Origin of the sequence: Rhizobium mongolense subsp. loessense (genome assembly GCF_900099775.1) — a bacterium.
Lineage (GTDB): Bacteria > Pseudomonadota > Alphaproteobacteria > Rhizobiales > Rhizobiaceae > Rhizobium > Rhizobium loessense.
In genome coordinates this window covers 1-57411 of the sequence record NZ_FMTM01000006.1, presented here as the reverse complement: position 1 = coordinate 57411, position 57411 = coordinate 1, and the positions used below count along the sequence as shown (strand labels likewise).

The window sequence follows — 57411 nt, the reverse complement described above, 5'->3', positions numbered from 1 at the left end:
GCCGCGCGATGCCGCCGGTCCTGAGCATTCCGATGCCGGCAAGGTCGTGACGCTTCCGCGCCGCGATACACCTGCAGAAGAAGAAGGCCGCTTTGCAGTGGTCGACGCTTTTGCGCCCCCCGGTACGCCGCTCAATGAGCCTCTTCGTGCGCTCAGTAAAGCCGATCCATCCTTTGCACCTAAGGAATTCTTGAACGGCGCGAAGATGGCTTACGAAATGATCGTCATGGCATATGCAGACGGCGACAGAAAGACGTTGAAGAATCTTTTGTCCCGCGAGGTCTATGAAGGTTTTGACGCGGCCATCGCAGATCGCGAGGCCAAGGGCGAGAAGGTAAAATCCACCTTTGTCGGCATCGATAAGGCGGACATCACACAGGTGGAAGTCAAGGGCAGCGAGGCACAGATTACGATCCGTATCGCCAGCCAGCTGATCTCCGCGACCTACGACAAAGCTGACAAGCTGATCGAAGGCGATGTCGAGAACGTTGCCGAAGTCAACGACATCTGGACATTTGCCCGCGATACGCGATCGCGCGATCCCAATTGGAAACTCGTGGCAACCGAATCGGAAACATGAGTGACGATAAAGCGGGCTTCGTTCTGCAAGCTGTCGGTTTCGATGAACTCAAGGGCTGGAAGGATGATGATCCCTCCAGCCTTTTTGAGGTCATGGAAGCGTGCCTCCAGCAAATTACCGGCACGAAACCCTACCGCACCGGATCGCTCGGCCTCAGCACCGACGATCTTTTGCCTCTGCTCGACGCAGCCCGAAATGCGAAACCCGCATCTGCTTCTGAAGCCCGATCCTTTTTCGAGCGGAACTGTCGGCCGTTTTTTATAAGAAAACTGGACGGCAGCCGGGGTTTCGTTACCGCTTTTTACGAACCGGAAATCGCCGTTTCCGACAAGCTCGATGCTACGTATCGCTTTCCCTTCTACCGGCGACCCGATGATCTGATCGAACTCGACAACAGCAACCGCCCCGTAGGCCTCGATTCATCCTATGCCTTTGGTCGCCTCCGGGATGGAGAGATAAGCGCCTATCCCGACCGGCAGGCGATCGACCAAGGTTTCCTCGACGGTCGGGGCCTTGAAATAGCCTGGGCGAAATCCAAGGTCGATGTCTTCTTCGTGCATGTGCAGGGCGCGGCGCGACTGCGCTACCCGGATGGACGGACGGCGCGCATCACATATACGGCAAAGGCCGGACATCCTTTCTCCGCTATCGGCAAGCTGTTGGTCGACCGCGGCGAAATCGACCGTGCGAACATTTCCATGCAGTCGATTCGCGCCTGGCTCGCAGCGCATCCAAAGCAGGTCGATGATGTTCTCTGGCACAATCGATCCTATATTTTCTTCCGCGAGGCGCCGGTTTCCGCCTCTAAAGCTGGACCAGTTGCTGCAGCGAAAGTGCCGTTGGTCGCCGGACGGTCGCTTGCCGTCGACCGCCTGATACATACCTTCGGGTTTCCCTTCTTCATCCGTTCCGAAAACCTGACCCATCTTGATAAGGGCAGGCCGTTCCAGCGCTTGATGCTTGCCTTGGACACTGGCTCCGCGATCGTCGGGCCCGCGCGTGGCGATATTTTTACGGGTTCCGGCGATGAGGCGGGCGAACTGGCGGGTACGGTGCGCAACGACGCGGACTTTGCCATCCTCATTCCGAACGCTGCGGCTGGAAGGTTCGGCTGATGACGAGAGACCGCAAGCTCAGCACGGACGAGAGAATTCTATGGGGCAAGGTTGCGCGAAGTACGCGGCCGCTCGCCGGCAAGAAGGGCGAGTTTACTGAACTCGATGCCTTCCTTGCGGAAACCGAAGCCGAGACCGGGAATGCCTTACAGAAATCGTCTGCTGAAACGGAAATACAAGCTGCAGCGCTGCCGGGGGCAGCGAAGCAGCCTTCCGGCACCCACCATCCACTGGAGCGGCCCGTCAAACGCAAGATCGCCAAAGGCAGGCTGGCACTAGAGGCGCGTATCGATCTCCACGGTCTCGTGCAAAGCCAAGCCCATGTCATGCTTCTCGACTTCCTCATCCGCGCGCATGAGCGCGGCATGCGGCATGTGCTGGTGATCACCGGCAAGGGCAGTTCGATGGGGAGCGAAGGTGCGTTGAAACGGGCTGTACCGCTGTGGTTTTCGAAGCCGGAGTTCCGCTATCTGATCTCGTCTTACGAAGCGGCTGCGCACCACCACGGCGGCGAGGGCGCGCTTTATATCCGGCTCTCCCGGCGGCAGGGGGACAGGTCATGACGCCGTTCGGCGAAGCTGTTCGAAAGCTTCGGGCGCGCAAAGGCGTGTCGCAGAAGCAGATGGCAGCGGCGCTCAACGTCTCGCCTGCCTATCTCTCCGCACTCGAACATGGGAGACGCGGCTTGCCGACCTTCGACCTGCTTCAGCGGATCGCCGGCTATTTCAACATCATCTGGGATGAAGCTGAGGAACTCTTCCTGCTCGCCCGCGCATCGGACCCGCGCGTAGTGATTGATACCGCGGGTCTACCCCCCGAATATACGGCTTTTGCCAATCGTTTGGCGGGCCGAATTCGCAACCTTGACAGTGCAGCTTTGGCCGAGCTCGCGGCTACGCTTGAAAATCTCGGCAAAGCTGACGGAAAAGCGTCATAATCCCCTGCTTTATGCCGGATTCCCAGGCTCTGCCATTGGGAATGGCGTCTAAAAACCCTATATTCCGAAATGAAAAAGGCCGGTGATTCGCAAGGCTCTCCGGGCTCCTAAAACAGGGAAATTCAAAGACAGCATGACCGATATAACAGCGACGGAAAACGGCGTTAACACCGAATATGGCGCGGATTCCATCAAGGTCCTCAAGGGCCTTGATGCCGTGCGTAAGCGCCCCGGCATGTATATCGGTGACACCGACGACGGTTCCGGCCTGCATCACATGGTCTATGAAGTCGTCGACAATGCAATTGACGAGGCGCTGGCCGGCCATGCCGACATCGTTACCGTCACGCTCAACCCCGACGGCTCGGTGACGGTGACCGACAACGGCCGCGGTATTCCGACGGATATACACACCGGCGAAGGGGTGTCTGCAGCCGAAGTCATCATGACACAGCTTCATGCCGGCGGTAAGTTTGACCAGAATTCCTACAAAGTTTCCGGCGGCCTGCATGGCGTCGGCGTTTCGGTCGTCAACGCGCTTTCGGTCTGGCTCAAACTGAAGATCCGCCGGCAGGGTAAGATTCATGAAATGAGCTTCACCCATGGCGTTGCCGATGCGCCACTCAAGGTGACGGGTGACGCGGGCAGCGACACAGGCACGGAAGTCAGCTTCATGCCGAGCACCGGAACCTTCACGATGACGGACTTCGATTACGGCACCCTGGAGCACCGCCTTCGCGAGCTTGCCTTCTTGAATTCCGGTGTCCGCATTCTGCTGACAGACAAGCGCCATTCGGACATCAAGCAGGAGGAAATGCGTTATGACGGCGGCCTTGAGGCCTTCGTTTCCTATCTCGATCGCGCCAAGAAACCCCTGGTCGACAAGCCTGTCTCTATCCGCGGCGAAAAGGATGGAATTACCGTCGAAGTCGCAATGTGGTGGAACGACAGCTACCACGAAAATGTGCTCTGCTTTACCAACAATATTCCACAACGCGACGGCGGCACGCATATGGCCGGCTTCCGCGCCGCGCTGACGCGCCAAGTTGTGTCCTATGCCGATAGCTCCGGTATTACCAAGAAGGAGAAAGTCACACTCCAGGGCGAAGACTGCCGCGAGGGCTTGACGGCTGTCCTTTCGGTGAAGGTGCCGGATCCGAAGTTCTCGTCGCAGACGAAGGACAAGCTGGTTTCCTCGGAAGTTCGTCCCGTCGTGGAAAGCCTCGTCAATGAAGCGCTCAGCACATGGTTTGAAGAGCACCCGAGTGAGGCCAAGGTGCTCGTCGGCAAGGTCGTAGAGGCCGCCGCGGCCCGCGAAGCAGCTCGTAAGGCCCGCGAACTGACGCGCCGCAAAGGTGCGCTCGATATCGCCTCGCTGCCCGGCAAGCTCGCCGATTGCTCCGAGCGCGACCCTGCGAAGTCCGAAGTCTTCCTCGTCGAGGGTGACTCGGCGGGCGGCTCTGCAAAACAGGGACGTTCCCGTGAAAATCAGGCGATCCTGCCTCTGCGAGGCAAGATTCTCAATGTCGAGCGTGCACGCTTCGACAAGATGCTCTCCAGCCAGGAAATCGGCACGTTGATTACCGCGCTCGGCACGGGCATCGGCAAGGACGAGTTCAGCGCCGACAAGCTTCGCTACCACAAGATCATCATCATGACGGATGCCGATGTCGACGGTGCCCATATCCGCACGCTTCTGCTGACATTCTTCTTCCGTCAGATGCCGGAGCTGATCGAGCGCGGCCATCTCTATATCGCCCAGCCGCCGCTCTACAAGGTTTCGCGCGGCAAGTCCGTTCAGTACGTGAAAGACGAAAAGGCGCTTGAAGATTATCTGATCGGCCAGGGCCTTGAGGATGCGGCGCTGAGGCTGGCAAGCGGGGAAGTCCGCACCGGTCAGGACCTGCGCGAAGTTATCCTCGATGCATTGCGCCTGCGTGCGTTGCTCGAAAACCTGCATTCCCGTTACAATCGCGCTGTCGTCGAGCAGGCGGCAATCGCCGGGGCACTGAACGCCGAAGCGGTCAGCGATCGTGCCAGGGCCGAACAGCTCGCGGCTGATGTCGCCAAGCGCCTCGACATCATCGCCGAGGAAACCGAGCGCGGCTGGGAAGGCGGCCTGACCAGCGAAGGTGGGTTGCGACTGGAGCGAATGGTCCGCGGCGTCAAGGAAGTCGTCGTGCTCGACATGGCGCTGATCGGCTCACAGGACGCGCGTCAGATTGATCAGCTCTCGTCGCGCCTCAAAGAAATCTACCAGAGCCCACCGGCGCTTTCGCGCCGCGACGGAGATACCGAGATTGCCGGTCCGCGCGCTCTGCTCGATGCAATTTTTGCCAGCGGTCGCAAGGGACTGACGATGCAGCGTTACAAGGGCCTTGGCGAAATGAATGCCGAACAGCTCTGGGAGACGACGCTCGACCCGAACGCCCGTTCGCTGCTTCAGGTCAAGGTAAACGACGCGACGGATGCCGATGGCCTTTTCGCCCGGCTGATGGGCGACGAAGTCGAGCCGCGCCGTGAATTCATTCAGGATAACGCGCTCAGCGTTGCAAATCTCGATATCTAATTGATTTCTTGTGCAAAAAGGCGCGTTCATGGCGCCTTTTTGTTAGGACAGAATCAATTGGCAATGAATCTTCCGTTGAAAGCCACCTCCGCAAGCGGCATGCGCTGGCTTGGCACTTCGCGTGCCTGGTTGCGCTCTGACAGAACGCTCTTGTCGCCAAGGCGGCCGACGGCTATGCCGGCCTCGACGCGATAGCCTTCCGGAATGGCGAAGGCTAGCCTGATTTCATCATGTTTGATGCCGCCCATGCCATGGGCGTAGAAGCCTGAAAAGCGTGCCTGAAGGGCGAGATGCCCCCACGCGGCACCAGCGTCGAATGAATGCGTATAGCGCGGCTTGTTCTCCGAGAAAGCGCCGCTGAAACTGCGAGAGACAACAAAGATCAATGCGCAAGCATTCTTTGCCCATTCCTGGTTCGATTCGACGAGCAGGCTAAGATGCTTCTCGAAATGTTCCGTGCCCTTAAGGGCGTAGATGAAGCGCCAGGGCTGCTGGTTGCCGGAAGACGGCGCCCAATGAGCTGCATCAAGGATCGTTAGCAATTGCTCTTCGGCTATGGTTTCGCCGGTAAAAGCACGTGGGGACCAGCGATCGAGAAACATCGCATCAATCGGATATTCGGATCTACGGCTATTGGCTTCGGTCATCTTGTTTCCGGACAGTGGTTGAGGGGTTGGAGCGAATGTATTGCCTGCCAACAGAACTTTGCAAGCAAACCCATTGCCGCAGATGTTTCTCACTTCATTCAATCCGGCGCGCCAAATCAGTTCCGGCGAAATTTTTAGCAATGCGTACCGCTTCAGCAAAAAGCCGTAATGACACGCTTAGTCGACTGGTCCATACGTGATGTTAGTCCGTTTTCGATGAGGAGGAGATTTTATGAAGCTGATGCGCGTTGGCGAGCCGGGTCGTGAAAAACCGGCGCTACTCGATGCCGATGGCAAGATTCGCGACCTTTCGGCGCATGTTTCCGACGTCGGTGGTGAGGCGATTTCGCCGGCCGGCCTTGCAAGAATCGCAGCGCTCGACGCGAAAAGCCTCCCGGAATTGGCTCCGGGCCGCATTGGTGCCTGTGTTGCAGGCACCGGCAAATTCATCTGTATTGGCCTGAATTTCTCTGATCACGCTGCCGAAACTGGCGCAACCGTTCCGCCGGAACCGATCATTTTCATGAAAGCCACCTCCGCGATCGTCGGTCCTAACGACAACGTCGTCATCCCGCGTGGTTCCGAAAAGACTGATTGGGAGGTCGAACTCGGCGTTGTGATCGGAAAGACCGCAAAATATGTCACCGAGGCCGAAGCGCTGGACTACGTTGCCGGCTATTGCGTCTCCAACGATGTCTCGGAGCGCGCATTCCAGACGGAACGCTCCGGCCAGTGGACGAAGGGCAAATCCTGCGACACCTTTGGCCCAATTGGGCCCTGGCTCGTTACAAAGGACGAGATCGCCGATCCGCAGAACCTCGGCATGTGGCTGAAGGTCAACGGCCAGACGATGCAGAACGGCTCGTCGAGGACGATGGTCTATGGGGTCGCTTATCTGGTCTCTTATCTCAGCCAGTTCATGTCGCTGCAGCCTGGCGATGTCATTTCCACCGGTACGCCACCGGGGGTGGGTATGGGTTTGAAGCCGCCGCGTTACCTCAAGGCTGGCGATGTCGTCGAACTTGGAATCGAAGGCCTCGGCACGCAGAAGCAGACCTTCGTCGCGGATCGCTGAAGCTGTCCGATCTTTAATAATTGTGAGCGTATCATTTGCCGGGAATCACTTTTCCCGGCATTTCTTTTTGCGACGCGGATGCCTATGTTGCTATGCAACAAATAAGCCTGTTACTCTCAATTGAAGTGCCCGCAAACGATGGAAAGAAGTAGATGGCCTGCCTGACGGCGCTGTCCTTTCCGGCAAAAGAAAGGTGGCGCAACTCATGTTTTATCAGCTCTATGAATTGAACCATGCAGCGATGGCGCCGTTCCGCGCTGCCGCTGATGCTATGCGGCTTGTTTATGCCAATCCGCTTAATCCTTTTTCGCAGACGCCGTTCGGCCGCACGATCGCAGCAAGTCTCGAGATGTTCGAGCGGACGACGCGCCGCTACGGCAAGCCGGAGTTCGGACTGAAGGAAACGGTGGTCGGCGACAGCAAGGTCGCAGTGCGTGAAGAGATCGTCTGGTCGCGTGCTTTCTGCAATCTTCTGCATTTTGCGCGCAACACGCCTTCCGGTCACCGCGATCCCCGAATCTTAATCGTTGCACCGATGTCCGGTCATTATGCAACGCTGCTTCGCGGTACGGTCGAAGCGCTGCTTCCGAGCGCCGATATCTACATCACCGACTGGGTTGATGCCCGCATGGTGCCGATGACGGACGGCACTTTCGATTTCGATGACTATGTCGATTATGTCATCGAGATGCTGCATTTTCTCGGCCCCGATACGCACGTCATTGCCGTATGTCAGCCCTCCGTGCCTGTGCTGGCCGCCGCCGCCGTCATGGAAGAGGCAAACGACCCGTTGTCACCATCGTCAATGACACTGATGGGCGGACCGATCGATACTCGCATCAATCCGACAGCGGTCAATAAACTCGCAGAAGAGAGACCGCTGACGTGGTTTGCCGAAAACGTCATCATGAATGTGCCATGGCCGCAACCAGGCTTCATGCGCCCCGTCTATCCGGGTTTCCTGCAGCTTTCGGGTTTCATGTCTATGAACCTCGACCGGCACGTGGTCGCTCACAAGGAGTTCTTCATGCATCTCGTGAAGAACGACGGTGAGCCTGAAAAGCACCGCGATTTCTACGACGAGTATCTTGCCGTGATGGACCTGACTGCGGAGTTCTACCTGCAAACGGTCGATCAGGTGTTCATGAAGCACTCCCTGCCGAAGGGCGAGTTGATTCATCGTGGCAAGCGCGTCGATCCGGCGGCAATCCGCAATGTCGCGCTGCTGACAGTGGAGGGTGAGAACGATGACATCTCCGGTGTGGGCCAGACGAAGGCGGCGCAGACGATCTGTGTCAACATCCCCGACGACATGCGCATGCACTACCTTCAGCCCGACGTCGGCCACTACGGCGTCTTTAACGGATCACGCTTCCGCCGCGAGATCGCGCCGCGTATCGTCAATTTCGTCCGCGAGCACTCTCGTTCTGGAAAACTCAGCGTAAAGCGTGTCATCAGGGGCGGCAAATCCGCCTGAGTTAGAGGATGCTGATTTAATCCTGCCTGTTCAAGGCCTTGTCCGATTTCGCGGGCAATCGTCTTGAAGGGTTGGCTAGCGGTAACCACATCGATTTTCAGCGTTCGGTATTCTGCCGGGCGCAGAAAGCGAGGATACCGCACGATGAACCAGTCAGCATTGCTTCGCCCGGATTGGACTCCGGCTACCGTTGCGTTGATGGTGCTCGGCTTCGTGGTCTTCTGGCCTCTGGGCCTGGCCATGCTTGCCTATATCATCTTCGGCGAGCGCCTTCGCGGTTTCAAACGCGAAGCGAATAACGCGACTGACGGCTTTTTTGCCGGCTGCCGCCGTTCGCATGGCCGCTACCGCCCGCATTTTTCGACCGGCAACGTCGCCTTTGACGATTGGCGGAAGGCCGAGCTTGACCGCCTCGAGGAAGAGCGCCGTAAGCTCGACGAAATGCGCGAAGAATTCGATACCTATATGCGCGAGCTCCGTCGCGCCAAGGATCAGGAAGAATTCGACCGTTTCATGCGCGACCGAAAGAATACAAAGCGCGATGATAATGGCCCGGTTGCCGAATTTCAGACGCCTTAACGTGTCAGTAGATGATCAGCAAACCGGCATCAGCGATGCCGGTTTTTCTTTGCCCGGATTTGTTGCGAATCGTATAGAAAAGGCGCTTATGTTTCCGCTCCTTTCCAAGCCGCGACGTACTGCTGTGCGAAAACCTGCTCCGCCCGAAACGCGGACGCTGGACGTCGCAGGCAGGCTGATGCCGCTCACGATCAAGCAGCATGATCGCGCAACCCGTATTACGCTACGCATCGAGCCCGGCGGCAGGGCGCTGAAAATGACGGTTCCGAAGGGCCTTGCACAGCGCGAGGTCAACGCCTTCCTCGACCGTCATCAGGGATGGCTGTTGACGAAACTGGCAAAGTTCTCCGTCGACAACACCCTTCACGATGGCGGCGAGATCCTGTTGCGCGGCATCAAGCATCGGATCGAACATACCGGCAGTCTGCGCGGCCTGACCGAGGCAGTCATAGTCGGCGACCGGCATGTGCTGAAGGTCAGTGGCCTACCGGAACATCTTGGCCGCCGGATCGCAACCTTTCTGAAGAAGGAGGCGCGCTCTGACCTTGAGCGGCTCGCGCACTTCCACGCGCGTTCGATCAAGGCACCGATCAAGTCGATCTCCATGAAAGACACGCGCAGCCGATGGGGCTCATGCTCGTCGGAAGGAAATTTGAGCTTTTCCTGGCGCGTCGTCATGGCGCCGGCCCCGGTGATCGATTATCTGGCGGCCCACGAAGTGGCGCATCTTAGAGAAATGAATCATGGCCCCCATTTCTGGGCGCTTTGCGAAAAGCTCTGCCCGCATATGGAAGATGCGAAATCCTGGCTGAAACGCTACGGAAGCCAACTTCACGCAATCGACTTTGATTGAGCGTTTAGCCGCGGTAAATTAAGCCTTGGTCGCAAATTGGCTCGACTCTTTTGCCTTTTCGTGTCACTTCGCTGCCATGAAACCCGATATCAAAATCTGCGGCCTGAAGAGCGCTGAAGCGATCGAGCGCGCGGTGAATCGCGGCGCAAACTATATCGGTTTTATCTTCTTCGAGAAAAGTCCTCGTTATATCGAGCCGGACGTTGCCGGAAAGCTTGCCGATCCTGTCCGCGGCAAAGCCAAGATCGTCGCCGTCACGGTCGATCCGACTAACGACGAACTTGATGAAATCGTTGCGCTTTTGAAGCCGGACATGATCCAGCTTCACGGCAACGAGAGCCCGGAACGCGTCTTGACGATAAAGGCTGTCTACGGTCTGGCGATCATGAAGGTCTTCTCCGTTCGCAGCGCCGATGATCTGAAGCGGGTTGAGGCTTATATTGGGATAGCCGACAGGTTTCTCTTCGACGCCAAGCCACCGAAGGGGTCGGAACTGCCCGGCGGCAACGGGGTTTCCTTCGATTGGAGCCTGCTCGGCCGGCTTGACGATGGCGTGGATTACATGCTTTCCGGTGGGCTGAACAAGGACAACATCGCCGAAGCGCTGACGATCACCAAGGCGCCCGGCATCGATGTATCCTCCGGCGTCGAAAGTGCACCCGGCGTGAAGAGCGTTGCCATGATCGATAATTTTTTCGACGCGGTCGAGAAGGCTTGTGAGCCTGAAACGGTCTCAGGGAGTTGAGAGTGAACCAGACGCTAAAACCGAATTCCTTCCGTTCCGGTCCCGATGAGGATGGCCGTTTCGGCATCTATGGCGGCCGTTTCGTCGCCGAAACGCTGATGCCGTTGATCCTCGATCTGCAGGAGGAATGGAACAAGGCGAAGGACGATCCCGAATTCCAGGCGGAATTGAAACATCTTGGCAGCCACTACATCGGCCGCCCGAGTCCGCTTTATTTCGCTGAACGCCTGACGGCCGAGCTTGGCGGCGCGAAGATCTATTTCAAGCGCGAAGAGCTTAACCACACGGGTTCGCACAAGATCAACAACTGCATCGGCCAGATCCTGCTTGCCAAGCGCATGGGCAAAACGCGCATTATCGCTGAAACCGGCGCGGGCCAGCATGGGGTTGCCTCTGCAACGGTCGCCGCCCGCTTTGGCCTTCCCTGCGTCGTCTATATGGGCGCGACGGATGTCGAGCGCCAGGCGCCGAACGTTTTCCGCATGAAGCTGCTTGGCGCCGAGGTGAAGCCGGTGACGGCAGGTCACGGCACGCTGAAGGATGCGATGAACGAAGCCCTGCGTGACTGGGTCACCAACGTCGATGACACCTACTATCTGATCGGCACCGCAGCCGGTCCGCATCCCTATCCGGAAATGGTTCGCGATTTCCAGGCGGTCATCGGCACGGAAGCCAAGGAGCAGATGCTGGAAGCCGAAGGACGACTGCCGGATCTTGTCATCGCTGCGGTTGGCGGCGGTTCGAATGCAATCGGCATCTTCCATCCGTTCCTGGATGACGAAGGCGTAAAGATCGTCGGCGTCGAAGCCGGCGGCAAGGGCCTGCAAGGCGATGAGCATTGCGCTTCGATCACGGCCGGCTCGCCGGGCGTCCTTCACGGCAATCGCACGTATCTGCTCCAGGACGGCGATGGTCAGATCAAGGAGGGCCACTCGATTTCGGCCGGCCTCGATTATCCCGGCATCGGCCCCGAGCATTCCTATCTGAACGATATTGGCCGCGTCGAATACGTGCCGATCATGGACCACGAGGCGCTCGATGCCTTCCAGACGCTGACCCGCCTCGAGGGCATTATTCCGGCGCTTGAGCCGTCGCATGCGCTGGCCGAAGTCATCAAGCGCGCGCCGAAAATGGGCAAGGACGAGATCATCCTGATGAACCTCTCCGGCCGCGGCGACAAGGACATCTTCACTGTCGGCAAGATTCTGGGAATGGGTGTGTAAGTCATGACCGCACGTATGGATAAACGCTTTGCCGATCTGAAGGCTGAAGGCCGCCCGGCGCTCGTGACCTACTTCATGGGCGGCGACCCGGATTACGAGACCTCGCTCGGCATCATGAAGGCGTTGCCGGAAGCCGGTTCCGATGTCATCGAACTCGGCATGCCGTTCTCCGATCCGATGGCCGATGGCCCGGCAATCCAGATGGCTGGCCAGCGCGCGCTAAAGGGCGGACAGACGCTCAAGAAGACGCTGCGGCTGGCAGCCGATTTCCGTAAGGGTGACAATACGACGCCGATCGTGATGATGGGCTATTACAATCCCATCTATATCTACGGCGTCGAGAAGTTTCTGGACGATGCGCTCGCATCAGGCATCGATGGCTTGATCGTCGTCGACCTTCCGCCGGAAATGGATGACGAACTTTGCATTCCAGCGATCAGGAAGGGCATCAATTTCATCCGTCTGGCAACGCCGACGACCGATGACAAGCGCCTTCCGACGGTTCTGAAGAATACGTCTGGTTTTGTCTACTACGTTTCGATGAACGGCATCACCGGTTCGGCTCTGCCTGATCCTTCGCTGGTCTCGGGGGCCGTGAGGCGCATCAAGCAGCATACCAATCTGCCCGTTTGTGTCGGTTTCGGCGTCAAGACTGCCGATCACGCCAAGGTTATCGGCAGCTCCGCCGATGGCGTCGTGGTTGGTACGGCCATCGTCAATCAGGTGGCGACAAGCCTGAGCAGCGAAGGAAAGGCCACAGCAGATACCGTCCAGGCCGTGGCCACCCTCGTTCGCGGTCTTTCATCCGGAACGCGTTCGGCGCGCCTTGTTGCTGCCGAATAGTGTCCCCACATTGGCTGTAGTCAATCAGGAGTTTTCGACTTGAACTGGATCACCAACTACGTTCGCCCGCGCATCAACTCCATGCTGGGCCGTCGCGAAGTGCCGGAGAACCTCTGGATCAAGTGCCCGGAAACGGGCGAGATGGTCTTCCACAAGGATTTGGAAGACAACAAGTGGGTTATTCCGGCTTCGGGCTATCACATGAAAATGCCGGCAAAGGCACGCCTTTCCGACCTTTTCGACAACGGTGAGTACGAGTCGCTGCCGCAGCCGAAGGTCGCGCAGGATCCGCTGAAATTCCGTGATTCCAAGAAATACACGGATCGCCTGAAGGACAGCCGCCTTAAGACAGAACAGGAAGATACGATCCTCGCTGGCGTTGGCAAGGTTCGCGGCCTGAAGCTCGTCGCCGTCGTGCACGAGTTCAACTTCATGGGAGGCTCGCTCGGCATTGCCGCTGGTGAGGCGATCGTCAGGGCCTTCGAGCGTGCGATTTCCGAAAAGTGCCCGCTTGTCATGTTCCCGGCTTCCGGCGGCGCGCGCATGCAGGAAGGCATCCTTTCGCTGATGCAATTGCCGCGCACCACCGTTGCCGTTGATATGCTGAAGGAAGCTGGCCAACCCTATATCGTTGTTCTCACTAATCCGACCACGGGCGGCGTTACGGCCTCCTATGCTATGTTGGGCGATCTTCATCTGGCAGAGCCGGGCGCTGAAATCTGCTTCGCCGGCAAGCGCGTCATCGAGCAGACGATCCGCGAGAAGCTGCCGGAAGGCTTCCAGACTTCAGAATACCTGCTTGAGCACGGCATGGTCGACATAGTCGTCAAACGGCACGATATTCCGGAAACGCTTGCGCGTGTGCTGAGTATCCTGACCCGGAAGCCCGCCAACTCGGCCAAGGTGAATGGCGGCGCGATCGCAATCGGAGCGAGCGCCTGATTGACATAAACCTGCTTGGGCGGCGTGCGGAATGATACCCAGAGGCCAGACTGCAGTGAGTGAAGCAGCGCAGGAGATCAACAAGCTCATGGGATTGCATCCCAAGGGCTTCGATCTTTCGCTCGATCGCATCACCCGTCTTCTCGAAGTTCTCGGCAATCCGCAGAACCGGCTGCCGCGGGTCATTCATGTTGCCGGAACAAATGGCAAAGGTTCGGTTACAGCCTTTTGCCGAGCATTGCTGGAAGCCGGTGGCTACGGCGTCCATGTCCATACCTCGCCGCACCTGGTCAACTGGCATGAGCGCTATCGGATCGGTCTTAAGGGCGGCCGGGGTCAGTTTGTCGACGATGCTGTTTTTGCAGAAGCGCTTCGGCGCGTTGCTGAAGCGAATGCCGGCCAGAAAATCACGGTCTTCGAAATCCTGACGGCGGTGACTTTCCTTCTCTTTTCCGAGCACCCGGCCGATGCGGCAATCATCGAGGTCGGTCTCGGCGGACGGTTTGATGCGACAAACGTCATCTCCGATCCGGCTGTTTCGGTCATCATGCCGATCTCGCTCGATCATCAGCCCTATCTCGGCGACCGCGTCGAACTGATCGCGGCTGAAAAAGCCGGCATCATGAAGCCCGGCCATGCCGTGGTGATCGGCCATCAGGAATATGACGCTGTCCTGGATGTCCTGATGTCGACTGCCGAGCGCTTGCGTTGCCCGACCGCTGTTTTCGGCCAGGATTACATGGCGCATGAGGAATATGGCCGCCTCGTCTATCAGGACGAATTCGGTCTCGCCGATCTGCCGTTGCCGCGCCTTCCCGGCCGCCATCAATATGCCAACGCCGCAGCAGCAATCCGCGCCGTCAAGGCAGCAGGTTTCGTTGTCACCGAAGCGATGATGGAACAGGCTATGAATTGCGTTGAATGGCCCGGTCGCCTGCAGCGGCTGACCGAGGGCCGCCTTATCGCGCACGCCCCGGCCGGTGCCGAAATCTGGGTCGATGGGGGTCATAATCCCGGTGCTGGCGAAGTTATCGCCGAGGCCATGGCAAATTTCGAGGAAAAGCAGCCGCGGCCGCTCTACCTCATAACCGGCATGATCAATACCAAGGACCCGGTCGGCTATTTCAGGGCCTTCGTCGGGCTTGCAGAAAAGGTCTTCTGCGTGCCGATCCGTGGCAGCGATGCGATGATCGATCCGGTGATCCTGTCAAATTCTGCCTATGATGCGGGCCTTGTCGCAGAGCCGAAGTCCACAGTCGGTGAAGCGTTGGACGCGATCAGGGAAATCCTTGATCCGCAGGCACCGGCGCCCAGAATCCTGATCGGCGGCTCGCTCTATCTCGTCGGCGATGTTCTTGCTGACAACGAAACACCCCCGAAATGAAAGAAGCCCGGTCGAAGCCCAGCCTCCAACCGAAAGGTGGAAGCATTCTGCAGATGCAATTGTCGCAGAATACGTGTTCTTGTGACGTCTTAAGCTAAGACGCAAACTGTCGCTTTAATCGGTGATTTTAGCGATATCGCCTTCGGATCGCCATTCCGGCAGCTTTCTTGGCAGCCAAAGCCACGCAATGATTCCGGCGACAAGCATTAGCAACCCTCCAACTCCAACTGCGACATGCAACCCGGTAAGGAAGGCTTCCTTGGCCTGTGCGATGGTCTCAAGGGGAAGGCCCGGCCGATCCAGGGTCTCGTCGAGCGTGCCCGCCACGCCCGGACCAAGCAGACGGAAGCTCAGGGCGGCCAGCGATCCGAGCAAAGTGATGCCGAGCGCGTTTCCCAGCTCGTTGCTGGTTTCCGCGATTGACCCGGCCGCGCCGGCGCGTTCAGGCGAAACCGCCGAGACAGCGACCTCGGCCACGAGGCTGAACGACAGTCCGTAGCCGATGCCGGCGATGAGCGTTGATGCGATGAAGGCCCCGCCACCGACCTCGGTGCTCGTAAGCAGCAGTAAAAGGACGCCAGCGCCTATCAAAAGGTGCGTTGCCACAAGTGCAGTCTTGCGGCCGATCCACTCTACGATGCGAGGGGTGCCCACGCACGTCGCGGTCAGCACGATGGCCCCCGGTAGTGTCAGCAGCGCCGTGGTAAAAACATCGAAGCCCAGCACAGATTGCAGATAGATGCCGGACAGGTAGCCGGCGACAGACCAGACGACGAGGGACAAAAGCCCGGTCAGGATCGCGATGGAGAAAATGGGATCTCGAAATAGGCTAAGATCGAGCAACGGATAGTCGATGCGGTTCTGTCGGCGCAGGAACAGGGCAAGGGCAAGAATGCCGATGATCCCGCCGGCGGATTGCGCCGCCGCAAAGCCTTGTGCTGCGGCGGTCTTGAGCGACCAGGTCAACAGCAGAATGCCGACGAACGACAGAAGCAGACTCGGCAGGTCGATCCGACCATAGGTCGTCGAGCGGACTTCGCGAAGCAGGATCGGCGCGACGATCAGAAAGGCGAGCACGACGGGGACATTGATGAGGAACACGACGCCCCACTCGAACTGCCTGAGCAACATGCCGCCGATAAGGGGACCAATGGCGAAGCCGGCTGCGAATGTCGCGGCGAAGATGCCGATTGCCCGCGCGCGCAGCCGCGGATCGGGAAACAGGGCGCTGACGATTGCCAGCCCGGACGGCAGCAATGTAGCACCGCCCAGCCCCATGAGCGCACGGGCGGCTATCAGCATCAATGGAGATTGCGAATAGGCCGCGCCGAGCGATCCCGCACCGAATACCACCGCGCCTACCATAATGAGGTTGAGCCGCCCATAGCGGTCACCGATATTGCCGAAGGCGATTAGCAGGGAGCCGACCACGAAGCCGTAGATGTCGAGAATCCAGAGCGCCTGGTCGGCTGTCGGCGTCAGGTCGGACGTGATGTGCGGTATGGTGAGGTAGAGAATCGAGCCGTCCATTGCGACGAGCAGGACCAGCGGCAGCACGGCCATGAGGCCGAGCCATGCCTTTCGGTTCACGGAGCTTGGAAGTGCCATATCGGTCATCGGGCAAAATTCCTCTGAAACGGCGCGCGCAGAGGCGTGCCGCTTTGGCCGCTGACGGGAGACCAGCGGATGGTTGCGTTTTAAGGGTTCTATCTATATACTTTAAGTAAGTTACGTTTGGTATATAGAGATGTCAAGCCCACCCGACGACACGCAGATTGCAGCGAAGCGCGTCCGTTTGAGCCGTGAACAGCGGCTACGCCAGCTTCTCGACGTGGCGTGGCGGCTCGCGCGCGAGGAAGGTACCGATGCGCTGACGCTGCCGCGCATGGCAGACGAGGCCGGCGTTACAAAGCCGGTAATCTACAACCATTTCGGTACCCGCAACGGCCTGTTGACGGCTCTCTATCAGGACTTCGACGCGCGCCAGACGGCGGTGATCGACGCCGCGCTTGAGGCCTGCGCCCCGATGTTGGAAAGAACCGCAAGGGTCATCGCTTCGTCCTATGTCGAATGCGTGCTGGCCCAGGGCCGCGAGATTCCCGGCGTGTTGGCCGGGCTTGCCGGCTCCCCCGAACTCGAGGCCGTCAAACGCGACTATCAACTGGCGTTCATCGAGAAATGCCGTAAGGCGTTGGCGCCGTTCACGGGCTCAAAGGGCATCATGCAGTCCAGCTTTTGGGCCGTGATTGGGGCGGCCGATTCGTTATCTCATGCCGCTGCGACGGGAGAGATCACGATCGAACAGGCTCAAGGCGAACTCTATGAGATCATCGTTGCAATGGTGAGCAGGAGCTTTCACCCCTAGCTAGCGGGCGGCAGGCAATCGCAGGACTCCGGCAGTTTTGCAACGAAGCTGTTTCGGCTCATGCATTGCCCGCTCGCTGTCCTCGGCCGGGACGCTCTATCTCGTCGGCGATACCCCGAAATGAAAAAAGCCCGGTCGAGCCGGGCTTTCCTTCAATGTGCAATCGATTTAAGCGGCGTTTGAAATCCAGCTCGATAGAGCGGTCTTCGGAGCAGCGCCAACCTTGATATCGGCAACTTCACCAGCCTTGAAAATGGCAAGCGTCGGAATCGAGCGGACGCCGAACTGGGCTGCCAGTTCCGGGTTCTCATCAATGTTAAGCTTGGCGACCTTAACCTTGCCTGCGAGTTCGGTTGCAATTTCCTCAAGGCTCGGGGCGATCATTTTGCACGGACCGCACCACTCAGCCCAAAAATCAACGACGACGGGTTCTGCAGATTCCAGAACTTCCGACTGGAAGTTGTTGATATCGACTTTCACGGTAGCCATAGGCTGCTCCTTTAGCGGAATTTACTGTTGATCCACATGTGATGGTGCGGTGCCGAACTTTCAATGTCCGGTATTTCACTTTGTTTTGAGTCCTGCAAGCGCCATTTCGAGCTCACACTCGGTCAAAGTATAGACAGTGGCGTTCTCGGTATAGACGAGCAGGCAATCGATGCGCTTGCCGGGGTAGAGCGGCGCGAGGATTTCGCGGTAGATCGCAAGCTGCGCCTGATGCGCATAGGGAATATCCTTTTGGGTCGCGGGCGGCACGCGATTGGTTTTATAATCGAGAACGACGACGCGATCGTCGAATACGGCCAAGCGATCGACGCGGCCGGAAACGGCATAATTCGCCCCCTTCAAGGTGAGCGTCCCCATGATCGAGACTTCCGGCTGCGTGTGCACTGCGAAAATCGCCTGAAGGCTGTCCTCCGCTAATAGTTTCAGCACCGAATCGATCAGTCGATGACGTTCGGTTTCCGGCCAGGAACGTGCAGCACGGCTTGCGTAACGCGCCGCCGCCTCCGCTCTCTCGGCTGGAGCGATGTCCGGCAGGGTCTGCAGCATGCGATGGATCAGACGCCCCTTTTCCAACGACCGGTCGGAGCGGTTTTTTTCCGCAAAGAGCGGCGAATTGATCAAGAGATCATCCGCCTCCTCATCGATGATGGTTCCGGCGCCGGATGGGCTGAGAGGTCTCGGCAACTGCCTTTGCGGCGGGAGCGGCCTGAGAATGTTGGAGGGCAGGGCCTCCCGTTCGTTCCGGTCTTCCGGCTTCTCGGAGCGCTCGAACGTGCGGCCTACTTGCGGCACGCGCCATTTCACGCCCTGCCATTCACCGTCCGGTCCTTTGAAGGTTGCCGGTGTAACATGCGGGTGGCTGTCTTCCATCGCTGATGAAATCATCATGTGCCAAGTATCGCTGTTTGTCCTGGCACCGCGATAGCCGCAGACGATCAACCGGTCGGCGGCGCGTGTCATCGCCACATAGAGCAGCCGCCGGTATTCCTCTTCGGCCAATTTCTGAAGTCGTGCCGCATCGGCTTGCGTCATCGAATTGGCAAGGTCGCTGACTGGAACCCAGACAGGTATTGGAGGGGTCTCTGCATCTGTTTCGAGCAGGCGCAGCTTCGGCATGTGGGTATGCGTGAAAGCTTTCGAGCCACCGTCGACAAGAAAAACGATCGGTGCTTCCAGGCCTTTAGAAGCATGCACGGTCATGATCCGAACCTCGTTGCGGCCCTTGTCCTGCTCACGCTTCACCTCGGGCGCTTCGAGTTCCAGCGTTGAGATGAAGGATTGCAGGCCGGGCAGCCCCGAGCTTTCGTGATCGAACGTGAATGTGAGGAACTCGTCCAGAATATCGCTGACCTCGGTGCCGAGACGCGCGAGAAACTGGCGCCGGCCGCCGTGAACGCCAAGCAGACGCGAGTAGAAGTCGTGGACGGACAGGATTTGCGATTGATGAAGAAGTAGCGTGAGCTTTTCTGTCACGGTCGCGTATCGCTCGTGACCTTCGACTGAAAATTGCTGCAGGTGAGCCCACACGCTTACATTGTCGCTACGCAGCGCAGCGAGTGCGAAGATATCGTCTTCTGATAGGTCGAACAGCGGGCTCTTGAGCACTGCCGCCAGTGAAAGATCATCCTGCGGCAACAGGAGGAAGCGGCCAAGCGCCAGCAAGTCCTGAACGGCGATATGGCTGGTTAGCCTGAGGCGGTCTGCGCCCGCGACCGGAATATTGTCGCGCCGTTTCAGTGCGCGGGTCAGCGCATTGACGAAGGTATCGCGCTTGCGGACCAGCACAAGAATATCACCCGCCTGAATAAGACGCTCCTTGCCCTTCTCGACGATCGTTTCGTGGCCGACAAGCCGCTCGATCGTATGGGCAATGCGCCGGGCAAGAATAGCAGCTGGCGCGCTTTCGGGTGTCGCGTCAAAGGGCGCCGTCCAGTCTTCGTCCTTAACGGCGGCTTCGGGGGCGATCATCTCCCAAAGATCGACGGCACCTGGGTGACCGATGCGGCTAGAGCGGTGAACGACCGGCTCTTCGACGGCGCTGAGGCCTCGCGCGTTTTCGGATGATGTGAAGATATGGTCGACCGCAGCGAGAACGTCGGATGTCGAGCGAAAGGAAAGGGGCAGACGCACGGAGGAAAACATTTGACCGCTCGCCGAAACCCGCTTCCTTGTACGTTCGCTCTCTTCGGAGAAACGTTCCGGGCGCGCGCCCTGGAAGGAATAGATCGATTGCTTCTCGTCGCCGACGGCAAACAGCGTCCGCACGACGGGACGGGCACTTTCGCCGGAAAAGAAATCTTCCGCCAGCGACTGGATCACGCTCCATTGGATTGGGCTCGTATCCTGCGCTTCATCGACCAGTATGTGATCGATACCCTGGTCGAGCTTATAGTGGATCCAAGGCCCGACGCCGCTCTTCGTCAACAGATCCGCGGTGCGCGTGATGAGATCTTCGAAATCCAGCTGACTGCGCTGCTTTTTCAGGTCTTCATAATCCCGGTTCAGCCGGTCGGCGAGGATAAGCGCTGCATGGGTGGCATTGAACATCCGCATGATCTTGAGGCGGTCGCGGCAGGCGACGATATGCGCGCGCGCTTCAGCGATCGCATCTGCAAGCTCAGGTGCATCGGAGAGCATGGCTTTGACGGTGAATTGCGAATCCGACTTAGGTTCGCCCTTCGCCGTCAGGAATATCTTTTCCAACAATTCTGCCCGCTTTGTCGCATTCCGCTCGTTGGAAGCCTGCCGCAAGCCATAGGCAACTTCCTGCGCTTTCGCGCCGCCCTTTTGGACTGTCAATGTCAGGTAAAGATCGAGCGTCACGCCGAAGAGACCCGGCAGCGGCCAGTATCGCGAGGTGATCTGGATCTCTGTTTCGTCGGACGAAAGTTGCAGTTCCCTGCGCAGCGTGGCCGCAATCCCGCCTTGTTGCTCAGCTGCGGAAATGAAGCGGCGAATGGCGTTGCGGTTGGCGACGATCTCGCCAAGCAGTGTCTCCAACCCGGTCTCGTCACCGAGATTGAGAATATAGGAGAAGGCATCGGCAAGCTCGGGATCTTGCTCGGGTGTCGTCGCGGTCAACAGCGAGCGGCGGGCATCGGCGAGCAACGTCGCTGCGGCGCGATCGTCGAGAACCGAGAAATGGCCGGCGACATTGGCCTCCAGTGGAAACTGATGCAGCAAGGCCTCGCAAAACGCATGGATGGTCTGGATTTTCAGCCCGCCCGGCGTTTCCAGCGCCTTGGCAAAAAGTCGTCTCGCTTCGGCAAGCTTGAGCCGATCCGGCGGTTCGCCTTCGATCTGCGTTATCCGGTTTTTGAGTTCCTCGTCCGGCAGCACCGCCCACTCGGCCAGACGCGCGAAGACACGATTCGACATTTCGGATGCGGCGGCCTTGGTATAAGTGAGGCAGAGGATGGCCGAGGGCCGCGCACCGGAAAGCAGAAGGCGGATGACGCGCTGCGTCAACACATGCGTCTTGCCGGAACCAGCATTGGCCGAAACCCAGGCTGACCGCGACGGGTCGGAGGCAATCGACTGCTGGATCGTCGTCCAGCTGATCCACATGCCCGGATCGTCGCCTTCCGGAAGTGCGGTCGGATCACTCATCGCCGCCCCCTTCTTCGTTTTCGGCTGTCGACCATTCGGAAACGCGCGCAAGGTGATCGTAATCACCTCCGAAATCGAACTGCTGCGCCGGAATTAACCGTGAAGTGAAACCACGTTCGCCGGATTGCAGAAGAGACACGAATTTGACCAATTGATCGATCGATTCCCTTGCCAGATCGAGGGCCGATTTTGCCTTGTCGCTTCGAGTGGAAGTTTCATTGTTGACTACATCGGTGTCGAAACGGCTGCCGGGCCGAAGGCGCACATAGATGAGATCCTGTGGCGTCAGACTTCCGACGTCACGAAAGGCGCCGGCGCTGAGCGCGGCGGCCTCAAGCGCCAACTGCGGGTCGAGAAGCGCGCGCGCCTGTGCGGGCGATGGATTGTAGCCGGTCTTGTAGTCGATGATGTCGGCAGCGTTTGGGCCGGTCACATCGATGCGATCCGCAACGCCTGTCAACCGGATATTGATCGGTTCGAGTTCCACGCCGCCGCGCACTTCCGTATAAGTTTTGCGGATCGCCGGTCGGCGTTCGGCTTCCCATTCGAGGAATGCGCGCGCCACCTCCCTGAAACGCGGCCGCCATACTGCATCAATGTGCGACGGCAGGTGCTCCATGTCGAAGAGCTCCATCAGAATGGTTTCCATTGCTTGCGCTGCTTCCGGCGTACCTGCAGCATGTCCTTCACGGACAAAGCGGTCGATGATCGTGTGATAGAGCGTCCCGCGTTCCGCAGCGCCTGGATCGCGATTGAAGGGATCCACGGGGTCAAGCCGTAAGATGCGCCGGGCATAGATGGCATAAGGATCGCGCCGCAGTCGGCCAACTTCGCTGAAGGAATAGGATTTCGGCTGCAGTTCAAGGGGTGGTGTAGGCGAGGGGCGTTGCGCGGGTGCTTGGCTCTTGCTCTCGTCCAGAAGGCCTACCCAATGCACGAAGCGGTCGCCGCGTGCTTTCAGTTCCCTTTCGAAAGCCTCGCCGCCCAGCGCAAGCAGCCGCTGCAGCCAACGCGAAGCGACCGTCGGCGTCGAGCCTTGCCGCAGCGAGCGCGAATAGATCAGATGCCGTGTTCCGCTCGCCATTATGAAGTCATGGGCCAGTTGGCCGATGCGCCGCTCCGGCGGCTCGAGGCCGATTTCCGTCTTCATCGTGCGCGAGATGAAGGGATTGTTGGCCGTTTGGCCGGGCCAGGAGCCTTCATTCAGTCCACCCAGAATCAGCGTGTCGACGCTTTGCAGACGCGCCTCCAACGTGCCGAAAATGAAAACTCTTGGATGGCTGAGCGCGCGCGGTTTGACCGCCTGGCCGGCCGAAAGCGCCGCCATGATATCGATCCATTGCGGTCCATCGGCTTCGATCTGGCCCTGCGTCTCGATCACCTCTTTGAGCAGGCTTGCAAGTGAATCGCCCGCTTCACCAGCCCAGAGATTGGCGAGGTTGCCGCGTTCATCGACTGCCACGGCTTCGAGTGCACGTCCGGTCCGCTCCGCCCAATCGGAAAGCGTGAAGCTGGCCGTCAGTCCACGGCCATCCGGCCGGTGCCGAACGAGCGCAGATGCCAGCGGTTCGGTCGCATTCGACATCCGCCGGGCAAGATTGCGCGCTTGCTCCGCCGCTTCCGGTGGCAGTGCCCTCCGCCAATTCGGCGCGTGTCTGTCCCTTGCCTGCTCTGAAAGCTGATGCTCCAGCAAAGGCTCCAACGCGCTGATATCAACCTCGGCAACACCGCCACGCAGAGCGAGAAGTTCGAGTGCTTCGACGGCTTGCGTGAGCGCGCTGCGTTCGAGGCCGAAGCGGGCCAAAGGATGCTTGAGCAATGCTACGATTGTGACTGGATCGCCGGGCCGAAGTGTTGCCTCGAGGAGCAGTTGAAGGAGTGTTCCCTGCAGCATAGCCGCAAGTGGCGTACCGGCCGAGTCGTCGGCCAGGATGCCGAAGCGGGAGAGTTCTGCCATCACGCGCCGGGCAAGATTGCGGTCTGGTGTGATAAGCGCTGTCTGGCTGTCGCCGTTTCGTCCCGGCTGCTCCAGTGCCAGCCGCAAGGCTATGGCGATCGCCGTCGCTTCTTCACGTTCGTTTGTGGCTTCGATCAGCGAGACATCGGCAAAGGCAGCCGCCAATGCATCGTCCGGGAGTTCTTTCTTCCATTCGCCCCAATTGCTCGTCGCTTCCGCTGGAGCGAGCGCACGGGAAAGAATTTCTGCGCGGCGATGCAGATCTTGTTCCGCCTCCTCGATCGCAACGACGTCGCCGCGCGTGAGGTTCAGCCGTTTGAGGAGGGACGAAAGGCCATATTGCGGGTGGCTTCGACTCGCCGGGTTGGTCCGCTCGAAAGCGGTAATCTCTGGCGCAACCATCTGCCAATGCACATCCGGCATGGATAGATCGAGGCCCGGAAGGACGATCACGCCCTCAGGCAGATTGGCGACGGCAGCGATGAGGTCGGCCGTTGCCGGCATCGAGCCAGTGGACCCGGCAATAATAATCGGTCCGGCAGGTTTTGCCGTTGCGAGCCGGTGGGCTTCGGCACGCAGGATTGCATTGCGATGGCGTGCCGGGGACGATTTTCCGAGTTCGGCAAGCCGTTCCGGCCAGAAAGCGATGGCGATCTGCAGAAATTCGGCCGTCAACTGCCACCACAGAGCATGATCTTCGGCATCGAGTTTCGAAAGTTCCGACCACTCGCGAACCTCGGTCTCGATGGAATCGATCAGTTCGGCAAGATTGCGTGCGAGCCAGATCGCATCTGCCGGGCTCGCCGGCGCGGCCAAGGGCGAATCGGCGTGGATACGCCGCACGATCTCTGGCAGCCTGTTGCGCCAGGCGAGTATGAGGCGGGCAAGCTCCAGCAGGCGCGCGGTATTCGAAAGCGGCAGCGCGAGATCGAGGGTTGCAGGCAGCGCCTCCTCGAAATAGCCGCTGTCGTCATCCGTCTCGCCGAGCGGCCGGATAACCGGCAGGATCGCCGAACGGCCGCCGAGAAGATCGACGAACTCCGAACGCAGCACGCGCGCGGCGCGTCGCGTTGGCAGGTAGATCGTCACTTTGGAGAGCGAAAGCGGATCATTCGGATCGTGCCGGAAGAGCGGCGTCAGTCCCCCGTCGCAGAGCGTCGCGGCAAGCGTCTTCAGGAAAGGCAGACCTGCCGGGATCGTTAGAACGCGAGGCTGGTGCCGTTCGGCCATCCGTTACACAAACGTCCGGAAGCGCCGGATCGTTTCCTCCGCTTCGTCGATCGCCTCCGGCGTGCCGACCGTCAGCCAATGGCCCTCGAGCATCATGCCAAAAAGCCGTCCGCGCTCGATCGCCTTGTCGAAATAGATATTGAAATTGAACGGGTCATCGGCGGGAGCATCGTCCAAAAACGATGTGTCCATGACGATTGCGCCGGCATAGACGACGGGATTCGGACCCCTTTCACGATAGCGGGTAAGCCTGCCATCCAGGTCGAGGTTGAAATCATTCTTGCCATTGTGGCCGGTCGTATCTGCAAGTTTGACGCAGAGCATGGCCATATCCATGCGGGTTGCATCGAAGAATCCGGCTAAACGTCGAAGGTTGCTCGGCCGGTCAGCCCGTTCACCGATCCAGAAAAGATCGGCATTGGTGACGAAAACCGTGCCGCGACCAAGGAGCTTGAGGCCCTTTGCCAGGCCGCCGCCATTGTTCATCAGTCGGTCGCGCTCGTCGGAAATGATGATATCGAGAGCTTTGTAAGAATTCAAATGCGCGAGCATCTGATCGGCGAGATGATGGACGTTGACGACCACCTTCTCGACGCCTGCCTCCGCAAGCGAATCCAGTGCATAGTCGATCATCGGCTTGCCGTCGATTTTCACCAGCGGCTTCGGGATTGTATCGGTGATTGGGCGCATGCGGGTGCCAAGGCCGGCAGCCAGCACCATGGCTTGTTTGATGGTCATCTGATCCGGAACTTATGATTCGCTCTAGTTTATTCCAGCCCTTGCGCACCAATCGCGCAAGGGGGCAAGCGCTTCATGTTCAAGCGCCACCTTAAGATAGGATAGTGTTCGGGGCATGTGTTTCGTATAGCCGGGCTTTCCGTCGCGCTGCAACAGCCGTACCCAGAGACCGGCAAGCTTGCAGTTACGCTGAGCCGACATGATCGCCCAGCTTTTCAGGAAGCCGGCTTCGTCAAAATTGCCGTGTGCGCGGCGAAAAGCCAAATAGTCGTCCATGAGCTGCCTGAACAGGGCAGATTCGATGGTGACGCGCGCATCCTGCACGATGGATGCAAGATCATAGGCGGTCGGGCCTATCATGGCGTCTTGAAAATCGATGAGGCCGATCTTCTGAATACCCTTCTGTCCTTCGCGCCAGATGATGTTTGGGGAATGGAAGTCCCGGAGCAACAGATTTTTTTCTGCCGATGCGAGTTCATCGATGAGCCTATCCCAGATCGCCAGATATTCCGCACGCTCGGCATCGCTGGGAGCTGTACCGCGCTTCCAGGGGAGATACCAGTCCAGAACCAGGCGCACTTCCATCTTCATGGCGGTGCGGTCAAAATCGGGAATGTGGTGGATGTGGCTATCGGTGACGCGGATATCCTGCGGAATTTTCATTCCGTGCAAATGCGCAAGGCAGGCGACACTTTGTCGGTAACGTAAGGCGATGGGCTTGTCGCCCTCGTCAAGCACGCCATCGCTGCCGAGATCTTCGATCAGCAGAATGCCCTGAGCATAGTCGACCTCATAGATTTGTGGCGTTGCAAAGCCTCTTTCGCGCAGCACATTGGCAATTGCAACGAAGGGATAGGCATTCTCGGCAATATGGGCAACCTTCGGGTAAGGCTTTCCGTCGAGTACCGCTGGTCCCTCGGGAAGCGGCGGCCAATCCATCAGTATCTTACGGCCCTGGCGATCCGGATAGACCGCTTCGTAGGCGCGCAGCGATGCATCACCTGTCAGGAAGCGGCGTTTTGCGATCGGGTGCCCGGCTTTCGCGAGAAAAGCGCGGATTGCGAGAACGCGGCGGATTCTCTGCATCTGCGCGCGCGGCGCGGAAATCGTTGCACGCCGGCCCCTGCCTGCATGCTCAAGTTTCATCACGATACGATCGGCGGGCAATTCGTCATCTGCCATTTCGGGCCATTCGACAAGGCAGATACCGTTCTGAAGTGCTTCATCGAAGCCGAGTTCCTCTAACTCCGCACCGTCAGCGATGCGGTAGAGATCGAAATGCGAAACCGGAATCCGCAAATCGTAGGATTGAACCAGCGTAAATGTCGGGCTCGGGACCTCAAGCCGCTCGTCATCCGCCATGGCACGCAGAAACGCACGGGCAAGGGATGATTTTCCAGCTCCGAGCTCTCCGGAAAGTGCCAGGCAATCACCAGCCTTCAGCGCGAGCGCCAAATCTTCTCCAAGGCGGATTGTTGCCGCCTCGTCTTCCAGGAAAAGGGAGATTGTGTCGTCCTTCGTGATCATTCTGCTGCTGCGACGGCGTGCGGCAGGTTGACCGAGGGAATCCGGCAAATAACCTTCGTGCCCTTGCCCGGCTGGCTATCGATCGAAACCCTGCCGTTATGTAGGCTGACGAAACTGTCAACAATCGAAAGGCCAAGGCCTGCACCGCCGCGCTTGCCGCTTTTTGCACCCGTGGCAAACCGATCGAAGACTGTCGCGATCATGTCCTGCGGAATCCCGGGGCCGCGGTCGCTGACGGAGAAGACGAAATCCGTGCCCTCGCGATGACATTCGAGAGAGATTGCCGCACCTTCCGGTGAAAAATTCGCAGCATTGGAAAGCAGCTTCAATAGGATCTGTTTCAAGCGCTGGGGATCGGCGACGATCGAGCCAAGATAGGCAGGCGCTGTGATCTCCAGCGTCACGCCGCTTTCCTGCAGCCGGTCGGCAATTTGCATGGAGACATCATCGAGAAGATCGTTGAGATCGATTTCCGAATAGTTGAGCCTCATAATGCCGGCATCCACGGTGGCAAGATCGAGAATATCGTTGACCAGCGTCAGCAGCACCGACGAGGAGGTCGAAATGTGGTCGATATATTCGGCCTGACGCTCGTTCAGCGGTCCGACGCTTGGGGTGCGCAGCAGATCGGCAAAACCGATAATATTGGTCAGTGGTGAGCGTAGCTCATAGGAGACATGCTGTACGAAATCGTTCTTCAGCTCGTCGGCCTTGCGCAGCGCCTCGTTCTTCTCAGTCAGCGCGCGTTCTGCGCGGACGCTATCGGTCATGTTGACGAAAGTCAGCATCGTCTGGGCGTTGGGCAGCGGAATGACGGCGTAATCCAGCACAAGGCCAGAGAGCAACTCCAGTGTTCCTTGACTGGAACGGCGTTCGTCATCGAAGCTGGTAATCAGCTCTGCAAAGGTCTTCCAGCCGTCCGGCCGGTCATAGGACTGTAAGCATGTTTCGCCGATCGCACGAATATGTGTTCCTGGCTTGGCCTCGGCCTCGGTAATGCCCCAGAGCATGCGGAAGGCCGGGTTCGAAAGGCGAATACGACCGTCGGCTCCGAAAACGGCGACGCCTTCGGAGAGATGGTCAATCGTTTCGCCCTGGACCTTGACCAGCGTGTTGTATCTCGTCTCGAGAGCGACCTGTTCGGTTAAATTCTCGAAAACCCAGGTTGCGCCGCCTTGTGGATGTGCGGTCGCAAAGACCCGCAGCGTCTGACCGTTCGGCAGATGCCAGAGGTCCGTTTGCGTATCGAGTGCCCGATAGACGGAAAGTGCGGTTTCCTTCCAGCTTTTCCAGTTGAGCTGATCGGGAAGCTTCTTTGCGGCGCGCAAACGCTCCAGCAACTCGGCGTTGTCGGGCTTACTTTCGAGGAAAGCGATATCGAGCTCCCAGAGCGCGACGAAGGCCTGATTGTAAAACTGCAAACGACGGTCGCCATCGAAGATCGCAACAGGCGTCGCAAGATGGTCGAGTGTCTCGGCGTGGCTCTTCAGCGTCCGCTCAAGCTCGGCGCGGACGGATGCTGCTTCAGAAACGTCGATCGCGATGCCGGCGGAACCGCTTGGCAACTTCACGTCAACGACGTCGAAAAAGGTGCGATTGCCACGAACGACCGTCGAAATCTTGTCGTGGAAGGGCGATTCGGGCGTCGCCGCAACGCGGATGTGTTCGCGTGCGACCGTCGTCAGGATCTCCCGTCCTTCATTGATCGCGTGCTGCGGCGACTTCGCCTCGACCGCATCGCCATAGGCCTGATTGACCCAGGTGAGGCGCCCTTCGGTATCGCGCTGCCAGGCGGGCAGGTCGATCGCATCGAGCAGGTTCTGGAAGGCCGAGATCGAGGACATCAGCCGGTCGCGCTCGATCTTCAATTCGGCAAGCTCGGCGCGGAGATTGTTCAGCGCCACGAAACGCACGAAGGCTCGGCCACCGGAAACGCGACCTTGCGCCTCGAGGATTTCCTCGCGACTGGTTTCGACAACCATATCGAAGCTTTGTGCAACACCACGTAGACGATCAATCGCTCTTTCGAGCTCTGTAGCGGAACGGGGTTTCAGCCAGAGGCCGAACGCCAGGAATTCGCTGTCCTGCGGCGCACCGGTTTCGGCTGGAAGCTGGCCAAGCAGTTCCGGCCGCTCATTGCCGTCCCAGACGACGATGCGACGATTCTTGTCGGCGATCAGCGCCTGGTATTGCGAAATGCGCTGATGCGCATCGGAAAGGGCAGACCGGATTTCACGGCTTTCGTTTTCAAGATTACCGCGCTGGCGCACAAGCCAGAGAGTCGAAAGCAGAGCCGCGGAAATGACGCCGATCACGACGGAAAAGCCGACGACCTGCGAAGACGTGAAAAGATGTGCGGATGCTGCTGCTTCGGATTCGACTTGGGCCAGCACCGGCCGCGCCAATGCTGCGATTGCCGTTCCGCCTGCGCAAATCCTTGCCAGTCGCGTCAGTGACCCTGCGCTTTGCTTCACGGCTTTTCTGGCCGTATGTTTCTGGCCTGCCTCATGTGAACGGATATCAGGCCAAGCGCCCTCGTCCGCCTGTCCCGGGAGGCTGTGATTCATTTCCGACATCAGCGGTATGTCTCCGTCCTTCAATGTGCCGCATCACGACAAGACATCCCATTTTCGGGCAAACCGGATAACTCCGCGCCACGAATCGAGTTCTAGAACAATACTTCGGAAGGGAATCGGCGGGAAGGTGGGTTCCAAAAAATAGGGATGCCGCATTTGTCAATGCGGCATCCCCAAGATGTTGTGGATATTGTTGCGGAGATTAATATCTGTAGTGGTCGGACTTGAAAGGACCCTTCGGCGAAACGCCGATATAGGCGGCCTGTTCTTCAGAAAGCTGCGTCAATTTCACGCCAAGCTTGTCGAGGTGCAGGCGGGCAACCTTTTCGTCGAGATGCTTCGGCAGAATATAGACCTTATTTTCATACTGACCGGGCTTGGTGAAGAGCTCGATCTGCGCCAGCGTCTGGTTGGTGAAGGAGGCCGACATCACAAAGGACGGATGGCCTGTTGCGTTGCCGAGATTGAGCAGGCGGCCTTCCGAGAGAAGGATAATGCGATTGCCCTTCGGAAACTCGATCAGATCGACCTGCGGCTTTACATTCGTCCACTTGAGGTTACGGAGTGCCGCGACTTCGATTTCATTGTCGAAGTGGCCGATATTGCCGACGATCGCCATGTCCTTCATCTGACGCATATGGTCGATGCGGATGACATCCTTGTTTCCGGTCGTGGTGACGAAGATATCAGCCGACGAGACGACGTCTTCGAGCAGCACGACTTCGTAACCGTCCATCGCTGCCTGCAGCGCGCAGATCGGATCGGCTTCCGTCACCTTGACGCGGGCGCCGGCGCCGGAAAGCGATGCCGCCGAACCCTTGCCGACGTCGCCGTAGCCGCAGACGACGGCAACCTTACCGGCCATCATGACGTCGGTGGCGCGTCGGATGCCGTCAACCAGCGATTCCTTGCAGCCATATTTGTTGTCGAATTTCGACTTGGTGACCGAGTCGTTGACGTTGATCGCCGGGAAGGGCAGCAGACCCTTCTGGCTGAGCTGATAGAGGCGGTTGACGCCGGTTGTGGTTTCTTCCGTGACACCCTTGATCGCATCGCGCTGCTTCGTGAACCAGCCCGGTGAAGCGGCAAGCCGCTTCTTGATCTGTGCGAAGAGGATCTCTTCTTCTTCGGAATGCGGGTGCGAGAGCACATCTTCGCCGGCTTCAGCACGCGCGCCGAGCAGGATGTACATGGTGGCATCGCCACCATCGTCGAGGATCATGTTGGAGAGGCCACCATCGGCCCACTGGAAGATCTTGTCGGTGTAGACCCAGTAATCTTCGAGCGACTCGCCCTTGACGGCAAAAACCGGTACGCCGGATGCGGCGATTGCGGCAGCGGCATGGTCCTGGGTCGAAAAGATGTTGCAGGAAGCCCAGCGGACTTCTGCGCCGAGCGCCGCGAGCGTTTCGATCAGAACGGCCGTCTGGATCGTCATGTGCAGCGAGCCGGTGATGCGCGCGCCCTTCAGCGGCTTTGACGGGCCGAATTCGGCGCGACAAGACATGAGGCCCGGCATTTCAGTTTCGGCGATCGAAATTTCCTTGCGGCCGAAATCCGCCAGACCGATATCGGCGACGACATAATCTTTTTCAGTGCTCATCGAGGTCTCCAGCTGAAAAGCGTCTCATAATCAAGCGCGCAGTTGACGGCGCGATAGCTCGAACGCGTGCATTGACGCACGGCCATGCTCGCCGTGTAGCAGGCTTCGCAGGCGATGGCAATAAGGATATAAAGAAGTCTTTATATGTTTATATGAAGCCCGGAAGGCCTACATTTCTTCGCCGAACTTGTCCTGGACCAACTGATCCAATGCGTTCAGCGCTTCGGCGGCCTGGTTGCCGCTCGCGGAAACGAGAACGGTTGTGCCCGGACTCGCGGCAAGCATCATCAGGCCCATGATCGAGGTGCCGCCGACCGTCATTCCGTCCTTGGAGACAGTAACGGCAGCGTCGAATGTTTCGACCATTTGGACGAATTTGGCGGAGGCGCGCGCGTGAAGGCCGCGCTTGTTGACGATAAGCAGTTCCCGGGAAAACGAGGTCATGGCGGGACTTGTTTTCATCATTTTCCACTCAGAACGCGGCTGGCGACGTTGATGTATTTGCGCCCGGCCTCCGACGCTTCGATGAGCGCCTTTTCCATGTTGTTTTCGCCACGCACGCCAGCAAGCTTGATCAGCATCGGCAAGTTCATGCCGGCAATCACTTCGGTATGACCGCTGCTCATGACCGAAATAGCGAGATTGGAAGGAGTACCCCCGAACATATCGGTCAGGATGACGACGCCGTGGCCATCGTCCGCGCTAGAGACCGCCTGCAGGATATCCTGCCGTCTCTGATCCATATCGTCTTCGGGGCCGATGCAGACCGTCTCGATAAATTTCTGAGGACCGACGACATGCTCTACAGCATGACGAAACTCTTCAGCCAGCTTGCCATGAGTGACAAGCACAAGTCCGATCATGATTCAACTGCTCCCAATGGCATATAAACGGTGGCCCCAATATCGCAACGCAGCAATCGCGTCCACCGGTGGGGGCACATCTTGGCCATCAAAAGCCGAAGTGCAAGATAAAAATGCAGACATATGCGGCGAATGCGCCTGTGCAGCAGGCATTATCGGCCGATGTCCGGTGCCTTTGCCATCAAAATCGCGAGAGGTACTGGAGCGTTTGGCAGCAAGCGCAGGGCCGGTAGCGAAAAGCCGTCTGCGAATTGCGCGACGTCGTTGTCAGGCGGTAGACGATTTTCGCCCGACGTACTGCCGGGCAACACGGCATAATGCATCGGGGCGAGCGGGACGCTTTCGCACTTGACGATGCCGGTACCGCGCAGCTCGATCAAACCAGAGATTGCGGAAGGCCGCTCAGCGATCACCCGTCCATCGCGTCTCGACAGAAATACCTGATCGTCGGCGACCAATGAGGCGGGCAGTCCCATCCGTTTGGCTTCCGTGATGCACGTGAATGCCAGCATGGACTTACCCCAGCCGGAGGGGCCAACAAAGAGCAGGCCGGTCTTGTTGACGACGATCGCCGTGGCGTTGATGTTGAAAGTGGCGGCCGTCATGATGACACCGAGACTGCGGGCAGGGCGAGAATGAAGCGGGCGCCAAGCACTTGTGCGGTTTCTGCATCGATGATGTTTTCGGCACGCAGCGAGCCGCCATGCGCCTCCGCGATCTGACGGCTGATCGACAGGCCAAGACCGGAATTTTGCCCGAACCCTTCGGACTCGGGCCGGTCGGTGTAGAAGCGCTCAAAGATGCGGTCGATATTTTCAGCCTGGATGCCCGGACCATTGTCTTCGATATAGACAATGCAGCGCGAACGTGTGCGGAACAGCCGGACGGTGATCTTGCCGCCCTCATCCGGAACGAAGGAGCGGGCGTTCTCGATGAGGTTGGTAATGATCTGGCCGATACGGAGATCATGACCATTGACGACGAAACGGGTCTTAACGCCGGGCTTGCGTTCGATCGCAAGCTCGATCTGTACCTCTTTGTTCTTGTGGCGAATCTGCCTTGAAACCTCAACCAGATCGCTGAGGAATAGCTCGAGATCGACGGATCGGGCATCGACACGGGCAAGTTCGGCATCGAGGCGCGAGGCGTCGGATATATCGCTGATGAGACGATCGAGGCGACGGACGTCGTGCTGGATCACATCCATCAACCGCTTCTTGGAATCGTCCGACTTGGCTAGCGGCAGCGTTTCCACGGCGCTGCGAAGCGAGGTCAGTGGGTTCTTGAGCTCGTGGCTGACGTCGGCGGCAAAGCTTTCGATCGCATCGATACGGTCATAAAGTGCGGTGGTCATCTCGCGGAGCGCGATCGAAAGGTTGCCGATCTCGTCCTGGCGGGCTGAGAAATCCGGAATTTCCTCGCGCTCCTTTGCGCCGCGCCGGACGCGGATCGCCGCAGCCGAAAGACGGCGAAGCGGGTTGGCGATCGTCGACGAGAGAACCAGCGACAACAGAACGTTGACGAGTGTCGCCACACCGAAGACGCGCATGATCGCCAAGCGTTCGGCATGGACGATGTTGTCGATGTCACCGGCCTGCGTCGAAAGCAGCAGAACGCCTAGAACGGCACGAAAACGCTGGATCGGGACAGCCACAGAGACGATGAGTGCGCCCTTGTCGGTGGTGCGTACAACGGCGCCGCGCACTCCAGTCAACGCATTCATCACCTCCGGATAGATCGACCCGTCGCCACCCGGCGCTTCCTTGTAGACCGGCAGATTCCCAGGCTGGAGCGCCTTGTTGAAGAGCGTTGTAAGCCATTCGGCCCAAGTCTGCTTTTCTTCCTCCACCACCGGCGGCAGATCGAAGCGCAAGACCTGACCTCGCGAATAGAGATGGCGCGAATCGAGAAGCAGGTTGGCATCGGCATCAAAGATGCGGGCACGCGTGCGCGTGGGCGAAATCAGCCGTCTGAGAACCGGTGCTACCTTTTCCGGATCGATCGGGAATTCAAGATCCTCATCATTCGGGACGGGCGTAATACTCTGCCCGGCCTGCAGCTCGAGAAGCTTCTGCGGATCGATGGTAATCGAGTTCGTATCGACGGAGGCCGATGCCGAAACCGCACCGGCGATGATTTCGCCCTGCGTCAGCAAGCTCTCGACGCGGGCGTCGATCAGGCCCTCGCGAAACTGGTTCAGGTAAAGAATGCCGCCGACAAGGACGAGCAGTGCTGCGAGATTGAAGAAGAGGATGCGGCGCGTCAGGCTCGAAAAGACCGCATTGCCGAAGATGCGGCGAATGATGGTGAAGGGATGCGACCAGCGCCTTCCCCTGACACGGCGGCCGCTTAAGCCTTCCGCGTCATCCAGATCCCTTTCCTGCACCAACTGTGCCAACGACAGGCCCTTTCGGAGGGCGTGGCGGTCTCCCGCCTCCAGCCCTCGACAATACTCATGCGCCGCGCCGACAGGCGTCAGGCTGCTTCGCGGAAGCGGTATCCCACTCCGTAAAGCGTTTCAATCATATCAAAGTCGGTATCGACCATCTTGAATTTCTTGCGAAGCCGCTTGATGTGGCTGTCGATGGTACGGTCGTCGACATAGACCTGTTCGTCATAGGCCGCGTCCATCAGCGCGTCGCGGCTTTTCACCACGCCTGGCCGCTGTGCGAGCGAGTGAAGGATCAGGAACTCGGTTACCGTCAGCGTCACCGGTTCGCTCTTCCATGTGCAGGTATGGCGTTCCTGGTCCATGACAAGCTGGCCGCGTTCGAGTGAGCGCGCGAGCTGGGCAGCGCCCGTTTTTGGCGCGGCGCCAGCGCCAGCAACCGTCGTTGTTTCCCGGCTGGAAGCACGGCGAAGCACCGCGCGGACCCGTTCCACGAGCAGTCGCTGGGAGAATGGCTTCGTGATGAAGTCATCGGCGCCCATCTTCAGGCCGAACAGTTCATCGATCTCCTCGTCCTTGGAGGTGAGGAAAATCACCGGCATATCGGATTTCTGCCGCAACCGTCGCAAGAGCTCCATTCCATCCATGCGCGGCATCTTGATATCGAAGATAGCGAGTTGCGGCGGGCGCGCTATAAGGCCATCGAGGGCCGAGGCGCCATCCGTATAGGTTTCGACCTTGTATCCTTCGGCTTCCAGTGCAATCGACACGGAAGTCAGGATGTTGCGGTCGTCGTCAACGAGCGCGATTGTCGCCATGGTGTTCGTCTCCGTCATCTATGCGCATCTCCAGGAATTTTTGATGTCCCCAGGCCGGCCCTACGACCGGATGCGCTTATGGAGGATAAAGGTGGAACAAATTGTGGCAAAGATAAAGGGCAAGCATTGCGGCAATGTGCGAAAGGTGGTCGCACATGGCGCGGCAAGAACCAATCCAAAACCTGTAATTCAAACGATTTAAAATACACTAAGGAAATTTAAATCGATTAATTATTTGATATCATTATATTTTCGCCATTTAACACTATTGCATTTTAAAATTGGCCACCTTAGTTTTCCTCTTAGTTTTAACGGCGGGAGCCTTGGACGAAAGGAAAAGCCATGGAGACGTTCGGAATTCACAACCCGGCGATGACGCTGGCGACGATTGGTTTGGGACACGCAAAGAGCGCTCACTATAACCTCACCGCCGCCTCCCTTTATGAAGAAGCGATTCGCCGCGGTGAAGCCGAACTGACGGCCCAAGGCGCCCTTCGTGCATTGACTGGACAACATACCGGCCGTTCCCCACGCGACAAATTCGTCGTTCGCGATGCCAAGACGGACGCAGAAATCTGGTGGGACAACAACAAGCCGATGTCTCCGGAGCACTTTGCCTTGCTGCATCAGGATATGCTGGCGCATGCCGCCGGCAAGGAGCTTTTCGCCCAGGACCTGATCGGCGGCGCCGATAAGAACTACTCGCTGCCGACGCGTGTCGTGACGGAATTTGCCTGGCACTCGCTTTTCATCCGCAATCTTCTGATCCGTCCGGAGCTTTCTGCCCTTGCAGGCTTCGTGCCGAAACTGACGATCATCGATCTACCGAGCTTCAAGGCCGATCCGAAGCGTCACGGCTGCCGCAGCGAGACGGTAATTGCATGCGACCTTACGAACGGTCTCGTGCTGATCGGCGGCACGTCTTATGCTGGAGAGATGAAGAAATCCGTCTTCACCGTACTCAACTACCTGCTGCCGGCAAAGGGTGTCATGCCGATGCATTGCTCGGCGAACGTCGGCCCGGATGGCGATTCTGCGGTTTTCTTCGGCCTCTCAGGCACCGGCAAGACGACGCTGTCGGCTGATCCGTCGCGCACCCTGATCGGAGACGACGAGCATGGCTGGGGCGAAAACGGCATCTTCAACTTCGAAGGCGGCTGCTATGCCAAGACAATCCGTCTTTCGGCGGAGGCGGAGCCGGAAATCTACGCGACAACGCAGCGTTTCGGCACGGTACTGGAAAACGTCGTGCTCAACGACCTGCGCCAGCCGGATTTCGACGATGGCTCGTTGACGGAAAACACGCGCTGCGCCTATCCGCTGGATTTCATTCCCAATGCCTCGAAGACAGGCCTTGCCGCTCATCCGAAGACAATCATCATGCTGACGGCGGATGCTTTCGGCGTCATGCCGCCGATCGCGCGTCTGACGCCGGATCAGGCCATGTATCACTTCCTTTCCGGCTACACCGCAAAGGTCGCCGGCACGGAAAAGGGAGTGACGGAACCGGAAGCGACATTCTCGACCTGTTTCGGTGCGCCGTTCATGCCGCGTCATCCGGCCGAATATGGCAATTTGCTGAAAGAACTCATCCATCGCCACGGTGTTCAATGCTGGCTTGTCAATACCGGTTGGACGGGTGGTGCTTACGGTACTGGCAAGCGCATGCCGATCAAGGCCACGCGTGCTTTGCTGTCGGCAGCGCTCTCCGGCGAACTGGCCAAGGCAGATTTCCGCATTGATACGAATTTCGGTTTCGCGGTGCCTGTTACCGTCGCCGGCGTGGAAAGCGGTATTCTCGATCCGCGCTCCACGTGGGCCAACGGTGCAGCCTACGATATTCAGGCAGAAAAGCTCGTCTCCATGTTCATTTCGAACTTCGCGAAGTTTGAGGCACATGTCGACGGCGGCGTGCGCGATGCGGCGCCCGGCATCAAGGCTGCGGCCGAATAGGTCCTAAAATATTGATGATTCACGTGAAACCCGGCCCATTCCGCCGGGTTTTTCTTTGCGTGTTTCAAAATTCCCGCGGATATGAGATAGAAGCCGCATGGCCAGCGACGCGCTCTATATCAACGAGGGGATCACCATCGCTGGATGGGAGCTGACGGAACAATTCGTTCTGGCTGGCGGTCCCGGCGGCCAAAATGTCAACAAGGTTTCGACGGCCGTCCAGCTGTTCTTCAATATCCAAAATTCACCTTCGCTTCCCGATCGTGTCAAGACCAATGCCATAAAGCTTGCCGGCAAGCGCATGTCGAATGAGGGCGCGCTGATGATCGAGGCAAGCCGCTTTCGCAGCCAGGATCGCAACCGCGAGGATGCGCGAGAACGCCTCAAGGATCTGATCCTTGAGGCTGCCAAGCCCCCACCGCCGCCGCGCAAGAAAACGAAACCGACCAAAGGCTCGATCGAACGCCGCCTGAAGGAAAAATCCGGCCGCGCCGAGGTAAAGAAGATGCGCAGCCGTCCCGGTGGAGAGTGATATGCCGGAGCTTTCGACGGGCGTCTGTCACTTCCCGGAATATCTGGACCGGGCCCGGCAGCAAGCGCTCGTCGAAATGATCCGCGGCATTGTCGCTGAGGCTCCGCTTTTCGTGCCCATGATGCCGAGCACGGGCAAACCGATGTCGGTCCGGATGAGCAATTGCGGTCCACTGGGCTGGGTCACAGATAAGGAGCGCGGCTACCGCTATCAATCGACACATCCTGTCACCGGCAGGCCATGGCCGGCGATGCCGGACGTCTTGCTCGACATCTGGAACGACGTTTCCGACTACGAAAAACCGCCGCAGGCTTGCCTGATCAATTTCTATTCAGACGACGCAAAAATGGGCCTGCATCAAGACAGGGACGAGCAGGATTTGAATGCGCCTGTCGTCTCGATCTCGCTCGGCAACAGTTGTCTTTTCCGCATCGGCGGGCTTTCCCGGACAGCCCGCACCCAGTCGGTCAAACTCGCCAGCGGCGACATCGTGGTGCTTGGGGGCGAAGGGCGTCTACGCTTTCACGGCGTCGACCGCATCTATCCGGCGACTTCGACGCTGCTCAAGAATGGCGGGCGGATCAACCTGACGTTAAGGCGTGTGGATCCGTGAATCCGGCTAAAGTTTCCTTAGCGCGACCTGCTCGATGAGATGGTTTTCACCCTTGCGCAGGATCAGATCAGCCCGTGGGCGGGTCGGGAGGATGTTCTGCCGGAGATTCTTGAGGTTGATGTTGGCCCAAAGCCCTTCGGCGATCGAAAGCGCTTCCGCCTCACTGATCGAGGCATAGCGATGGAAATAGGAATTCGGGTCGCGAAAGGCGGTGTCGCGCAGACGCATGAAGCGTGTGACATACCAGTTGTGGATCAGTTCTTCTTCGGCATCGATGTAGATCGAGAAATCGAAGAAGTCGGAAACCATCGGCACGATCTTGCCATCGGCCGGAAGGTCGCGCGACTGCAGAACATTGATGCCTTCGAAAACCAGGATGTCGGGCCGGTCGATGATCGTGTATTCGTTCGGAACGACGTCATAGACCAGATGAGAATAGACGGGCGCTTTCACATTCGGTTGACCGGCTTTGATCGCGGAGAGAAATTTCAAGATGGCGCCTGTGTCGTAGCTTTCGGGAAAACCCTTGCGCTGCATCAGGTTTTCCCGCTCGAGCACTGCGTTTTGATGCAGAAAGCCGTCGGTCGTGATCAGGTCGACCTTCGGACTCGATGGCCAGCGCCGCAGGAGTTCCTTCAAGATACGCGCGGTCGTTGATTTGCCGACGGCGACGGAGCCGGCGATGCCGATGACGAATGGCGTTTTCGTCACGTCGGACAAACTCAGGAACCGGTTGCGCTGCTCAAAGAGCAATTGCGATGATTCGACATGTGAGGAGAGCAGACGCGACAGCGAGAGGTAGATGCGCCGCACTTCGTCGAGGTCGACCGGATCGCCCATCGAGCGCAGTCTCGCGACCTCCTCGGCTGTTAGCGTGAGCGGCGTGTCGGCGCGGAACTTCGCCCATTCCTCGGAAGAAAAGAAATTATACGGCGAATAGGAATTCGCCTGGAAGTGATCGAGCGTTTCTGGCGCCCCAAGAATTTGCGTCGCGATACTCATGAACTCTGCCGGCTGGCCTTTTCATTGACGCCGGATTGAGCCGTGCGCCGCTCAAGCTCAGCCATCACATCCTGCAACGGAATGCCTGCTATCTTCAATACGACCAAAAGGTGATAGAGGAGGTCGGCCGCCTCGTAGGTGAGATTGGCGCGATCCGCCGCTACAGCAGCCATGACGGCTTCAATGGCTTCTTCGCCGAGTTTCTTTGCTGCCTTCTGCTGCCCGGCGGCAACGAGCTTCGCCGTCCAGGATTCATCCGGTGAGGCCTTCGACCGCTCGTCGACGATCTTTTCCAGATCGGAAAGGGAAAATCCGGTCATACTGTCGCTTTCAATCAGTCGAGGCGCATCGCGATGCCATGCGAAGACATATAGTGCTTCGCTTCGCCGACGGAATAGGTGCCGAAATGGAAGATGGAGGCAGCAAGCACGGCATTGGCATGCCCATCCTTCACGCCTGCAACCAGGTCGTCGAGATCGCCGACGCCGCCCGATGCAATCACGGGCACGCGGACGCAATCGGCGATCGCCCTTGTGAGCTCAAGATCGTAGCCGACTTTCGTGCCATCGCGATCCATCGAGGTGACAAGCAGCTCGCCGGCGCCGCGGGCAACCATCCTTTGTGCAAATTCCACGGCATCGATGCCGGTCGCGTTGCGGCCGCCGTGGGTATAGATTTCCCAGGCGCTCAAATTGTCCTGGCCAACAGCCTGCGTGCGCCGTCGCTTGGCGTCGATCGAAACGACGATGCATTGGTCGCCGAACTTGTCGGCAGCTTCAGCGACGAAGTCCGGATTGTTCACGGCCGCCGAATTGATCGAGACCTTGTCGGCACCGCAGAGCAGCAGCTTGCGGATATCGCCGATGCTGCGCACGCCGCCGCCGACAGTCAGCGGCATGAAGCACTGATCGGCGGTGCGGGAAACGACATCGAAGATCGTTTCGCGATTGTCCGATGAGGCCGTGATGTCGAGGAAGCAGAGCTCGTCTGCGCCGGCAGCATCATAAGCTTTCGCAGCCTCGACCGGATCGCCGGCATCGATCAGATTGACGAAATTGACGCCCTTGACGACACGGCCGTCTTTGACGTCGAGGCAAGGGATGACGCGGGCTTTCAGGGTCATTGTGTGTCTTCCTTCTCCCGCGCCGCCTTGATCAGCGCCAAGGCTTCCTGAGGATCAATACGTCCATCATATAGCGCACGGCCGGAGATGGCACCTTCCAGCTTGCGGGCGTCGGGCTGCAGCATGCGCTTCACATCCTCGATCGAAGCGAGCCCGCCCGAGGCAATCACCGGGATCGAAACGGCATCGGCAAGATCCAATGTCGAGGTCCAGTTGATTCCGGTCAGGATCCCATCGCGATCGATGTCCGTGTAGATGATTGCTGCCACGCCGGCACCTTCGAAATTCCTGGCAAGTTCGACAACGCCAAGCTCGGAGGCTTCCGCCCAGCCTTCCACGGCCACCTTGCCGCCCTTCGCATCGATGCCGACGGCGACGCAGCCCGGAAACTGCTTGCAGGCCTCGATGACCAGCGCCGGATCGCGAACGGCAACCGTACCGAGGATCACACGTGTCAGGCCGCGGGAGAGCCAGTTTTCGATATGCGACAGGGTTCGGATGCCGCCGCCGAGCTGCACCGGATTCTTCGTTGCCTTGAGGATCGTGTCGACGGCCGCGCCGTTGACGCTTTCGCCGGCAAAGGCGCCGTTGAGGTCAACAACGTGCAGCCATTCGAAGCCCTGGTCTTCGAAAGTTTTCGCCTGTGCGGCAGGGTCGGCGTTGTAGACCGTTGCCTGTTCCATATCGCCGAGCTTCAGGCGAACGCATTGGCCGTCCTTGAGGTCGATGGCGGGAAATAGGATCATGTTGGTTCAGTCCTTGCGGTCTGCGCGAGCCTAAGGCTTCCAGCGCAGGAAATTGGTGATTAGGGCGAGACCGAGCTTCTGGCTCTTCTCCGGATGGAATTGCGAACCTGCCATGTTGTCGCGTCCGACGAAGGCCGTCATCGCTCCGCCGTACTCCGTCGTGGCGATGACATCGCCGGCGTTTCCCGCGGCCAGATAGTAGGAATGCACGAAATAGGCATGCAGGCCATCAGGCCCTGTCGGAATGCCTTCGAAGAGCGGATGCGGATGCCGAAGGTCGAGCGTGTTCCAGCCGATCTGCGGAATCTTGAGGTCGGGATCGTCCGGTGTCATTTCAACGACGTCTCCAGGAATCCAGCCGAAACCTTCCGTCACCGTTTTTTCAAGGCCACGCGACGACATCAGCTGCATGCCGACGCAGATACCGAGGAACGGCCTTGCCTTCCTCTCAACCGCTTCGATCAGCGCCTCGGTCATGCCGGGAACGGCATCGAGCCCGTGGCGGCAATCGGCATAGGCACCGACACCCGGCAGCACGACCCGGTCGGCCGAGGCGACATTCTCGGCCTTGTCCGTCAGATCGATATGGGCGTCGATGCCTGCCTCGCGCGCGGCGCGTTCGAAAGCCTTCGTTGCCGAGCGCAGATTGCCCGAGCCGTAGTCGATAATTGCGACGCGCATCAGCGTCCTCCGTTAAACCCAAAGAGACCAAGCGAAGTCGTATTGCCATGGCGGCTGGGGGAATGCGGATGTCGCTCCCACTCCGGCGCCGGCATGCGGTCGCCATCGGCATTGGTCTCGATATTCGAAAAAAAGATCTCTTCCGCTGTCGCAAGTGAATCTGCCGTAATCACGGCTTCCTCGTTCCAGCCTTTGGAAGCGAGATTTCGGATTCGCAGGTTCTGGCCCTCGAAGCCGGCTAGGATGCAAGTGCCGAGCGTGATCGCAAAGCCTGCCGGCCAGAGTCCGGGCCGGTCCATTAAAACGCCGCCGAGGGCCTGAAGCAGGAATGCTGCAATCGCATGGAGCCAAAGCCGGTGTACAAGAAGCCATAGCCAGGGAAAGAGAAAGCCGAGCAGCGTGAAGCCGTCGCGGATGACGCGCGTCTTCTCATGGGTGACATCCGTTCCTCCCGGAGCCGTCAAAACCAGATAGCTGGAAGTCATATCGTTCAAGCTCCCTGAAGGGGCTCAGACGAGCGTGCCCTTCGTCGAGGGAACACGGCCCGCCTGTCTTGGATCGATCTCTGTCGCCATGCGCAGCGCGCGGGCAACGGCCTTGAAACAGGTCTCTGCAATATGGTGGTTGTTGGCACCATAATGGTTCAATACATGCAAGGTGATGCCGGCGTTCTGCGCAAGTGCCTGGAAGAATTCGCGGACAAGTTCCGTGTCGAAGGTGCCGATCTTCGGCGCGCTGAAGGCGACGTTCCAGACAAGGAACGGCCGGCCGGAAAGATCGACGGCTGCCTTCGTCATCGTCTCGTCCATGGCAAGGTCTATCGAAGCATAGCGGGTGATGCCACGACGGTCGCTGAGCGCTTTTGCAATCGCCTGGCCTATCGCAATCCCGGTATCTTCGACGGTGTGGTGATCGTCGACATGCAGATCGCCCTTCGTCTCGATCTCCATATCGATCAGGGAATGTCGCGAAAGCTGATCGAGCATATGGTCGAAGAAGCCGATGCCCGTCGAGATCTTGGCTTTGCCGCTACCATCAAGATTGACGGAAACGGAAACCGAAGTCTCGTTCGTTTTGCGGGAAACATTGCCCATGCGGCTTGTTGCAGTCTCGGCCATATGGCTGCTCCATCAGGAATGACGGCGTTCCTTATCAGGCGTTCCCTAAAATATCCAGAAGTGTAGCGGCAGAAAAACCGGCCCATTTGCAATCGGCATCGGCCAACTTACATAGGGCTCACAGGGCCGGAGAGCGGCTCGGCGTAACGCCCGCTGATCCGGGCAAGGATGTTTTGATGACAACGATTATTACAATTCGAAAGGGCGGCAAGGTGGTGATGGCCGGTGACGGCCAGGTCAGCCTCGGTCAGACCGTCATGAAGGGCAATGCGCGCAAGGTGCGCCGTATTGGTAAGGGCGAGGTCATTGCCGGCTTCGCTGGTGCGACCGCGGACGCATTTACGCTGCTCGAGCGCCTTGAAAAGAAGCTCGAGCAGTATCCCGGCCAGTTGATGCGCGCAGCCGTTGAGCTCGCCAAGGACTGGCGCACGGACAAATATCTTCGCAATCTCGAGGCCATGATGCTGGTCGCTGACAAATCGATAACACTGGCAGTCACCGGCAACGGGGATGTTCTGGAGCCCGAGCATGGCGTCACGGCGATCGGATCTGGCGGCAACTACGCATTGGCGGCGGCGCGTGCCCTGATGGATACGGACAAGTCTGCCGAGGAGGTCGCCCGCCGCGCCCTGGATATCGCAGCCGATATCTGCGTCTATACGAACCACAACATGGTGGTGGAAACACTGGATGCTGAAAACTAAGCCTGCCTCGCGATACCGTTTCCGCAACGTCTGCCGTGAGGATCTCCCCCTTCTGGCGCAATGGCTTGCGGAGCCGCATGTCGCGAGATGGTGGGGCGAACATTCAACGGAGCTTGGTTCGATCGAAGAGGCAATGACGAGCGAAGAAACCCGGCCAATGATCGTGGAACTGGACGGAAAGCCTATAGGCTATCTGCAAAGTTACGATCCCCATCTTGAGGAGGGCCATCCTTATCAGGATCAGCCGAAGGGTACGCTCGGCATCGACATCTCGATCGGTATCCCGGAACTGACGGACAAGGGCCACGGTGCTGCGATCATCCGCCAGTTTACGTCAGAGCTTTTTGCAGATGGCGCCAAGCGCATCGTGATCGATCCGGATCCTGAAAACCTTCAGGCTATCAGGGCTTACGAGAAGGCGGGCTTTCGCTACGTCGATACAAGAACTTCCATTTACGGTCCGGCCCATTTCATGGCGCTGGACGCACCCGGAGAAACGGATTTACCATGACCACCTTTTCCCCCCGCGAGATCGTTTCCGAACTCGACCGCTACATTATCGGTCAGCATGAGGCCAAGCGCGCCGTGGCGATTGCGCTCCGCAACCGCTGGCGCCGTCAGCAGCTCGATCCGAGCCTGCGTGACGAAGTGATGCCCAAGAATATCCTGATGATCGGCCCGACCGGCGTCGGCAAAACTGAGATTTCCCGCCGTCTTGCCAAGCTTGCCGGTGCGCCTTTCATCAAGGTCGAGGCAACCAAGTTCACAGAGGTCGGTTATGTCGGCCGCGACGTCGAACAAATCATCCGCGACCTCGTCGAAATCGGCATCGGGCTCGCGCGCGACAAGAAGCGCGCCGAGGTCGAATCTAAGGCTCATATGAGCGCCGAGGAACGCGTCCTTGATGCCCTTGTCGGTGCGACCGCCTCTCCTGCCACCCGTGACAGCTTCCGCAAGAAGCTGCGCAACGGTGAACTCGACGACAAGGAAATCGATATCGAGGTTGCCGATACCGGCGCGGGCATGGGCGGCTTTGAAATCCCCGGCATGCCCGGTGCCAATATCGGCGTTCTCAACATCTCGGAAATGTTCGGCAAGGCGCTGGGCGGACGCACCAAGAAGGTCCGCACGACGGTGAAGGCTTCCTATACCGATCTCATCCGGGACGAGTCCGACAAGCTGATCGACAATGATATCATCCAGCGCGAAGCCGTGCGCGCGGTCGAAAATGATGGCATCGTCTTCCTCGACGAGATCGACAAGATTGCGGCGCGTGACGGCGGCATGGGGGCCGGCGTGTCACGCGAAGGCGTGCAGCGCGATCTTCTGCCGCTCGTCGAAGGAACGACCGTCTCCACGAAGTATGGACCGGTGAAGACAGACCACGTTCTCTTCATCGCCTCGGGCGCCTTCCATGTGTCGAAGCCTTCCGATCTCCTGCCGGAATTGCAGGGCCGCCTGCCGATCCGTGTCGAACTTCGTCCGCTGACCAAGGAAGATTTCCGCCGTATCCTGACCGAAACCGAGGCGAGCCTGATCCGGCAGTATCGCGCTCTCATGGAAACGGAGAACCTGAACCTGGAATTCACCGACGATGCGATCGATGCCCTCGCTGATGTCGCAGTCCATCTGAACTCTTCGGTCGAAAACATCGGCGCTCGCCGGCTGCAGACGGTGATGGAACGTGTATTGGACGATATTTCCTTTAACGCGCCGGATCGCGGCGGTTCGGCGATAAAGATTGACTCGGCCTATGTGCGTGAGCACGTCGGCGATCTGGCGCAGAATACAGATCTCTCGCGCTTCATCCTGTGATATTGCCGCACCGGCTGCAAGCTTTGCAGGTTCCACAGCGGATTTCGACAGTCTGAACTCTCGACAGCGGGCCTTTTACTTCTTAGTGAAAGGCCCGCTTGTTTGTGAACGCGGCTTTATTCGGCCAAGATTCTGGTCCAGTCAGCGCGCTTCGCCATGAAGACGATATAACCAGACGGAATAGCTGATCGTGCGACGCCTTTTGACTTGCCTCCTGATCGCCATTGCGGCGCTCACATCCGTGCCAGCCTATGCCGTTGAGGTCGTTCCGCCCGGCAATCGCAACATCGAGCAGCCGGCGGTCCCCGGCGCATCCGTCCGTCGCACCAAGGGCACCAAGTCGACCTTCGACCGGAAGTACGAGAAAGTTTACGAACTGCTCTCCACCGATCGCGAACTGATGGGCAAAATCAGGAAGACGGCCGCCGCCTACAGCATCGATCCCATCCACATCATCGGTGCCATCGTCGGCGAGCACACTTATAACGTCGATGCTTATGACCGCCTTCAGTCCTACTACGTGAAGGCCGCCTCCTATGCCGGCGAGAGTTTCCGCTTTGCCTATGAGGGCGAGGATGTCGACACCTTCGTCGATCGCCCGCAGTTTGCAGAGTGCAACGGCAAGCGTGATTCCTATCTGCTCTGGAGCTGCCGTGAGGATGTGTGGGAACGCGACTTCCGTGGAAAGGCTGTGGACGGCAAGAGCTTCCCGAACAATCGCTTCAGCGCCGTGTTCTTCCAACCGTTTTATGCCGGTCAGACCTTTGGGCTCGGCCAGGTGAACCCTCTGACGGCATTAATGCTCTCGGATCTGGTCAGCCGTGTTTCCGGCTATCCGAGACTGAACGAAAAGGACGCCGGCGCCGTCTACCGCGCCATCATGGAGCCAGATATCTCGCTCGCCTTCGTTGCGGCCTCGATCCGCGAGTCGATCGAAGATTACAAGCAGATCGCCGGCATGGATATTTCGAAGAATCCTGGTCTGACCGCGACGCTTTACAATGTCGGCAATTCGCGCCAGCGCGCTTTGGCTCTCGCCGCGAAGAACCGGGCCGCAGGTGCGCTAGTCTGGCCAGAGGAGAATTATTACGGCTGGCTGATCAACGACAAGCTGGACGAGCTTGAGGGCCTGCTCTAACCTTCGCCTTGGCGGGAGGGTATAATCCTCCTCGAAAGGCCATTTCCATGGATATGCGACCGGAACCGTTTGTTCCACCCGCACCGCTGCCGCGCTCTGTGCCGCCGTCGCGGCTGGAGATCATTCGCACGATCCTTCGCAATCCGCTGGAGCTCTGGGGCGAGCCGTCCTACACGCTTCCCTGGATCAAGACCCGCTTCTTCCACGACAGCACGATCATCGTCAACGATCCGGGTCTCATTAAACATGTGCTGGTCGACAACGTCGCGAACTACCGCATGGCGGATATCCGCCAGCTCGTATTGCGCCCCATATTGCGCGACGGATTGCTGACGGCCGAAGGGGAGGTATGGAAGCGATCGCGCAAGGCGGTGGCTCCCGTCTTCACGCCGCGCCACGCTAACGGTTTTGCAGGGCAAATGCTGCGGCAATCCGAGGCTTATGCGCGAAAGTACGAAGCGGCTGGAGGCGAGAGCCAGGTATTCGAAATCGCCAGCGATATGACCGAGCTTACCTTTGCGATCCTTGCCGATACGCTGTTTTCCGGTGAGATCGTCACGTCATCAGACAGCTTTGCTAAGGATGTGAACGCGCTTCTGCACCGTATGGGCCGCGTCGATCCCATGGATCTCCTGCGAGCGCCGTCCTGGGTGCCGCGGGTGACACGCATTGGTGGCCAGAAGGTTCTCGACAAGTTCCGCAACATCGTGCGGCAGACGATGGACGCCAGGCTCCGGCGCATGGCCGCCGATCGCGGCTCGGCGCCGGAAGATTTTCTGACTCTGCTGCTCGACCGGGCAGCGACGGGCGGCCTCACCAATGAGGAAATCGAAGACAATATCCTGACCTTCATCGGCGCTGGTCACGAAACGACGGCGCGAGCGCTCGCATGGACGCTCTATTGCGTGGCGAACAGTCCTCATATCCGCGACGCGATGGAAGGAGAGATCGGCCGCGTTCTCGCAAGCGGCGCCGAGCCCGTCGAGTGGCTTGATCTGATGCCGTTCACCCGCGCCGCCTTCGAAGAGGCCCTAAGGCTCTATCCGCCGGCGCCGTCTATCGACCGCGCTGCGATCGCTGACGACAGCTGGACAGATTCCAAGGGCGAGAAGGTCGATATCCACGCCGGCATGACGGTGCTCATCATGCCCTGGACTCTTCACCGGCATGAGCTCTATTGGGTGAAGCCGCGTGCCTATATGCCCGAGCGGTTTTTCCCGGAGAACCGCGGCAAGATCGGCCGGTTCCAGTTCCTGCCGTTCGGTGCCGGTCCGCGCGTGTGCATCGGTGCCACCTTCGCCATGCAGGAGGCGGTCATCGCGCTAGCCGTATTGATGAGCCGTTTCCGCTTCGATGTGACAGAAAAGACCAATCCCTGGCCGGTGCAAAAGCTGACGACCCAACCTCAGAACGGTCTGCCGATGCGTGTCACGGAGCGTACTGTTTCCTTACCGGCATAAATCTTTAGAACTATTGCAGAATTGACTATGAATGAAAGCGGCGCAAACTGACAGCATGTGAAAACGCCGCCTTCCGCGGGAGGAGAATTGAATGAGCTGCATCGAAAAGAACGGTCTTTCCATCGAAGCCGTCCTTCATGACTTCATCGTCAACGAAGTGCTTCCCGGCCTTCCGGTCGACGCGGATGCATTCTTCGCCGGCTTTTCTGCAATCGTTCATGACCTCGCGCCGAAGAACCGCGAACTGCTTCTGAAACGCGATCACCTGCAGGCACGTATTGACGAATGGTATCGCCAGAACGGTGCGCCGGCGGACATGGATAGCTATCAGGCCTTTCTGCGCGAAATCGGCTACCTGCTGCCGGAAGGCTCGGATTTTCAAGTTTCGACCGAGAATGTCGATCCCGAGATCGCTTCGATTGCAGGACCACAGCTCGTCGTTCCCGTCATGAATGCGCGTTACGCGCTGAACGCCGCAAATGCGCGCTGGGGCTCACTCTATGATGCGCTTTACGGCACGGATGCCATTCCCGAAAGCGACGGAGCGGAAAAAGGCAATGGATACAATCCGAAGCGCGGCGAAAAGGTCATCGCCTGGGTCCGCGATTTTCTGGACAGCGCCGCTCCGCTCGAAGGCGCGAGCTGGAAGGATGCCGCTGGCTTCAAGGTAGACGGCGGAAATCTCGCGGTCACCTCCACGGACGGCGAAAAACTTGCCCTCGCGGATCATCGGCATTTCGCCGGCTATCGAGGCGATGCGGGAATGCCGACACATCTTCTCTTGAAAAACAACGGCATTCACATCGAGATTGTCATCGATGGCTCGACACCGATCGGAAAGGGCGATCTGGCGCAGATATCCGATGTCTGGCTCGAATCTGCGATCACGACGATCATGGACTGCGAGGATTCGATCGCCGCCGTCGATGCCGAGGACAAGGTCATCGTCTATCGCAACTGGCTGGGCCTCATGAGGGCTGACCTGCAGGAGGAGGTCAGCAAAGGCGGCGCGACGTTCCTGCGCAAGCTCAATCCCGACATCACCTATCAGGCGCCTGACGGTTCCGCCTTTGGCCTGCACCGCCGCTCGCTGATGCTCGTGCGCAATGTCGGCCACCTTATGAGCAATCCGGCTATCCTCGACCGCGACGGCCGGGAAGTTCCCGAAGGCATCATGGATGCCGCCATTACGGGCCTGATCGCGCTTTACGATATCGGTCCCAACGGCCTCCACAAGAACTCGCGCACCGGCTCGATGTATGTCGTCAAGCCGAAGATGCATGGGCCTGAGGAAGTGGCCTTCGCCGTCGAGATTTTCTCCCGCGTCGAAGAACTGCTCGGCATGCCGAAGAACACAATGAAGATGGGAATCATGGATGAGGAGCGACGCACGACAGTAAATCTCAAGGAGTGCATTCGTGCTGCCCGCGAGCGCGTCGTCTTCATCAATACCGGCTTCCTCGACCGCACCGGAGACGAGATCCATACCTCGATGGAAGCAGGCCCGATGATTCGCAAGGGCGACATGAAGCAGGCGGCCTGGATTTCCGCCTACGAGAACTGGAACGTCGATATCGGCCTTGAATGCGGCCTGTCCGGTCATGCGCAGATCGGCAAGGGCATGTGGGCAATGCCTGACCTGATGGCAGCCATGCTGGAGCAGAAGATCGCTCATCCGAAGGCCGGCGCCAACACTGCCTGGGTTCCCTCGCCAACCGCAGCAACATTGCATGCGACGCATTATCACCGGATCAACGTGGCCGATGTTCAGCGCGCACTGAAGGATCGAGCGCGCGCCAAGCTGTCCGATATCCTTTCCGTTCCGGTCGCCACCCGGCCGAACTGGACAGCGGAAGAAATCCTGCGAGAACTCGACAATAATGCGCAGGGCATCCTCGGATACGTCGTCCGTTGGGTCGATCAGGGTGTCGGCTGCTCAAAGGTGCCCGACATCAACAATGTCGGGCTGATGGAAGACCGCGCAACGCTTCGCATTTCCGCTCAGCACATGGCCAACTGGCTGCACCACAAGGTCGTCAGCGAAGCACAGATCGTCGAAACGATGAAGCGCATGGCCGCAGTCGTCGATCAGCAGAATGCCGGTGATCCTGCCTATATGCCGATGGCAGAGAATTTCGAGCGCTCGGTCGCCTTCCAGGCCGCCGTCGATCTTGTCTTGAAGGGCAGGGAGCAGCCGAGCGGCTACACGGAACCGGTTCTTCATCGCCGCCGCCTTGAGCTCAAAGGCAGGCAGGCCGCATAAGGTTCATGATCTAACAAAAAGGCCACCGGAAGAAAATTCCGGCGGCCTTTTTTATACCGAATTCGCTTTTTAGCTTACTGGATAACGATGACCTTGGTCGCCTTGCCCGGACGGACACGGCTGTAGAGGTCGATCACGTCCTGGTTCATGAGGCGGATGCAGCCGGAAGAAGCGGCGGTGCCGATGGAGGCCCATTCGGGCGTGCCGTGAAGACGGAAAAGGGTATCCTGACCCTTTTCGTTGAAGAGATACATGGCGCGTGCGCCGAGCGGATTCGTGAGACCTGGGCCCATGCCGTCTTCGACGTATTTTGCAATGTCGGGCTTGCGGACAGCCATTTCCTTCGGCGGATGCCAGGTCGGCCATTCCTGCTTCCAGGCGACATAGGCCGTGCCGGCCCATGCGAAGCCCTGCTTGCCGACACCGATGCCGTAGCGCATCGCCTTGCCGCCCGGCAGGACGTAGTAAAGGTGGCGTTCGCGTGTGTTGACGATGATCGTGCCCGGACGCTCGGTCGTCTCGTAGGAAACGATCTGTCGGCGGAACTCCGGCTTTACGCGCTGGATCGGGATGGCGGGCAGAGCGTATCCGGCATCCGTCCTCACGCCGTAGGCGTCATCGAAGATCTGCGCCGTCTGGACAGTCGGGCCGGCGGCCTTGTCTTCGAGGGAAGCGCGATCGGAATTGGTGGAGCAGCCGGCCAGAGCGAGGGTCGCGATCAGGCCGAACACAGGGAATGCATTGCGGATGCGCATGAATATCTCTTAGGATGTGGCAGTGAGGAAACGGTCTTCTAACCATCTTTGATTATGGTTTATTTTCGATTAACTTCGTCTTTGCAAGATGTTGCAGTGCGACGAGAGTTACCCGCCGCGGCAAAGTAGAACCGCATGGTTTTTTTGCAACAGAGCGGGGTGTTCCCAAACGGTTATCCATGACGATTTTGAGTGTTTACAATAACAACCCGTTAATAGATGGCCGGCAATCGGACAGAGCTATGCTCGTGCGCCGAGGGACTCAGATATTACTTCACGACATGCGTCATGCGGTTCTGCCTGAACTGCCGTTGGCGAGCGGCCGGCGCGCCGATCTGATCACCATGTCGGAAAAGGGCGAGATCTGGATTATCGAGATCAAAACCTCGATCGAGGATTTTCGGGTCGATCGCAAGTGGCCCGAATACCGGCTGCATTGCGACCGGCTTTTCTTTGCGACGCACAAGGATGTACCGCTTGATATCTTCCCGGAGGAATGCGGACTGTTCCTGTCGGACGGCTATGGCGCGCATATGATCCGCGAAGCGCCGGAACACCGGCTGGCGCCGGCAACCCGCAAGTCGGTCACACTGAATTTCTCCCGTGCCGCCGCGCAGAGACTGATGTTGGCCGAATGGGCGAATGGCAAGCAGCTTGCCGCTGACGATATCTAACGGCGGCTATTTCGGAGCGCGCTTGGCGAGAATTCGCTGTAGCGTGCGGCGGTGCATGTTGAGCCGCCGCGCTGTTTCGGAGACGTTGCGCTCGCACATTTCGTAGACACGCTGGATATGTTCCCAACGAACCCGGTCGGCCGACATTGGATTTTCGGGAAGTTCTGCCTTTTCGCCCGGACGCTGAGTCAAGGCTGCGAACACGTCGTCCGCATCGGCAGGCTTCGCGAGATAGTCGACAGCTCCCAGCTTCACGGCTGTCACTGCCGTTGCGATATTGCCGTAGCCCGTCAGCACGATGATCCGCGTATCGTCCCGGCGCTGGCGGATCGCCTCGATGACGTCGAGGCCGTTACCATCGCCGAGCCGCAGGTCGACCACAGCATATTTCGGCGGATGGCTCTTCGACTTCGCAACACCTTCCGCAACCGATTCGGCCGTTTCGACCTGGAAGCCGCGTGTCTCCATCGCGCGTGCCAGGCGTCGCAGGAAGGGGCCGTCATCGTCGACGATCAAGAGGCTCGCATCGGTGCCGATGTCATGTTCGCCGGCGGTAAGGGTTTCGTGGCTTTGTTCGGTCATGGTCTTCGATCCTGGCGGCCTGCAACCCGCCTGATATTTGCCAACTGCGCATATCTTCATTATGCCGATAAAGTCATTTTGTCGAATTTGCATCGATGAGCATGCGCGGCCATTCGACACGGATACGCGCTCCTTCGCTTTCCGGATCGCGGTTCTCGAAAACCAGCGTCGCACCGGAACGTTCAAGCAGTGTCTTGGCGATGAAAAGTCCAAGCCCCAGCCCGCCTGCCGTATCCTCCTTCTGCCTTTTGGTGACGTAAGGCTCTCCGATACGGGTAAGAATATCCGGTGCGTAGCCGTTGCCGTCGTCCTCGATGATGATCAGCACCTTGTTGTGGTCATGTTCGACCGTGACCGTTACCTTCTCGCGAGCATAATCGACGGCATTCTCGATGAGATTGCCAAGCCCATACATGATCCCGGCATTGCGCTCAGTCACCGGTTCACCCTTGCGCGGACTTTTCTCGATCAGCTCCACTTCAATCGGAAATTCGCGATAGGGCGCAATGATCTCCTCGATCATCGAAGACAGCGGCAGACGCCGCATATGCGCATCGCCCTCCGCCGAAAGGCTCGTCAGTCGCTTCAGGATATCGCGGCAACGTTCGCTCTGGCTGCGCAGCAGCAGCACGTCCTCGCGGAACCGGTCGTCGTCCTTCAGTTCGCGCTCCATCTCCTTTGCAACGACGCTGATCGTGGCAAGCGGCGTTCCGAGCTCATGTGCCGCCGCCGCGGCCAGGCCGTCGAGTTGCGAGAGGTGCTTTTCCCTCTGCAGCACGAGTTCGGTGGCGGCCAGTGCATCGGCCAGCTGGCTCGCTTCCATCGAAACGCGATAGGCATAAAAAGCTGCAAAGACCATGGTCGAAGCAATCGAGCACCAGACACCGAACTGCATGACGTTGTGCACATTGATCTCGGCACCATTGAACCATGGAAGCGGAAAGGGCGAGAAGGCGAGGATCGTGATGCAGACCATTGCAAAGACGATGAGTGCAACGCTGTAGCGGATCGGCTGGGAGGCAAAGGAAATGATGACCGGCACGCAGACGAGAGCCGCAAACGGGTTCGCCAGACCGCCGGTGATAAACAGGAGGGCGCAGAGCTGCAGCAGATCCAGCCCAAGCAGTGCGAAGGCAGCCGCCGGTTCCAGGCGATGGGTCGGCGGATAGCGGATCGTCAGAAAGAAATTGACCCAGGCAAGCGCTGCAATCAGCAAGGTGCTGGCGAGCAGCGGCAACGGGAATTTGAGCCAGAAGGCTACGATGAAAACCGTCGCCGCCTGTCCGCCGACCGCGAGCCAGCGCAGACGTACCAGCGTCTGCAGGCGCAGCCTGCGGCTGTTATGCCGATCGTTCTGAGGTTTGTTGTCGACGTCATCGGCCATGCTCGGCTCCTCGCCCAGGCTTATGTACCACGCGGCTTGGCGCGTGTCGTCGGCAAGGCTTCCTCTGGCCGCTCGGGCCAGGAATGCCGGGGGTAGCGACCCCGCATTTCGGCTCGTACGTCCTTCCAGGAACCTGCCCAGAACCCTGGCAGGTCGCGCGTCGTCTGGATCGGCCGGTGCGCGGGCGAGGTCAGTTCGAGAAGAAGCGGCAGCCGTCCGCCGCCGATCGCCGGATGCTGCTTCAATCCGAAAAGCTCCTGCACCCGGATTGTCAGCAGAGGCTCCTCGCCGTCATATTGGATCGGATGCCGCTGGCCCGTTGGCGCTTCGAAATGCGTCGGTGCAAGCCGGCTGAGGTCACGTTGCAGTTCGTGCGACACAAGCGCCATCAGCCCGCTGGTGAGCGATCCGGCGGATATATCCGAAAGCCCGCGCGCATCGTTCTGGTAGGGCGTGAACCAGTCGTCCAGTCGTTCCAATAATGCAGTGTCGCTGACATCCGGCCACGGCGCGCCGATCGTTCGATGCAGAAAGCCGATCCGTTCGCGCAGCTGGATCGCTTCCTTGGAAAAGGGCAGGGCGTTCAGTCCCAATTGCCGTATGCCATCCGCCAGTGCTGCGGCAACAGGCTCGCCGGCTGGGCGGGGCAACGGCGTTTCGTCAAAGACGATCGCCCCGAGCCTTGTCGCCCGCCGGGCGCGGACTTGCCTGCTTGGCAGGTCGAAATAGGTCTGCTCGCCGGTCTTGATGACACCTGGCAGCTCGGCTTCGACATCGCCGCGCGAAATCTCCGCCGCAGCGAGGATGCGTGCCTGCGTCGCGCGTCCGGTCAGATCGGCGATCACCAGCATCTGGCTGCCCGCCAGACGTTCCGTCTCCGACAATTCGGCGCCACGGCCGTTGGCCATCACGTACCGTCCCCGCCCACCGCGCTGCAGGGCAATCCGATCGGGAAAGGCGTGCAGCAGGAGCGGTCCGGCAAGCGCTGGCGCGCTTGAGGAAACCTTGTCGAGCCCGCGCGCCAGGCGTGCAGCAAGGCGACGCGAAGCATCCGCCCGTTCGCCCTTTTCGGCCTTGAAGCGCCGCAAACGATCCTCGATGTCGATGCTCGTGCCGCCGAGGCCCTGTTCCGTCAGAAGAACGGCAAGCATCGCAGCTTCTTTTGCCTGCCCGCTTTCCCCGGCCGAAACCACCATGGCTGCCAGCCGCGGCGGCAGCGCAAGCTCGCGCATCGTCCGTCCGCGCGCAGTCAAGGTTCCATCCTTGTCCAGGGCTCCGAGTTCATGCAGCAGCGCGCGCGCCTCCTTCAGCGTCGTCGCTGGGGGCTGGTCGACAAAGGCAAGCGATGCCGGATCCTGAACGCCCCAATGCGCCAGATCGAGCACGAGACCGGAAAGATCGCTCGAGAGGATCTGCGGCGGTGTAAAAGCAGGCAAGGCGGCCGTCTGCCCCGGGTGCCAGAGGCGGATCGCGATACCGGGTTCCGTTCTGCCTGCGCGCCCGGCGCGCTGGTCGGCCGAAGCCCGCGACGCCCTTACCGTCTCCAGCCGTGTGATGCCTGTCGAAGCCTCGAATACCGGCAGCCGCTGCAGCCCGCTGTCGATTACGATGCGAACGCCATCGATGGTGATCGACGTTTCGGCGATCGAGGTCGCAAGCACGATCTTGCGCGTGCCCCTTACCGTCGGCCGGATTGCTGCATCCTGCTCTTTCTGGCCGAGATTGCCGTAGAGAGGGGCAATCAGCGTTTCCGACCCGAACCGCCCTTGAAGCCTTTCCGCCGTTCGGGTGATCTCGGCCTGACCAGGCAGGAAAGCGAGGATCGATCCCGTCTCGCCCGCATGGGCCTCGATGATCGCCCGTACAGCGGCGTCCTCGATACGCTCGCCGCTCGGGCGATCCCGATAGCGGACGTCGATCGGAAAGCTCCGGCCCCTGCTTTCGATCACCGGCGGATGGTCGAGGAGCGCTGCGACACGCTCGACGTCGAGCGTTGCCGACATCACCAGAAGCCGCAGATCATTACGGAGCGCCGAGCGCACGTCGAGCGCCAATGCCAGTCCGAAATCCGCATCGAGCGAACGCTCGTGAAATTCGTCGAAAATGACCGCAGAAACTCCTGAAAGTTCCGGATCATCTAGTATCATGCGCGCAAAGACGCCTTCGGTAACCACTTCGATCCGCGTCTTGCCCGAAATGCGGTTGTCGAGGCGCATGCGGTAGCCGACTGTTTCGCCCACCTGTTCGCCGAGCAGAAAGGCCATGCGGCTCGCCGCAGCCCGCGCTGCCAGCCGCCGCGGCTCCAAAAGAATGATCCTGCCGTCGTTGCGCCATGGTTGATCCAGCAGATAAAGCGGCACAAGCGTGGTCTTCCCCGCGCCGGGTGGCGCGGAAAGAACGGCTCGTCCGCTTTCGGCAAGTGCGGTTCCGATCTCGGGCAGAACGTGAGAAACCGGAAGCTCCGGCAGAACGGGCATTGCGCTTATTTCCCACCGGTGACGGTTTCATAGGCGAGAATCGCTCCGGCGAGGTCCTCGAGTGCAGCGCCCACGGATTTGAAAAGCGTGATTTCGCCTGTCGCGCTGCGGCCGCCTCGGGTGCCGCGAACGAGTTCGGCAAGTTCTGCCTTGATCGCACCCTCCTTGAGCACGCCGCTTTCCAGCGGCTGAACGATATCACCCGCTTCCTTCATCGCACCGGCTCGGGTATCGACGAACACGGACGCCCGGCGGATCGCCTCGTCGTCGGCTTCGCGCATGCTAGGCTTGAAGCCGCCGACGAGATCGAGATGCGCGCCGGGTTTCAGCCATGCGCCGCAAATGAGCGGCTCGCTTGAGAGCGTGCCGCAGGAGACGATGTCGGCGGTTCGCGCCGCCGCTTCGATATCGGAGATTGCCTCAGCGGCCAGCCCGAGTGCCCGGGCTTCGGCCGCAACCTTTTCTGCGCCTGCAGGATTGCGCCCCCAGATATGGATGCGCTTGATCGGGCGGATGGCCGTATGCGCCTGCAGCAGGTTGAGCGAGAGGCGGCCGGTTCCGCAGACAAGCAGCTCAGCCGCATCCGGCCGCGCCAGATAGCGTGCCGCCAATGCCGAGGTCGCAGCGGTGCGCCGCGCCGTCAGCTCGCCGCCGTCGATCGCCGCAAGCATTTCGCCCGTTGCACCTGACGAAAGCAGGTACGTCCCGAAGATTGCCGGCAGCGCGCGCTTGGCGTTGCCCGGAAATACCGAGACCATCTTCACGCCGGCATAGCGGCCGGGCACCCAGGCAGGCATCAGAAGCAGCGTCGCATTTTCTTCGCCAGGGACATGCATGTCGTGATGATGGCGCACCGGCATGACGCATTCGCCGGCAAACATATCCGCGATCGCTTCGATAAGCTCCGCCCAGGGAAGGGTTGCGCGCGTCTGTGCTTCATCGAGGACAAGCATTCCAGTCTCCATAACCGAATATCCGAGACGCCAAACTAGCGATTGACCGAAGCTGCGCAAGCAGATCTGGAAAGTGATGAGATGCTTCCTATATAATGTAAGCGGCCAAAATCGATGCCGAGACGGCGAAATAGAAGAACGAAACCCCGTCAGTCCAAAATTGGACAGAAATCTGCTCAGCTTTTGACATCGCCTTAAAATGGTGAGCGAAAACAGTCTGTTACAAAAATGTCAAAAAAGTTGGATTGTCGGTGTTGACTATGTCTGAGGGTTAGCCGTATAAGCCG

Annotated in this window: 51 protein-coding genes (1 of these 51 only partly in view); 25 read left to right on the top strand and 26 right to left on the bottom strand. The window is 59.0% G+C overall.

Features of this window, described 5'->3' with window-relative positions; genetic code table 11:
* The 5 genes from BLP23_RS19670 to gyrB all read left to right on the top strand — a co-directional run.
* Window positions 1-580, top strand: partial view of a Tim44/TimA family putative adaptor protein gene (locus tag BLP23_RS19670; RefSeq protein WP_028740146.1) — the 3' portion only. Its footprint begins 122 nt before the window's first position; the window shows 580 of its 702 coding nt (coding positions 123-702); the start codon falls outside the window, past its left edge; it ends in the stop codon at window positions 578-580.
* Window positions 577-1695 (top strand): murein transglycosylase A, encoded by a 1119-nt coding sequence (gene mltA, locus BLP23_RS19665; protein WP_092586544.1) that lies wholly within the window; start codon window positions 577-579, stop codon window positions 1693-1695. Before BLP23_RS19670 ends, mltA begins: the two co-directional genes overlap by 4 nt.
* Window positions 1695-2258 (top strand): Smr/MutS family protein, encoded by a 564-nt coding sequence (locus tag BLP23_RS19660; protein ID WP_092586543.1) that lies wholly within the window; start codon window positions 1695-1697, stop codon window positions 2256-2258. The genes mltA and BLP23_RS19660 overlap by 1 nt, the downstream gene beginning before the upstream one ends.
* A complete protein-coding gene (locus tag BLP23_RS19655) occupies window positions 2255-2632 on the top strand; it encodes a helix-turn-helix domain-containing protein (protein ID WP_092586542.1) in 378 nt (125 codons plus the stop codon). Before BLP23_RS19660 ends, BLP23_RS19655 begins: the two co-directional genes overlap by 4 nt.
* Window positions 2633-2765: 133 nt before the next feature.
* Window positions 2766-5201 carry a DNA topoisomerase (ATP-hydrolyzing) subunit B gene (gene gyrB, locus BLP23_RS19650; RefSeq protein ID WP_092586541.1) on the top strand — a complete coding sequence of 812 codons (2436 nt, stop codon included), beginning with the start codon at window positions 2766-2768 and terminating at the stop codon, window positions 5199-5201.
* 53 nt (window positions 5202-5254) lie between these two features.
* Here gyrB and BLP23_RS19645 read toward each other — a convergent pair whose 3' ends face one another.
* Entirely contained in the window at window positions 5255-5848 is a 594-nt protein-coding gene (locus tag BLP23_RS19645) for a nitroreductase family protein (RefSeq protein WP_092586540.1), read from the bottom strand.
* Window positions 5849-6080: 232 nt separating this feature from the next.
* Between BLP23_RS19645 and BLP23_RS19640 the strand changes: the two genes are divergently transcribed.
* The 9 genes from BLP23_RS19640 to BLP23_RS19600 all read left to right on the top strand — a co-directional run bounded on the left by BLP23_RS19640 (window position 6081) and on the right by BLP23_RS19600 (window position 14969).
* Window positions 6081-6923, top strand: a complete 843-nt coding sequence (locus tag BLP23_RS19640; RefSeq protein ID WP_092586539.1) for a fumarylacetoacetate hydrolase family protein — start codon at window positions 6081-6083, stop codon at window positions 6921-6923.
* A 205-nt stretch (window positions 6924-7128) separates the two neighbouring features.
* Window positions 7129-8400 carry a polyhydroxyalkanoate depolymerase gene (locus BLP23_RS19635; RefSeq protein WP_092586538.1) on the top strand — a complete coding sequence of 424 codons (1272 nt, stop codon included), beginning with the start codon at window positions 7129-7131 and terminating at the stop codon, window positions 8398-8400.
* A 144-nt stretch (window positions 8401-8544) separates the two neighbouring features.
* A complete protein-coding gene (locus tag BLP23_RS19630) occupies window positions 8545-8979 on the top strand; it encodes a DUF2852 domain-containing protein (RefSeq protein WP_022718420.1) in 435 nt (144 codons plus the stop codon).
* A gap of 88 nt (window positions 8980-9067) precedes the next feature.
* Window positions 9068-9832: a M48 family metallopeptidase gene (locus tag BLP23_RS19625; RefSeq protein ID WP_092586761.1), complete on the top strand. Its 765-nt coding sequence runs from the start codon at window positions 9068-9070 to the stop codon at window positions 9830-9832.
* Between the two features lie 76 nt (window positions 9833-9908).
* Complete coding sequence (locus tag BLP23_RS19620) at window positions 9909-10577, top strand: phosphoribosylanthranilate isomerase (protein WP_092586760.1); 669 nt, start codon at window positions 9909-9911, stop codon at window positions 10575-10577.
* Between the two features lie 2 nt (window positions 10578-10579).
* A complete protein-coding gene (gene trpB, locus BLP23_RS19615) occupies window positions 10580-11800 on the top strand; it encodes a tryptophan synthase subunit beta (RefSeq protein WP_092586537.1) in 1221 nt (406 codons plus the stop codon).
* 3 nt (window positions 11801-11803) lie between these two features.
* Complete coding sequence (gene trpA, locus BLP23_RS19610; RefSeq protein ID WP_092586536.1) at window positions 11804-12643, top strand: tryptophan synthase subunit alpha; 840 nt, start codon at window positions 11804-11806, stop codon at window positions 12641-12643.
* A 39-nt stretch (window positions 12644-12682) separates the two neighbouring features.
* On the top strand, window positions 12683-13585 hold the full coding sequence (accD, locus tag BLP23_RS19605) for an acetyl-CoA carboxylase, carboxyltransferase subunit beta (RefSeq protein WP_092586535.1): 903 nt from the start codon (window positions 12683-12685) through the stop codon (window positions 13583-13585).
* 31 nt (window positions 13586-13616) lie between these two features.
* Window positions 13617-14969: a bifunctional folylpolyglutamate synthase/dihydrofolate synthase gene (locus BLP23_RS19600; protein ID WP_092586534.1), complete on the top strand. Its 1353-nt coding sequence runs from the start codon at window positions 13617-13619 to the stop codon at window positions 14967-14969.
* Window positions 14970-15083: 114 nt separating this feature from the next.
* On the opposite strand, the gene BLP23_RS19595 is transcribed toward BLP23_RS19600, so the two are convergent.
* On the bottom strand, window positions 15084-16586 hold the full coding sequence (locus BLP23_RS19595; protein ID WP_092586533.1) for an MFS transporter: 1503 nt from the start codon (window positions 16584-16586) through the stop codon (window positions 15084-15086).
* 130 nt (window positions 16587-16716) lie between these two features.
* Here BLP23_RS19595 and BLP23_RS19590 point away from each other — a divergent pair, with 130 nt between their 5' ends.
* A complete protein-coding gene (locus BLP23_RS19590) occupies window positions 16717-17334 on the top strand; it encodes a TetR/AcrR family transcriptional regulator (protein ID WP_092586532.1) in 618 nt (205 codons plus the stop codon).
* Between the two features lie 168 nt (window positions 17335-17502).
* Here the strand turns inward: BLP23_RS19590 and trxA are convergent, their stop codons facing one another.
* The 12 genes from trxA to BLP23_RS19530 form a co-directional block, all read right to left on the bottom strand.
* A complete protein-coding gene (gene trxA / locus BLP23_RS19585) occupies window positions 17503-17823 on the bottom strand; it encodes a thioredoxin (RefSeq protein ID WP_022718427.1) in 321 nt (106 codons plus the stop codon).
* 75 nt (window positions 17824-17898) lie between these two features.
* Window positions 17899-21450 carry a double-strand break repair helicase AddA gene (gene addA / locus BLP23_RS19580; RefSeq protein ID WP_092586531.1) on the bottom strand — a complete coding sequence of 1184 codons (3552 nt, stop codon included), beginning with the start codon at window positions 21448-21450 and terminating at the stop codon, window positions 17899-17901.
* Window positions 21443-24637: a double-strand break repair protein AddB gene (addB, locus tag BLP23_RS19575; RefSeq protein ID WP_092586530.1), complete on the bottom strand. Its 3195-nt coding sequence runs from the start codon at window positions 24635-24637 to the stop codon at window positions 21443-21445. Before addB ends, addA begins: the two co-directional genes overlap by 8 nt.
* 3 nt (window positions 24638-24640) lie before the next feature.
* Window positions 24641-25375 carry a nucleotidyltransferase family protein gene (locus BLP23_RS19570; RefSeq protein ID WP_092586529.1) on the bottom strand — a complete coding sequence of 245 codons (735 nt, stop codon included), beginning with the start codon at window positions 25373-25375 and terminating at the stop codon, window positions 24641-24643.
* 24 nt (window positions 25376-25399) lie between these two features.
* The gene (tsaE, locus tag BLP23_RS19565; protein ID WP_092586759.1) at window positions 25400-26899 is read right to left on the bottom strand and encodes a tRNA (adenosine(37)-N6)-threonylcarbamoyltransferase complex ATPase subunit type 1 TsaE; all 1500 of its coding nucleotides are present in this window, start codon (window positions 26897-26899) and stop codon (window positions 25400-25402) included.
* On the bottom strand, window positions 26899-29478 hold the full coding sequence (locus tag BLP23_RS19560) for a PAS domain-containing sensor histidine kinase (protein WP_092586528.1): 2580 nt from the start codon (window positions 29476-29478) through the stop codon (window positions 26899-26901). Before BLP23_RS19560 ends, tsaE begins: the two co-directional genes overlap by 1 nt.
* Before the next feature lie 202 nt (window positions 29479-29680).
* The gene (gene ahcY, locus BLP23_RS19555; RefSeq protein ID WP_092586527.1) at window positions 29681-31081 is read right to left on the bottom strand and encodes an adenosylhomocysteinase; all 1401 of its coding nucleotides are present in this window, start codon (window positions 31079-31081) and stop codon (window positions 29681-29683) included.
* A gap of 168 nt (window positions 31082-31249) precedes the next feature.
* Entirely contained in the window at window positions 31250-31525 is a 276-nt protein-coding gene (locus BLP23_RS19550) for an HPr family phosphocarrier protein (RefSeq protein ID WP_039846553.1), read from the bottom strand.
* A 17-nt stretch (window positions 31526-31542) separates the two neighbouring features.
* Window positions 31543-31944 (bottom strand): PTS sugar transporter subunit IIA, encoded by a 402-nt coding sequence (locus BLP23_RS19545; RefSeq protein WP_074066135.1) that lies wholly within the window; start codon window positions 31942-31944, stop codon window positions 31543-31545.
* 152 nt (window positions 31945-32096) lie between these two features.
* Window positions 32097-32549 (bottom strand): HPr kinase/phosphorylase, encoded by a 453-nt coding sequence (locus BLP23_RS19540; RefSeq protein WP_092586526.1) that lies wholly within the window; start codon window positions 32547-32549, stop codon window positions 32097-32099.
* On the bottom strand, window positions 32546-34342 hold the full coding sequence (locus BLP23_RS19535; protein ID WP_092586525.1) for a sensor histidine kinase: 1797 nt from the start codon (window positions 34340-34342) through the stop codon (window positions 32546-32548). The genes BLP23_RS19540 and BLP23_RS19535 overlap by 4 nt, the downstream gene beginning before the upstream one ends.
* A 77-nt stretch (window positions 34343-34419) precedes the next feature.
* Window positions 34420-35151, bottom strand: coding sequence for a response regulator transcription factor (locus BLP23_RS19530; protein WP_194730257.1), 732 nt, complete (start codon window positions 35149-35151; stop codon window positions 34420-34422).
* A 342-nt stretch (window positions 35152-35493) separates the two neighbouring features.
* On the opposite strand from BLP23_RS19530, the gene BLP23_RS19525 reads away from it, so the two are divergent.
* From BLP23_RS19525 to BLP23_RS19515, 3 genes are all read left to right on the top strand, one after another.
* Complete coding sequence (locus BLP23_RS19525) at window positions 35494-37104, top strand: phosphoenolpyruvate carboxykinase (RefSeq protein WP_092586524.1); 1611 nt, start codon at window positions 35494-35496, stop codon at window positions 37102-37104.
* A gap of 97 nt (window positions 37105-37201) precedes the next feature.
* Window positions 37202-37636, top strand: coding sequence for an alternative ribosome rescue aminoacyl-tRNA hydrolase ArfB (gene arfB, locus BLP23_RS19520; protein ID WP_092586523.1), 435 nt, complete (start codon window positions 37202-37204; stop codon window positions 37634-37636).
* 1 nt (window position 37637) lies between these two features.
* Window positions 37638-38249 (top strand): alpha-ketoglutarate-dependent dioxygenase AlkB family protein, encoded by a 612-nt coding sequence (locus BLP23_RS19515; RefSeq protein ID WP_092586522.1) that lies wholly within the window; start codon window positions 37638-37640, stop codon window positions 38247-38249.
* A 6-nt stretch (window positions 38250-38255) separates the two neighbouring features.
* Here BLP23_RS19515 and coaA read toward each other — a convergent pair whose 3' ends face one another.
* Genes coaA through hisB form a run of 7 tightly spaced genes read right to left on the bottom strand, consistent with a single transcriptional unit; the run spans window position 38256 to window position 42919 of the window.
* On the bottom strand, window positions 38256-39251 hold the full coding sequence (gene coaA, locus BLP23_RS19510; protein ID WP_092586521.1) for a type I pantothenate kinase: 996 nt from the start codon (window positions 39249-39251) through the stop codon (window positions 38256-38258).
* On the bottom strand, window positions 39248-39571 hold the full coding sequence (locus tag BLP23_RS19505) for a phosphoribosyl-ATP diphosphatase (RefSeq protein WP_092586520.1): 324 nt from the start codon (window positions 39569-39571) through the stop codon (window positions 39248-39250). The genes coaA and BLP23_RS19505 overlap by 4 nt, the downstream gene beginning before the upstream one ends.
* A gap of 14 nt (window positions 39572-39585) precedes the next feature.
* Window positions 39586-40374, bottom strand: coding sequence for an imidazole glycerol phosphate synthase subunit HisF (gene hisF, locus BLP23_RS19500; protein ID WP_092586519.1), 789 nt, complete (start codon window positions 40372-40374; stop codon window positions 39586-39588).
* Entirely contained in the window at window positions 40371-41120 is a 750-nt protein-coding gene (gene hisA / locus BLP23_RS19495) for a 1-(5-phosphoribosyl)-5-[(5-phosphoribosylamino)methylideneamino]imidazole-4-carboxamide isomerase (protein WP_092586518.1), read from the bottom strand. The genes hisF and hisA overlap by 4 nt, the downstream gene beginning before the upstream one ends.
* A 30-nt stretch (window positions 41121-41150) precedes the next feature.
* On the bottom strand, window positions 41151-41801 hold the full coding sequence (hisH, locus tag BLP23_RS19490) for an imidazole glycerol phosphate synthase subunit HisH (RefSeq protein ID WP_092586517.1): 651 nt from the start codon (window positions 41799-41801) through the stop codon (window positions 41151-41153).
* A complete protein-coding gene (locus BLP23_RS19485; RefSeq protein ID WP_092586516.1) occupies window positions 41801-42286 on the bottom strand; it encodes a DUF2628 domain-containing protein in 486 nt (161 codons plus the stop codon). The genes hisH and BLP23_RS19485 overlap by 1 nt, the downstream gene beginning before the upstream one ends.
* Before the next feature lie 24 nt (window positions 42287-42310).
* Entirely contained in the window at window positions 42311-42919 is a 609-nt protein-coding gene (hisB, locus tag BLP23_RS19480) for an imidazoleglycerol-phosphate dehydratase HisB (RefSeq protein ID WP_092586515.1), read from the bottom strand.
* Between the two features lie 176 nt (window positions 42920-43095).
* Between hisB and hslV the strand changes: the two genes are divergently transcribed.
* The 6 genes from hslV (at window position 43096) to BLP23_RS19450 (ending at window position 50299) form a co-directional block, all read left to right on the top strand.
* Window positions 43096-43623: an ATP-dependent protease subunit HslV gene (hslV, locus tag BLP23_RS19475; RefSeq protein WP_022718448.1), complete on the top strand. Its 528-nt coding sequence runs from the start codon at window positions 43096-43098 to the stop codon at window positions 43621-43623.
* Window positions 43610-44134, top strand: a complete 525-nt coding sequence (locus tag BLP23_RS19470) for a GNAT family N-acetyltransferase (RefSeq protein ID WP_092586514.1) — start codon at window positions 43610-43612, stop codon at window positions 44132-44134. The genes hslV and BLP23_RS19470 overlap by 14 nt, the downstream gene beginning before the upstream one ends.
* On the top strand, window positions 44131-45438 hold the full coding sequence (hslU, locus tag BLP23_RS19465) for an ATP-dependent protease ATPase subunit HslU (RefSeq protein WP_039843439.1): 1308 nt from the start codon (window positions 44131-44133) through the stop codon (window positions 45436-45438). The genes BLP23_RS19470 and hslU overlap by 4 nt, the downstream gene beginning before the upstream one ends.
* Window positions 45439-45628: 190 nt before the next feature.
* Window positions 45629-46576, top strand: a complete 948-nt coding sequence (locus BLP23_RS19460; protein ID WP_092586513.1) for a DUF1402 family protein — start codon at window positions 45629-45631, stop codon at window positions 46574-46576.
* A gap of 47 nt (window positions 46577-46623) precedes the next feature.
* Window positions 46624-48036 (top strand): cytochrome P450, encoded by a 1413-nt coding sequence (locus BLP23_RS19455; RefSeq protein ID WP_092586512.1) that lies wholly within the window; start codon window positions 46624-46626, stop codon window positions 48034-48036.
* A gap of 91 nt (window positions 48037-48127) precedes the next feature.
* Entirely contained in the window at window positions 48128-50299 is a 2172-nt protein-coding gene (locus tag BLP23_RS19450; RefSeq protein WP_092586511.1) for a malate synthase G, read from the top strand.
* A gap of 74 nt (window positions 50300-50373) precedes the next feature.
* Here the strand turns inward: BLP23_RS19450 and BLP23_RS19445 are convergent, their stop codons facing one another.
* Window positions 50374-51054, bottom strand: a complete 681-nt coding sequence (locus tag BLP23_RS19445) for a L,D-transpeptidase (RefSeq protein WP_022718454.1) — start codon at window positions 51052-51054, stop codon at window positions 50374-50376.
* Window positions 51055-51233: 179 nt separating this feature from the next.
* Between BLP23_RS19445 and BLP23_RS19440 the strand changes: the two genes are divergently transcribed.
* Entirely contained in the window at window positions 51234-51728 is a 495-nt protein-coding gene (locus BLP23_RS19440; protein WP_092586510.1) for an MmcB family DNA repair protein, read from the top strand.
* A gap of 6 nt (window positions 51729-51734) precedes the next feature.
* Here the strand turns inward: BLP23_RS19440 and BLP23_RS19435 are convergent, their stop codons facing one another.
* The 4 genes from BLP23_RS19435 to lhpI form a co-directional block, all read right to left on the bottom strand.
* Entirely contained in the window at window positions 51735-52310 is a 576-nt protein-coding gene (locus tag BLP23_RS19435; protein WP_092586509.1) for an ActR/PrrA/RegA family redox response regulator transcription factor, read from the bottom strand.
* A gap of 73 nt (window positions 52311-52383) precedes the next feature.
* Window positions 52384-53694, bottom strand: coding sequence for an ActS/PrrB/RegB family redox-sensitive histidine kinase (locus BLP23_RS19430; RefSeq protein WP_092586508.1), 1311 nt, complete (start codon window positions 53692-53694; stop codon window positions 52384-52386).
* A gap of 20 nt (window positions 53695-53714) precedes the next feature.
* Window positions 53715-56171: an ATP-dependent helicase HrpB gene (gene hrpB / locus BLP23_RS19425; protein ID WP_092586507.1), complete on the bottom strand. Its 2457-nt coding sequence runs from the start codon at window positions 56169-56171 to the stop codon at window positions 53715-53717.
* A gap of 5 nt (window positions 56172-56176) precedes the next feature.
* Window positions 56177-57124, bottom strand: a complete 948-nt coding sequence (gene lhpI, locus BLP23_RS19420; protein WP_092586506.1) for a bifunctional Delta(1)-pyrroline-2-carboxylate/Delta(1)-piperideine-2-carboxylate reductase — start codon at window positions 57122-57124, stop codon at window positions 56177-56179.
* Between the last annotated feature and the right edge of the window lie 287 nt (window positions 57125-57411).

Coding starts and splice junctions, on each gene's coding strand:
- BLP23_RS19620 (WP_092586760.1), top strand. CDS start 9,909: ATGAAACCCGATATCAAAATCTGCGGCCTGAAGAGCGCTGAAGCGATC.
- BLP23_RS19525 (WP_092586524.1), top strand. CDS start 35,494: ATGGAGACGTTCGGAATTCACAACCCGGCGATGACGCTGGCGACGATT.
- BLP23_RS19455 (WP_092586512.1), top strand. CDS start 46,624: ATGGATATGCGACCGGAACCGTTTGTTCCACCCGCACCGCTGCCGCGC.
- BLP23_RS19540 (WP_092586526.1), bottom strand. CDS start 32,549: ATGACGGCCGCCACTTTCAACATCAACGCCACGGCGATCGTCGTCAAC.
- BLP23_RS19470 (WP_092586514.1), top strand. CDS start 43,610: ATGCTGAAAACTAAGCCTGCCTCGCGATACCGTTTCCGCAACGTCTGC.
- hrpB (WP_092586507.1), bottom strand. CDS start 56,171: ATGCCCGTTCTGCCGGAGCTTCCGGTTTCTCACGTTCTGCCCGAGATC.
- BLP23_RS19505 (WP_092586520.1), bottom strand. CDS start 39,571: ATGACCGGATTTTCCCTTTCCGATCTGGAAAAGATCGTCGACGAGCGG.
- BLP23_RS19625 (WP_092586761.1), top strand. CDS start 9,068: ATGTTTCCGCTCCTTTCCAAGCCGCGACGTACTGCTGTGCGAAAACCT.
- BLP23_RS19550 (WP_039846553.1), bottom strand. CDS start 31,525: ATGACCTCGTTTTCCCGGGAACTGCTTATCGTCAACAAGCGCGGCCTT.
- BLP23_RS19430 (WP_092586508.1), bottom strand. CDS start 53,694: ATGGCCGATGACGTCGACAACAAACCTCAGAACGATCGGCATAACAGC.
- BLP23_RS19515 (WP_092586522.1), top strand. CDS start 37,638: ATGCCGGAGCTTTCGACGGGCGTCTGTCACTTCCCGGAATATCTGGAC.
- mltA (WP_092586544.1), top strand. CDS start 577: ATGAGTGACGATAAAGCGGGCTTCGTTCTGCAAGCTGTCGGTTTCGAT.
- hisH (WP_092586517.1), bottom strand. CDS start 41,801: ATGCGCGTCGCAATTATCGACTACGGCTCGGGCAATCTGCGCTCGGCA.
- trpA (WP_092586536.1), top strand. CDS start 11,804: ATGACCGCACGTATGGATAAACGCTTTGCCGATCTGAAGGCTGAAGGC.
- BLP23_RS19645 (WP_092586540.1), bottom strand. CDS start 5,848: ATGACCGAAGCCAATAGCCGTAGATCCGAATATCCGATTGATGCGATG.
- hisF (WP_092586519.1), bottom strand. CDS start 40,374: ATGACCCTGAAAGCCCGCGTCATCCCTTGCCTCGACGTCAAAGACGGC.
- BLP23_RS19450 (WP_092586511.1), top strand. CDS start 48,128: ATGAGCTGCATCGAAAAGAACGGTCTTTCCATCGAAGCCGTCCTTCAT.
- hisA (WP_092586518.1), bottom strand. CDS start 41,120: ATGATCCTATTTCCCGCCATCGACCTCAAGGACGGCCAATGCGTTCGC.
- arfB (WP_092586523.1), top strand. CDS start 37,202: ATGGCCAGCGACGCGCTCTATATCAACGAGGGGATCACCATCGCTGGA.
- BLP23_RS19595 (WP_092586533.1), bottom strand. CDS start 16,586: ATGACCGATATGGCACTTCCAAGCTCCGTGAACCGAAAGGCATGGCTC.
- trxA (WP_022718427.1), bottom strand. CDS start 17,823: ATGGCTACCGTGAAAGTCGATATCAACAACTTCCAGTCGGAAGTTCTG.
- BLP23_RS19635 (WP_092586538.1), top strand. CDS start 7,129: ATGTTTTATCAGCTCTATGAATTGAACCATGCAGCGATGGCGCCGTTC.
- BLP23_RS19655 (WP_092586542.1), top strand. CDS start 2,255: ATGACGCCGTTCGGCGAAGCTGTTCGAAAGCTTCGGGCGCGCAAAGGC.
- ahcY (WP_092586527.1), bottom strand. CDS start 31,081: ATGAGCACTGAAAAAGATTATGTCGTCGCCGATATCGGTCTGGCGGAT.
- hslV (WP_022718448.1), top strand. CDS start 43,096: ATGACAACGATTATTACAATTCGAAAGGGCGGCAAGGTGGTGATGGCC.
- BLP23_RS19630 (WP_022718420.1), top strand. CDS start 8,545: ATGAACCAGTCAGCATTGCTTCGCCCGGATTGGACTCCGGCTACCGTT.
- BLP23_RS19435 (WP_092586509.1), bottom strand. CDS start 52,310: ATGACCGAACAAAGCCACGAAACCCTTACCGCCGGCGAACATGACATC.
- BLP23_RS19660 (WP_092586543.1), top strand. CDS start 1,695: ATGACGAGAGACCGCAAGCTCAGCACGGACGAGAGAATTCTATGGGGC.
- BLP23_RS19640 (WP_092586539.1), top strand. CDS start 6,081: ATGAAGCTGATGCGCGTTGGCGAGCCGGGTCGTGAAAAACCGGCGCTA.
- BLP23_RS19570 (WP_092586529.1), bottom strand. CDS start 25,375: ATGACCATCAAACAAGCCATGGTGCTGGCTGCCGGCCTTGGCACCCGC.
- BLP23_RS19530 (WP_194730257.1), bottom strand. CDS start 35,151: ATGGCGACAATCGCGCTCGTTGACGACGACCGCAACATCCTGACTTCC.
- BLP23_RS19485 (WP_092586516.1), bottom strand. CDS start 42,286: ATGACTTCCAGCTATCTGGTTTTGACGGCTCCGGGAGGAACGGATGTC.
- BLP23_RS19545 (WP_074066135.1), bottom strand. CDS start 31,944: ATGATCGGACTTGTGCTTGTCACTCATGGCAAGCTGGCTGAAGAGTTT.
- addB (WP_092586530.1), bottom strand. CDS start 24,637: ATGGCCGAACGGCACCAGCCTCGCGTTCTAACGATCCCGGCAGGTCTG.
- BLP23_RS19560 (WP_092586528.1), bottom strand. CDS start 29,478: ATGTCGGAAATGAATCACAGCCTCCCGGGACAGGCGGACGAGGGCGCT.
- hisB (WP_092586515.1), bottom strand. CDS start 42,919: ATGGCCGAGACTGCAACAAGCCGCATGGGCAATGTTTCCCGCAAAACG.
- gyrB (WP_092586541.1), top strand. CDS start 2,766: ATGACCGATATAACAGCGACGGAAAACGGCGTTAACACCGAATATGGC.
- BLP23_RS19590 (WP_092586532.1), top strand. CDS start 16,717: ATGTCAAGCCCACCCGACGACACGCAGATTGCAGCGAAGCGCGTCCGT.
- lhpI (WP_092586506.1), bottom strand. CDS start 57,124: ATGCTTGTCCTCGATGAAGCACAGACGCGCGCAACCCTTCCCTGGGCG.
- BLP23_RS19445 (WP_022718454.1), bottom strand. CDS start 51,054: ATGCGCATCCGCAATGCATTCCCTGTGTTCGGCCTGATCGCGACCCTC.
- addA (WP_092586531.1), bottom strand. CDS start 21,450: ATGAGTGATCCGACCGCACTTCCGGAAGGCGACGATCCGGGCATGTGG.
- hslU (WP_039843439.1), top strand. CDS start 44,131: ATGACCACCTTTTCCCCCCGCGAGATCGTTTCCGAACTCGACCGCTAC.
- BLP23_RS19440 (WP_092586510.1), top strand. CDS start 51,234: ATGACGATTTTGAGTGTTTACAATAACAACCCGTTAATAGATGGCCGG.
- BLP23_RS19600 (WP_092586534.1), top strand. CDS start 13,617: ATGATACCCAGAGGCCAGACTGCAGTGAGTGAAGCAGCGCAGGAGATC.
- coaA (WP_092586521.1), bottom strand. CDS start 39,251: ATGAGTATCGCGACGCAAATTCTTGGGGCGCCAGAAACGCTCGATCAC.